General features: G+C 58.7%; 53 protein-coding genes and 3 pseudogenes (1 of these 56 running past the window's edge). 23 read left to right on the forward strand and 33 right to left on the reverse strand.

Annotated features, from left to right (window positions below):
• Positions 1–150: 150 nt before the first annotated feature.
• Positions 151–1,521 carry a GntT/GntP/DsdX family permease gene (locus ABJ99_RS21220; RefSeq protein ID WP_054087473.1) on the forward strand — a complete coding sequence of 457 codons (1,371 nt, stop codon included), beginning with the start codon at positions 151–153 and terminating at the stop codon, positions 1,519–1,521.
• A gap of 719 nt (positions 1,522–2,240) precedes the next feature.
• Here ABJ99_RS21220 and ABJ99_RS21225 read toward each other — a convergent pair.
• From ABJ99_RS21225 to ABJ99_RS21285, 13 genes are all read right to left on the reverse strand, one after another.
• The gene (locus ABJ99_RS21225) at positions 2,241–2,705 is read right to left on the reverse strand and encodes an NUDIX hydrolase (RefSeq protein ID WP_054087474.1); all 465 of its coding nucleotides are present in this window, start codon (positions 2,703–2,705) and stop codon (positions 2,241–2,243) included.
• Between the two features lie 42 nt (positions 2,706–2,747).
• The gene (locus ABJ99_RS21230) at positions 2,748–3,434 is read right to left on the reverse strand and encodes a GntR family transcriptional regulator (RefSeq protein ID WP_054087475.1); all 687 of its coding nucleotides are present in this window, start codon (positions 3,432–3,434) and stop codon (positions 2,748–2,750) included.
• Positions 3,431–3,826, reverse strand: a complete 396-nt coding sequence (hpxZ, locus tag ABJ99_RS21235; protein ID WP_054087476.1) for an oxalurate catabolism protein HpxZ — start codon at positions 3,824–3,826, stop codon at positions 3,431–3,433. Before hpxZ ends, ABJ99_RS21230 begins: the two co-directional genes overlap by 4 nt.
• Positions 3,826–4,503 carry a cysteine hydrolase family protein gene (locus ABJ99_RS21240; protein WP_054087477.1) on the reverse strand — a complete coding sequence of 226 codons (678 nt, stop codon included), beginning with the start codon at positions 4,501–4,503 and terminating at the stop codon, positions 3,826–3,828. The genes hpxZ and ABJ99_RS21240 overlap by 1 nt, the downstream gene beginning before the upstream one ends.
• Positions 4,500–6,035, reverse strand: coding sequence for an ABC transporter ATP-binding protein (locus ABJ99_RS21245; protein ID WP_054087478.1), 1,536 nt, complete (start codon positions 6,033–6,035; stop codon positions 4,500–4,502). The genes ABJ99_RS21240 and ABJ99_RS21245 overlap by 4 nt, the downstream gene beginning before the upstream one ends.
• A 2-nt stretch (positions 6,036–6,037) precedes the next feature.
• Positions 6,038–6,724, reverse strand: coding sequence for a biuret amidohydrolase (biuH, locus tag ABJ99_RS21250; RefSeq protein WP_054087479.1), 687 nt, complete (start codon positions 6,722–6,724; stop codon positions 6,038–6,040).
• Between the two features lie 4 nt (positions 6,725–6,728).
• Positions 6,729–7,745 carry a formamidase gene (locus ABJ99_RS21255; RefSeq protein ID WP_054087480.1) on the reverse strand — a complete coding sequence of 339 codons (1,017 nt, stop codon included), beginning with the start codon at positions 7,743–7,745 and terminating at the stop codon, positions 6,729–6,731.
• Between the two features lie 25 nt (positions 7,746–7,770).
• The gene (locus ABJ99_RS21260; RefSeq protein ID WP_054087481.1) at positions 7,771–8,691 is read right to left on the reverse strand and encodes an ABC transporter permease; all 921 of its coding nucleotides are present in this window, start codon (positions 8,689–8,691) and stop codon (positions 7,771–7,773) included.
• Complete coding sequence (locus tag ABJ99_RS21265; protein WP_054087482.1) at positions 8,684–9,796, reverse strand: ABC transporter permease; 1,113 nt, start codon at positions 9,794–9,796, stop codon at positions 8,684–8,686. The genes ABJ99_RS21260 and ABJ99_RS21265 overlap by 8 nt, the downstream gene beginning before the upstream one ends.
• Positions 9,797–9,805: 9 nt before the next feature.
• Complete coding sequence (locus tag ABJ99_RS21270) at positions 9,806–10,915, reverse strand: BMP family ABC transporter substrate-binding protein (protein ID WP_054087483.1); 1,110 nt, start codon at positions 10,913–10,915, stop codon at positions 9,806–9,808.
• 14 nt (positions 10,916–10,929) lie between these two features.
• Positions 10,930–12,735 (reverse strand): allophanate hydrolase, encoded by a 1,806-nt coding sequence (atzF, locus tag ABJ99_RS21275; protein WP_054087484.1) that lies wholly within the window; start codon positions 12,733–12,735, stop codon positions 10,930–10,932.
• A 250-nt stretch (positions 12,736–12,985) separates the two neighbouring features.
• Entirely contained in the window at positions 12,986–13,366 is a 381-nt protein-coding gene (locus ABJ99_RS21280) for a glyoxalase superfamily protein (RefSeq protein WP_054087485.1), read from the reverse strand.
• 47 nt (positions 13,367–13,413) lie between these two features.
• Entirely contained in the window at positions 13,414–13,896 is a 483-nt protein-coding gene (locus ABJ99_RS21285; protein WP_054087486.1) for an Lrp/AsnC family transcriptional regulator, read from the reverse strand.
• A gap of 437 nt (positions 13,897–14,333) precedes the next feature.
• Here ABJ99_RS21285 and ABJ99_RS29330 point away from each other — a divergent pair, with 437 nt between their 5' ends.
• Positions 14,334–14,765: a LysE family translocator gene (locus ABJ99_RS29330; RefSeq protein WP_230081070.1), complete on the forward strand. Its 432-nt coding sequence runs from the start codon at positions 14,334–14,336 to the stop codon at positions 14,763–14,765.
• A gap of 52 nt (positions 14,766–14,817) precedes the next feature.
• On the opposite strand, the gene ABJ99_RS21295 is transcribed toward ABJ99_RS29330, so the two are convergent.
• A complete protein-coding gene (locus ABJ99_RS21295) occupies positions 14,818–16,239 on the reverse strand; it encodes a sugar porter family MFS transporter (RefSeq protein ID WP_054087487.1) in 1,422 nt (473 codons plus the stop codon).
• Positions 16,240–16,553: 314 nt separating this feature from the next.
• Here ABJ99_RS21295 and hmpA point away from each other — a divergent pair, with 314 nt between their 5' ends.
• The 3 genes from hmpA (at position 16,554) to ABJ99_RS21310 (ending at position 19,390) form a co-directional block, all read left to right on the forward strand.
• Positions 16,554–17,738: an NO-inducible flavohemoprotein gene (hmpA, locus tag ABJ99_RS21300; protein ID WP_054087488.1), complete on the forward strand. Its 1,185-nt coding sequence runs from the start codon at positions 16,554–16,556 to the stop codon at positions 17,736–17,738.
• 210 nt (positions 17,739–17,948) lie between these two features.
• Entirely contained in the window at positions 17,949–18,575 is a 627-nt protein-coding gene (locus ABJ99_RS21305; RefSeq protein ID WP_054087489.1) for a glutathione S-transferase family protein, read from the forward strand.
• A gap of 368 nt (positions 18,576–18,943) precedes the next feature.
• Complete coding sequence (locus ABJ99_RS21310; protein WP_054087490.1) at positions 18,944–19,390, forward strand: GNAT family N-acetyltransferase; 447 nt, start codon at positions 18,944–18,946, stop codon at positions 19,388–19,390.
• A gap of 65 nt (positions 19,391–19,455) precedes the next feature.
• Here ABJ99_RS21310 and ABJ99_RS27610 read toward each other — a convergent pair whose 3' ends face one another.
• From ABJ99_RS27610 to ABJ99_RS21320, 4 genes and pseudogenes are all read right to left on the reverse strand, one after another.
• Positions 19,456–19,617 carry a DUF2986 domain-containing protein gene (locus ABJ99_RS27610; protein ID WP_080378250.1) on the reverse strand — a complete coding sequence of 54 codons (162 nt, stop codon included), beginning with the start codon at positions 19,615–19,617 and terminating at the stop codon, positions 19,456–19,458.
• 342 nt (positions 19,618–19,959) lie between these two features.
• Positions 19,960–20,352, reverse strand: a complete 393-nt coding sequence (locus ABJ99_RS21315) for a sensor histidine kinase (RefSeq protein ID WP_230081071.1) — start codon at positions 20,350–20,352, stop codon at positions 19,960–19,962.
• Between the two features lie 57 nt (positions 20,353–20,409).
• Positions 20,410–20,610, reverse strand: a pseudogene (locus ABJ99_RS28840) (ATPase domain-containing protein); the annotation flags it as partial.
• Between the two features lie 337 nt (positions 20,611–20,947).
• Entirely contained in the window at positions 20,948–21,895 is a 948-nt protein-coding gene (locus tag ABJ99_RS21320) for a bestrophin family protein (RefSeq protein WP_054087492.1), read from the reverse strand.
• 375 nt (positions 21,896–22,270) lie between these two features.
• On the opposite strand from ABJ99_RS21320, the pseudogene ABJ99_RS21325 reads away from it, so the two are divergent.
• From ABJ99_RS21325 to ABJ99_RS21340, 4 genes and pseudogenes are all read left to right on the forward strand, one after another.
• A pseudogene (locus ABJ99_RS21325) lies at positions 22,271–23,245 on the forward strand (type III effector); the annotation flags it as partial.
• A 697-nt stretch (positions 23,246–23,942) separates the two neighbouring features.
• A pseudogene (locus ABJ99_RS21330) lies at positions 23,943–24,436 on the forward strand (CesT family type III secretion system chaperone).
• A complete protein-coding gene (locus tag ABJ99_RS21335; protein ID WP_054087493.1) occupies positions 24,433–26,715 on the forward strand; it encodes a hypothetical protein in 2,283 nt (760 codons plus the stop codon). Before ABJ99_RS21330 ends, ABJ99_RS21335 begins: the two are co-directional and overlap by 4 nt.
• Positions 26,716–26,792: 77 nt before the next feature.
• Positions 26,793–27,182 (forward strand): type III secretion system chaperone, encoded by a 390-nt coding sequence (locus ABJ99_RS21340; RefSeq protein ID WP_054087494.1) that lies wholly within the window; start codon positions 26,793–26,795, stop codon positions 27,180–27,182.
• A 48-nt stretch (positions 27,183–27,230) separates the two neighbouring features.
• Here the strand turns inward: ABJ99_RS21340 and ABJ99_RS21345 are convergent, their stop codons facing one another.
• The gene (locus tag ABJ99_RS21345) at positions 27,231–32,204 is read right to left on the reverse strand and encodes an AvrE-family type 3 secretion system effector (protein WP_310886751.1); all 4,974 of its coding nucleotides are present in this window, start codon (positions 32,202–32,204) and stop codon (positions 27,231–27,233) included.
• Positions 32,095–32,433: a hypothetical protein gene (locus tag ABJ99_RS29650; RefSeq protein ID WP_310886752.1), complete on the reverse strand. Its 339-nt coding sequence runs from the start codon at positions 32,431–32,433 to the stop codon at positions 32,095–32,097. Before ABJ99_RS29650 ends, ABJ99_RS21345 begins: the two co-directional genes overlap by 110 nt.
• Positions 32,434–32,567: 134 nt before the next feature.
• On the opposite strand from ABJ99_RS29650, the gene ABJ99_RS21350 reads away from it, so the two are divergent.
• The 14 genes from ABJ99_RS21350 (at position 32,568) to ABJ99_RS21415 (ending at position 44,315) form a co-directional block, all read left to right on the forward strand.
• On the forward strand, positions 32,568–34,115 hold the full coding sequence (locus ABJ99_RS21350; RefSeq protein WP_054087496.1) for a lytic transglycosylase domain-containing protein: 1,548 nt from the start codon (positions 32,568–32,570) through the stop codon (positions 34,113–34,115).
• A gap of 1,080 nt (positions 34,116–35,195) precedes the next feature.
• On the forward strand, positions 35,196–36,140 hold the full coding sequence (locus tag ABJ99_RS21355) for a sigma 54-interacting transcriptional regulator (protein ID WP_080378251.1): 945 nt from the start codon (positions 35,196–35,198) through the stop codon (positions 36,138–36,140).
• 45 nt (positions 36,141–36,185) lie between these two features.
• On the forward strand, positions 36,186–37,094 hold the full coding sequence (locus ABJ99_RS21360; protein WP_007248470.1) for a sigma 54-interacting transcriptional regulator: 909 nt from the start codon (positions 36,186–36,188) through the stop codon (positions 37,092–37,094).
• Between the two features lie 94 nt (positions 37,095–37,188).
• The gene (locus ABJ99_RS21365; protein WP_054087498.1) at positions 37,189–37,503 is read left to right on the forward strand and encodes an ATP-dependent helicase HrpA; all 315 of its coding nucleotides are present in this window, start codon (positions 37,189–37,191) and stop codon (positions 37,501–37,503) included.
• A 53-nt stretch (positions 37,504–37,556) separates the two neighbouring features.
• Positions 37,557–38,555 carry a type III secretion system effector HrpZ gene (gene hrpZ, locus ABJ99_RS21370; RefSeq protein WP_054087499.1) on the forward strand — a complete coding sequence of 333 codons (999 nt, stop codon included), beginning with the start codon at positions 37,557–37,559 and terminating at the stop codon, positions 38,553–38,555.
• A gap of 27 nt (positions 38,556–38,582) precedes the next feature.
• Positions 38,583–38,957: a type III secretion system inner rod subunit SctI gene (gene sctI / locus ABJ99_RS21375; protein ID WP_007248473.1), complete on the forward strand. Its 375-nt coding sequence runs from the start codon at positions 38,583–38,585 to the stop codon at positions 38,955–38,957.
• An 8-nt stretch (positions 38,958–38,965) separates the two neighbouring features.
• Positions 38,966–39,775, forward strand: coding sequence for a type III secretion system inner membrane ring lipoprotein SctJ (gene sctJ, locus ABJ99_RS21380; protein WP_054087500.1), 810 nt, complete (start codon positions 38,966–38,968; stop codon positions 39,773–39,775).
• 5 nt (positions 39,776–39,780) lie between these two features.
• Entirely contained in the window at positions 39,781–40,308 is a 528-nt protein-coding gene (locus ABJ99_RS21385; protein WP_042912384.1) for a hypothetical protein, read from the forward strand.
• A 36-nt stretch (positions 40,309–40,344) separates the two neighbouring features.
• Complete coding sequence (gene sctL / locus ABJ99_RS21390) at positions 40,345–40,926, forward strand: type III secretion system stator protein SctL (RefSeq protein ID WP_054087501.1); 582 nt, start codon at positions 40,345–40,347, stop codon at positions 40,924–40,926.
• 83 nt (positions 40,927–41,009) lie between these two features.
• Positions 41,010–41,234 carry a type III secretion protein gene (locus tag ABJ99_RS21395; protein WP_007248477.1) on the forward strand — a complete coding sequence of 75 codons (225 nt, stop codon included), beginning with the start codon at positions 41,010–41,012 and terminating at the stop codon, positions 41,232–41,234.
• Complete coding sequence (hrpG, locus tag ABJ99_RS21400; protein WP_074810657.1) at positions 41,212–41,652, forward strand: type III secretion protein; 441 nt, start codon at positions 41,212–41,214, stop codon at positions 41,650–41,652. The genes ABJ99_RS21395 and hrpG overlap by 23 nt, the downstream gene beginning before the upstream one ends.
• A 1-nt stretch (position 41,653) precedes the next feature.
• The gene (sctC, locus tag ABJ99_RS21405) at positions 41,654–43,765 is read left to right on the forward strand and encodes a type III secretion system outer membrane ring subunit SctC (protein ID WP_054087502.1); all 2,112 of its coding nucleotides are present in this window, start codon (positions 41,654–41,656) and stop codon (positions 43,763–43,765) included.
• Positions 43,762–43,965: an HrpT family type III secretion system protein gene (hrpT, locus tag ABJ99_RS21410; protein WP_007248480.1), complete on the forward strand. Its 204-nt coding sequence runs from the start codon at positions 43,762–43,764 to the stop codon at positions 43,963–43,965. Before sctC ends, hrpT begins: the two co-directional genes overlap by 4 nt.
• Positions 43,966–43,967: 2 nt before the next feature.
• Positions 43,968–44,315 (forward strand): hypothetical protein, encoded by a 348-nt coding sequence (locus ABJ99_RS21415; RefSeq protein WP_054087503.1) that lies wholly within the window; start codon positions 43,968–43,970, stop codon positions 44,313–44,315.
• A 212-nt stretch (positions 44,316–44,527) separates the two neighbouring features.
• On the opposite strand, the gene ABJ99_RS21420 is transcribed toward ABJ99_RS21415, so the two are convergent.
• The 13 genes from ABJ99_RS21420 to sctV all read right to left on the reverse strand — a co-directional run.
• Complete coding sequence (locus ABJ99_RS21420; RefSeq protein ID WP_054087504.1) at positions 44,528–45,388, reverse strand: hypothetical protein; 861 nt, start codon at positions 45,386–45,388, stop codon at positions 44,528–44,530.
• Complete coding sequence (locus tag ABJ99_RS21425) at positions 45,385–47,088, reverse strand: AAA family ATPase (protein ID WP_054087505.1); 1,704 nt, start codon at positions 47,086–47,088, stop codon at positions 45,385–45,387. The genes ABJ99_RS21420 and ABJ99_RS21425 overlap by 4 nt, the downstream gene beginning before the upstream one ends.
• A 469-nt stretch (positions 47,089–47,557) precedes the next feature.
• Positions 47,558–48,637, reverse strand: coding sequence for a type III secretion system export apparatus subunit SctU (gene sctU, locus ABJ99_RS21430; RefSeq protein ID WP_007248484.1), 1,080 nt, complete (start codon positions 48,635–48,637; stop codon positions 47,558–47,560).
• Positions 48,634–49,428 (reverse strand): type III secretion system export apparatus subunit SctT, encoded by a 795-nt coding sequence (sctT, locus tag ABJ99_RS21435; RefSeq protein ID WP_054087506.1) that lies wholly within the window; start codon positions 49,426–49,428, stop codon positions 48,634–48,636. Before sctT ends, sctU begins: the two co-directional genes overlap by 4 nt.
• Positions 49,429–49,695, reverse strand: coding sequence for a type III secretion system export apparatus subunit SctS (gene sctS, locus ABJ99_RS21440; protein WP_007248486.1), 267 nt, complete (start codon positions 49,693–49,695; stop codon positions 49,429–49,431).
• Between the two features lie 7 nt (positions 49,696–49,702).
• Positions 49,703–50,356, reverse strand: a complete 654-nt coding sequence (gene sctR / locus ABJ99_RS21445) for a type III secretion system export apparatus subunit SctR (protein WP_007248487.1) — start codon at positions 50,354–50,356, stop codon at positions 49,703–49,705.
• Complete coding sequence (locus ABJ99_RS21450; protein ID WP_054087507.1) at positions 50,353–50,760, reverse strand: FliM/FliN family flagellar motor switch protein; 408 nt, start codon at positions 50,758–50,760, stop codon at positions 50,353–50,355. The genes sctR and ABJ99_RS21450 overlap by 4 nt, the downstream gene beginning before the upstream one ends.
• Positions 50,750–51,466 (reverse strand): hypothetical protein, encoded by a 717-nt coding sequence (locus ABJ99_RS21455; protein ID WP_054087508.1) that lies wholly within the window; start codon positions 51,464–51,466, stop codon positions 50,750–50,752. Before ABJ99_RS21455 ends, ABJ99_RS21450 begins: the two co-directional genes overlap by 11 nt.
• On the reverse strand, positions 51,463–52,035 hold the full coding sequence (locus tag ABJ99_RS21460; RefSeq protein WP_054087509.1) for a type III secretion system HrpP C-terminal domain-containing protein: 573 nt from the start codon (positions 52,033–52,035) through the stop codon (positions 51,463–51,465). The genes ABJ99_RS21455 and ABJ99_RS21460 overlap by 4 nt, the downstream gene beginning before the upstream one ends.
• Before the next feature lie 6 nt (positions 52,036–52,041).
• Complete coding sequence (locus ABJ99_RS21465) at positions 52,042–52,488, reverse strand: hypothetical protein (RefSeq protein WP_054087510.1); 447 nt, start codon at positions 52,486–52,488, stop codon at positions 52,042–52,044.
• A 2-nt stretch (positions 52,489–52,490) separates the two neighbouring features.
• Entirely contained in the window at positions 52,491–53,840 is a 1,350-nt protein-coding gene (gene hrcN, locus ABJ99_RS21470) for a type III secretion system ATPase HrcN (RefSeq protein ID WP_054079504.1), read from the reverse strand.
• Positions 53,837–54,811: a type III secretion system inner membrane ring subunit SctD gene (gene sctD / locus ABJ99_RS21475; protein WP_054087511.1), complete on the reverse strand. Its 975-nt coding sequence runs from the start codon at positions 54,809–54,811 to the stop codon at positions 53,837–53,839. Before sctD ends, hrcN begins: the two co-directional genes overlap by 4 nt.
• Before the next feature lie 33 nt (positions 54,812–54,844).
• Positions 54,845–56,739, reverse strand: the 3' portion of a protein-coding gene (gene sctV, locus ABJ99_RS21480) for a type III secretion system export apparatus subunit SctV (RefSeq protein WP_054079506.1). It continues 193 nt past the right edge of the window; only the last 1,895 of its 2,088 coding nucleotides appear in the window; its start codon lies beyond the right edge, outside the window — the gene reads right to left on this strand; it ends in the stop codon at positions 54,845–54,847.

Genomic DNA, 56,739 nt, shown 5'->3' on the forward strand with positions numbered 1-56,739 from the left:
AGGCGGCAAAACCTGCGTTGAATCCATATTTTTTCGCGACGTCATGGCGCATTCCGGTATCGTCTGAAAATATTGAAACCAATTGTTTCCATTTCCAGACCGGTGCTCGCGATGGGCACCCGCACTTAACCATACGACAGGGGACCTGAATTGGATTTATCGTCTGCTGCCTGGGTGCTTCACGACACCTGGCTGATCATCTGCTGCCTGATTGCCATTGCCACGATCATCGTGTTGATCAGCGCGACCAGGCTTCCGCCTTTTCTGTCGATTCTGGTAGGTACGTTCATTGCCGGGATAGGCGCAGGCTTACCGGCTGAGTCGGTTGCAAAAGCCTTCAGCAAAGGCGCTGGTGCCATTCTTGGCGAGGCCGGAATCATCATCGCCCTGGGCGCGATGCTCGGGGCGTTGATGGCCGAGTCGGGGGCGGCGGATCGCATTGCCTCTACCTTGCTCAAACTGGGCAAAGGCCGGATGCTGCCGTGGATCATGGCGCTGGTCGCGATGGTCATCGGCCTGCCGCTGTTCTTTGAAGTCGGCCTGGTCCTGATGGTGCCGATCATCTTCGTCATGGCGCGTCAGTCCGGGCAGCCGCTGCTGAAAATCGCCATTCCGGCACTGGCGGGCATGACCACCCTGCATGCGCTGATGCCGCCTCATCCCGGACCGCTGATTGCCGTCAGTGCGCTGCACGCGGATTTGGGGCTGACCATGCTGCTGGGGCTGTGCATCGCTGTGCCCGCGGTGATTCTCGCCGGTCCCCTGTATGGCAACTGGTTGTCCGGGCGCATGCACATCGAACAGCCTGCCGAGCTGGGCGAGTTGTTCAGCGCCAAGCCTGAAGCCAGCCGTCAGCCAGGGTTCGGCGTATCGTTGCTGATCATCCTGCTGCCAGTGATTCTCATGCTCGGCAGCACCCTGGCCAAGGTCGCCCTGGAACCCGAAAGCACTGTTGCGCTGACCTTGGAGTTTCTCGGCGAGCCGCTGGTGGCTCTGGGCATCGCAGTATTGGCGGCAACCGTTTGCCTGGGCTGGGCCAATGGCCTGTCTCGTGAGCATGTTGGCGCAACGCTGCGTAAAAGCCTGGCACCGATTGCCGTGCTGTTGCTGACCATCGGCGCAGGCGGTGGTCTGAAGCAAACGCTGCTGGATGCCGGGGTCAGCCAGACCATCAGCAAAGTGGCGGAAGGCGCGCACATGCCTTATCTGCTGCTCGCCTGGCTGATTGCCGTGGCCCTGCGCCAGGCCACCGGTTCAGCCACCGTGGCAACGACCACGACGGCGGGTATTCTCGCGCCCATGATGGCCGGTCTGGCGCCGGTGCAGGCGTCGCTGATTGCGCTGGTGATCGGTGCGGGCTCGGTGTTTTTCTGCCACGTCAACGACGCCGGCTTCTGGATGGTCCGCGAATACTTCGGTCTGCAGTTGAAACAAACGCTCTGGGTGTGGTCGGTGTTGCAGACCATCGTCTCGCTGGTCGGGCTGATCGGCACGTCATTGTTATGGCACTGGTTGACGTGAAACGCAGCGGTTTGCCTGGTGCCCTACGCAAGTAGCGGCGCAGTTGAACCGCTCTAGTCTGGCCTGGCTCGGTAAGCCGGGACGCTCAGGCACTGCATTCGGCAGCCGATCTGATAATGCGCAACAGCGCCTCTGATCGCATCGGCCTGTTCAACAGATAACCCTGTTCTGCCGTTATATCCAGATTGAGTGTTCGCCCCAGAGACAGGATGCTGCACGAGATGAAAATGTCCTGGCCTTCGATCTGCAATGCCGTGTGCAATTGACTGACGATACGTTCAGGTGTGACGCATGTCACGATCCGTCAAGTAACCTTATGACTTGCGTTGCTATTGCATTTTTGCAGACAGCGCTGGCAGAATTTTGCTGTGCTCATCATGGGTAACCAGTGCGCGGTTTTGTGAAGTGTCGAAGTAAGGATTTTCGGGCTATCTCAATATCAACCGTGTTGCAATTCGTGTTAAGGACGGGGGGCATAACGTCACACCGGACAAGGTACGTGCACGTTATTACAGATGCTTGGCACTGCTTCCTGAGGCAATTCAAGCAACGAGTCGGGCGTATTTGTTTGACAATTCAAGGGCTAAAGCTGAGCTAGAAGCAGAAATCACCGATGCGTCAGATGTTGAATACACATTCAACGAGGTGCCGGAATGGTGCAGCGTTGCAATTGAAGCGCTTGAAAAGCTTGTGCACTATGCACCTTGGATGCATAACGTCTAAAACAGCTTCTGCCCCCAAACCCCCGCATCCTCGAGCATTTGTGAAAGGCTGTCTGGCCATACGATTTCTTCTGTAGATTTCAGCTCGTTAGCGGACCACCAACGATGCTCCGCCATGACCTGAGTTTCCTGCCAAGTCCATTCTGACCGAGAGAGCGCCTCACTCTCGGCATGCACAACGTAGTATCGCTCAACTGCGAGCACGGTTTCGCCGCTGGGAAGCAGCATCGGGAAACTTCTGTCGGCAATGTGTTCAGCGACCGAGCTGACCCGGATACCGGTTTCTTCGCGCAGTTCACGCATGGCAGCGGCCTCAAAAGTTTCGCCGTCTTCGACGCCACCGCCAGGCGTTGCCCAATAGTTTTTGCCGGCCAGCGCACCCTCTTTATGCTGAAATCTGAACAGCAATACTGCTCGTGACGGGCTGATTACCAGCAATCGTGCGGATTTTCGCTCACGCATTTGTCTGTCCTCCGCGAAGTTGAGCGTCTATGCACTCAGTCATCAAGCCTCATGCCGCCTTCGCGCATCGGTGAGCATGGAGATCGTCAGTTTGCGCACTTCCAGTTTGCTGATTTCCACGTGTGAGCGTAACAGCAACAACGCCTCATCCCGTTTGCGCGCCTGCAATGCGTTGAGGATGGCGGCGTGTTCGAGGTAGGTGTGTTCGATGCGGGCGCTTTTGAAGAAGTCGAGGCGTCTGACGATGCGGATGCGTTCGGTGACCTCCTGGTGAACCCGGGCCATTTCCAGGTTGCCTGAGGCCGCCACCAATTGCGTGTGAAACTGTTCATCGAGGTCGGCAACGATTTGCATATCGACCTGCCTGCGCTCGGGAGCGATCAGCCAGTGTGCGCGCAGGATATTGAGCTCCGGATGCACGTCGGAGGAGGCGCAGATACGTTCGATCGCCGCGCATTCAAGCACGATGCGCAGGTCGTAGAGTTGATCGATCTGGTTGAAATCCAGCGGTCTGACTGACCAGCCGCGCCGGAACTCTACGTCCAGATAGCCTTCGCGTTGCAGGCGATAGAGCGCATCACGTATCGGGGTTCGCGAGACTTGATAACGATCTGCCAACTGGGTTTCGGTAAACCGGTCGTAAGGCAGCAGATAAAAGTCGAAAATCTCCTGCTTGAGCCGGCGATAGACGTCTTCTGCCAGCGCGTTGGTGGTGTTCGGGGGATTCAAGGGCGTGGCTCCAGGCTGCTCAGGTCAATGCTGACATGTGCGGCAACGACTTTCCAGCCGCCCTCAAGGCGAGCCCAGGTCTGCATTTGTCGTCCCAGACGTTGAGTCACGCCATCGTGGAATTCGGTACTGACGGTGGCGAAGTCTTCGCCAAAGGTGCTGATCACGGTACGCAACAACGTGCGGCCCGGCCCGACCGGCTGACACTGGCGTCGATAGCGCGCAATGGTGTCGGCGCCGTGCAGGTTCTCCGCGACGCCGTAGCGAACGGTCTGTTCGGAATTCCAGAAGTAGGCATCCAGTGTGGCCAGTTCATTGGCCAGCAGGGCGCGTTCGTAGTCGTTGAAGGCGTGGGTCACTTCGGCGACCACATGGGGAAGGTTGATGTCCATTACTGCGTACTCCTTGTGTGCAGGGCCAGTTGCAGGTCGGCGAGCGAGGCAACCCGCCCGACAATCGCACCTTGCGCGGTGATCATGTCCAGGGTGGCCTGTTTGAACGCGGGGAAATAGCTTTCGGTGGCGTCTTCGAGCAGCAGGCAGCGATAACCCCGGTCATTGGCCTCGCGCATGCTGGTCTGCACGCAGACTTCGGTGGTGACGCCGGCAAAAATCAGGTAGGTGATGCCCGCTTCGGCGAGCTTGGCGTGCAGATCGGTGGCGAAAAACATGCCTTTGCCGGGCTTGTCGATGATCCATTCACCGGCAATGGGCGTCAGCGCGTCGATGATCTGATTGCCGGGCTCGCCGCGAACCAGAATGCGCCCCATCGGCCCCGGATCGCCAATGCGCAGCCCCGGTGAACCGTGCTCGAGTTTGGCTTGCGGGCAGTCGGCCAGGTCCGGGTGGTGAGATTCGCGGGTATGAATCACTGCAAGACCCTGGTCGCGAGCCAGCGCCAGCAGTTGCCGCACGGCGGGCACGATGGCTTGCAGAGGCGCGACATCGTTGCCCAGCGCGGCCCCGAACCCGCCGGGTTCCAGAAAATCGCGCTGCATGTCGATGATCACCACCGCTGTACGCGAGGGCTCGAAGAGGAAGGCGGAAGGGCGCGCTTGCAGGCTGATCATGGCAACGCCTCCGAATGCTGTTCGGCACCGGCCATGTGCCGACCCAGCTCGGTGCGGTCGGCGGTCGCTGCGGGGGATGCAAAAACCAGCTCGCCGTCATGAATGACCACGATGCGGTCGGCCCGGCTCAGCAGTTCGTCGAGGTCTTCACTGAGCAGCAGAACCGCTGTGCCGTTGTTGCGCGCATCGATCAGGCGCTGGTGGATCAGCGCCACACTGGCAAAGTCCAGGCCGAAGACCGGGTTGGCGACGATCAGCACGGCGACGTCACGAGTCAGTTCGCGGGCCAGCACGGCGCGCTGCACGTTGCCGCCCGACAGGGTGCCGATCGGCCGGTTCGGGTCGTTGGGCGAAACCTGAAACTGCTCGATCAGTGTTTTTGCCTGCGCGCCAATGGCACGACGATCGAGACGCCAGCCCTGACGGCACAAAGGCGGCTGGTCGAAGTTGCGCAGGGCCAGATTGTCAGCGACGCTGAAACCGCCAATACAGCCATTGCGCAAGGGTTCTTCCGGCAGACTGAACACCCGCAAGCGCTGCATCTGTTCGCGCCGGGCGTGGTAAGGCTGGCCGTCGACCGAGATTTTTCCTGCGCTGAACGGTCGTTGGCCGAGCAGTGCTTCGGTGAGTTCGCGTTGCCCGTTACCGGAGATGCCCGCAATCCCGACAATTTCCCCCGGATGCACCGCCAGCGAAAGGTTCTTCACCGCCAGCGTTCCCTTGTCGCCCGGCACGTCCAGGTTTTCTACCTGCAATTGCGGCGCGCTGGCCGCCGATAGCGGGCGCTCAGTGCTGACGCTGCGCAACTGCGCTTCGCCCATCATCCAGGCGGCCATCTGCTGAGTGCTGGTGTCGGCCACGGCTGCCGTGCCCACCCAGCGACCCTTGCGCAACACGGTAACGTCGTCGGCGTAGGTGCTGACCTCGCGAAACTTGTGGGTAATCATCAGCACGGTCAATTCGCCACGGTGCGCCATCGCCTGCATCAGGCCTAGCACTTCATCGGCTTCCTGGGGCGTGAGCACCGAGGTGGGCTCGTCGAGAATGACCAGCCGCCGCTGCAGATACAGCTGTTTAAGGATTTCCAGTTTCTGTTTTTCACCGGCGGCCAGGCTGCTGACCGGGCGATGGATGTCGAGCCGCAAGGGCATGTCCGCCATGAACGCTTCGAGGCGCTCGTGCTCGGCGGCCCAGTTGATCCGCCACGGCAGATCACCCCGCGACAGCACCAGGTTTTCCGCAACGCTCAGGCCCGGCGCGACGGTGAAGTGCTGATAGACCATGCCGATCTGCAACTGATGCGAGTCGCGCGGTGTGCGAATCGCATGCTCGCGGTTGTTGATCAGAATGCTGCCTGATTGCAACGGGCTGTAGCCAATGATGCCTTTGACCAGCGTGCTTTTGCCCGCACCGTTTTCGCCGAGCAGGGCGTGCACGGTGCCGGCGCGGACCTTGAACGACACCTCGTCCAGCGCCCGAAACGTCCCGAAATGTTTGCTGGCACCGATCGTTTCCAGGCTCGCGGCGCGCATGCTCATGCCTCCAGTAGATCGCGAAGCAGCGACGAATGACCGACGGCGCCGAACACGCCGCCCTGCATCTTGACCATGCTCAGCGCCGCCGCGTGATTGCCCGGATCGGTGGCGCCGCAGCAATCTTCGAGCAGCAGGCATTCAAAGCCGCGGTCGTTGGCTTCGCGCATCGTAGTGTGCACGCAGACGTCGGTGGTGATGCCGGTCAGGATCAGGTTATCGATGCCGCGCGTGCGCAGGATCAGCTCCAGATCGGTGGCGCAGAACGAGCCTTTGCCGGGTTTGTCGATGATGATTTCGCCGGGCAGCGGGGCCAGCTCGTCGATGATTTCCCAGCCCGGTTCGCCGCGCACCAGAATCTTGCCGCACGGGCCCGGATCGCCGATCCCTGCGCCGATACGCTGCGAGCGCCAGCGTTTGTTGGCCGGCAGGTCGCTGAGGTCCGGGCGATGCCCCTCGCGGGTGTGAATGATGGTGAAGCCGAGCGGACGCATCACCGTCAGCAGCGCCTTGATCGGTTCGATAGGCGCACGGGTCAGCGCCAGGTCATAGCCCATGCTGTCGACGTAGCCACCGACGCCGCAAAAGTCGGTCTGCATGTCGATCACGATCAACGCCGTGTTGTGCGCGTGCAACTGGCCGTTCCATGGCCAGGGGTAGGGCTGCGACGCAATATGACGTTCACTCATGGCGTTACTCCTTCCAGCTGCCGGGCGTGGGTTTGAAGTCGCGTTCGGGCGCGGCGAAACCGCACGAGCTGCCGTCGGTGTGCACCACGTCGTTCTCCCAGGGCAAGCGGTACAGGCCAGCGGTCAGGTCGTGCATGTACGTGTAAGGGCAATCGCGTGCGCCGCCCTTGACCGCCACATAACCGCGATGGCCGAACTGATAGATGTTGTTCTCGACACCCCAATGCACACGCGCTTCACGGACCAGATCGGGGCGCAGTTCGCAGCAGACGATTTCGTCGGCGCGGCCACCGCCTTCGGCCATGATCGTGCCATCGAAGTCGACGAACATGGCTTCGCCCATGGAATCGAACGTGCCATCGGAGCCGCACATGCAGACACTTGCGGTCTGCATGAGGTTGGTGAAGGCGTTGCTCTGGTTGGTGATTTTCCACGAATGGCGGATCGGCGCGGTGTAACCGGCGGTGCGCAACATGATGTCGGCCCCTTTGTAGGCGCACTCGCGGGCCATTTCCGGAAACATGCCGTCGTGGCAGATGATCAGCGCCAGCTTGCTGCCTCGCGGCCCGTCGCACACTGGGATGCCGAGATCGCCTGGCTCCCACGGTTCGACCGGCACCCACGGATGCAGCTTGCGGTAGTACAGGCGAATCTCGCCGAGGTCATCGACGATCAGACCGCTGTTGAACGGATTGCCGTGCGGGTTGGCTTCCATGATCGAGAAGCAGCCCCAGATGTGGTGCTCCTTGCACGCCTCGCGCAGCGCCATGACTTCCGGCCCTTCGAGGCTGCACATGATTTGCGGCGCGGTGCTCATCGACAGGCCATGCAGGGAATACTCGGGAAACACGATCAGGTCCATGCCCGGATTGCTGCGCCGCGCCTTGGCCACCATGCCGACCACTTTCTGCGTTTGTGCCCACAACGCCTCGCGGGTGTGAGGATCGGGCAGCGCCAGTTGCGCCAGGCCGATCACCACGCCGTTGGGCGACTTGTTCAAACCACCAAGACCACTGGCCATGTCATGCCTCCTCGAAAAGATCAGTTCATCGCGTCAGGCTGAGTTCGCCCGGCGCGCCGTTCAGCGTGCGGCCGCGGCGGCAAGTGGCGTACATCACCACTAGCGTCAGGGCATAGGGCGCGGCTGCAAACAGGTAGTAACCGGCGCTGATGCCCACTGCCTGAAGCGCCGGGCCGATGGCGCCAGCGGCACCGAACAGCAGCGAGGCCCAGAGGCAGGCCAACGGGCGCCAGCGGGCGAAAATCACCAGCGCCACCGCCATCAGACCCTGGCCGCTGGACAAGCCTTCGTTCCAGCTGCCGGGGTAATAAAGCGACAGGTAGGCCCCGCCGATCCCCGCCAGCCCGCCGCCGACAGCGGTGGCCACGATGCGTACCCTCAGGGGTTTATAGCCCAGCGCCTGGGCGGTTTCGGCATGGTCGCCGACCAGCCGCAGCATCAGCCCCCAACGGGTGGTGCGCAGCCCCCAATGCAGGGCGAACGCCAGGGCTGCGCCGACGAAGAACAGCACATTGATGTTCAGCGCCGAACGCACGCGTTCCTCGTGGCTCCAGGCACCCAGGGCCAGCGAAGGCAGCATCGGCGCTTGCGGCTGGATAAAGGCCTTGCCGAGAAAAAAAGCCAACCCCGTGCCGAGCAGAATCAGCGCGATGCCGAACGCGATGTCATTGACCCGCGGCAGCGAGCAGGCCAGGCCGTGCAACAGGCCGAGCAGAATGCCGACCCCGGCGGCCGCGCCAACGCCCAGCCAGGCCGAGCCGCTCAGGCACGCCACGGCATAGCCGGACATCGCCCCGGCAACCAGAATGCCTTCCAGCCCGAGGTTGATGCGCCCGCTTTTCTCGGTCAGGCACTCGCCCAGACTGACGAACAGAAACGGCGTGCCGACGCGGATCGCGCCGGCCAGCAGCGCGAGCAGAAAGGTGCCCAGGTCGATATCACCCATGTTGCAACGCTCCTTTCTCGTCGACCCGTGTGTGCAGCGTCGACAGCCTGATTTTCCAGGCCGCGATGCGCCCGCCCAAGGCTTCCCAGAGCAGCAGGTTGGTGAACAACAAGCCTTCCAGAATCAGCGTGGTCGCATCTGGCAGACCGAGCCGTCTTTGCAGCAGTCCGCCGCTGGCTTCCAGCCCTCCAAGCAAAATGGCGCAGACGATAATCGCCAGCGGATGATGGCGAGCAGCGAAGGCAACGAGGATGCCGCTGGTGCCGTAGCCCGCGATCAGTGCCGCATTCGCGCTGCCTTGTACCGCCGTGACCTCGAACATGCCGGCCAGACCTGCCGCCGCGCCACCCAGCAGGCAACTGAGCAGAATCAGGCGGTCCACCGGCAAGCCAATCATCAAGGCGGTGCGCACGTTGCCGCCGACCACCGCGAGGGCAAAGCCCTTGACGCTGTGGCGCACCAACACATACGCCAGCAGGCAGGCGACCACGCCCGCCACCAGCCCCCAATGCACTTCAAAACCGTCACTGATGGTTCCGACCAGATAGGCATCGTCCAGCGGCGGAGTCGAGGGTTTGTTCAGGCTGGCCGGATCGCGCAACGGCCCTTCCACCAACTGTCGGAACAGCGCCAGTGCGATGTAGGAAAGCAGCAGACTGCTGATGGTCTCGTTGACCCCACGGCGCTGGCGCATCCAGCCGCTCAGACCAATCCACAGCGCGCCCACGGTCATCGCCGCCAGCGCCATGCCGCCCAGCATCACTGCGGCAGGCAGGTGGCCCAGCCATAACGGCGTCACTGCCGCCGCCAGCCCGCCGAGCACCAATGCGCCTTCACCGCCGATGATGATCAGCCCGGCGCGAGCAGGCAGGGCTACGCACAGCGCTGTCAGCATCAGCGGCGCGGCGCGTTGCAAGGTGTTTTCCAGCGCAAACCACGAGCCGAATGCACCTTCGCCGACCAGTTGCAGCGCCTGCCAGGCGGGCTTGCCTTGAATCGCCAGAAACAGCCCGAACAGCACGCACGAGGAAAACACCGCCAGCAGCGTAGGCAGCCCCGGCAACAGTGCGCTGGCAAAACGGCGCAGACCTATGGATGGACTCATGAACGTTCCTCAGAGCTGGCCAAGCACGCCTTCGACCAGATAATTCATGCTCTCCAGAGCAATGTCGGTCTGGGTTTGCGCCACGCCATCGGCAATCACCACAGCGCCTTTGTTGTCCTTGAGCGGGCCTTTGAAAATCACGAACTGACCTGCGAGCATCTGGGCTTTGATGGCATCCGCTTGTTGCTTCGCGGCAGCGGTGACGGCGGGGCCGTAGGCAGATGTCTTCACGAAGCCTTCCTTGAGCCCGCCGCGCAGGAAGTTGATCATCGGCGCGCCGCTCTGGGCTGCCGCGACGTGAGCGCGATACGGGGTTTCCCAATTCCATTCGGCCCCGGTCAGGTAGCCTTTGGGCGCCAGCGCCGCCTGGCTGGCGTGGTAGCCGCAGGTCATGACACCGCGCTTCTCGGCAGTCTCGACTATCACTTTCGGCCCATCGACATGACAGGTCAGCACGTCACAGCCTTGATCGATCAGGCCGTTGGCGGCTTCGGCTTCCTTGACCGGTAACGACCAGTCGCCGGTAAAAATCACCGTGGTGACGATGCTGGGGTCTACCGAGCGCGCACCCATGGCAAAGGCGTTGAGGTTGCGCAGCACTTGCGGCACGGGTTTGGCGGCCACAAAACCGAGTTTTTTGCTCTTGCTCATGTGCCCGGCGATCACGCCATTGAGGTACTGTGCCTCGTCGATGTAACCGAAAAAGCTGCCCGCGTTCATCGGGTCTTTACCTTGCTGCCAGAGGCCGCCGCAGTGCGCGAAACGCACGTCCGGGTACTTCTTGGCGACCTTGACCACATGCGGTTCGAAATAGCCGAACGAGGTCGGGAAAATCAGCGTGGCGCCGTCCTGACGGATCATGGCTTCCATGGTTTTCTGCACGGCCACGGTTTCCGGGACGTTTTCCTCTTCAATGACTTTGACGTTGGGCAGCGTCTTGATGATGGCGGCAGCCTGGGCGTGGGCCTGGTTGTAACCAAAGTCGTCGCGCGCGCCGACGTAGATAAAACCCACCACCAGCGGTGCGTCGGCCGAGTAGGCGCGACCAAAAGGCAGCGCCGCGCTCAGGCCGATAATGCCCGCCAACTTGATGAAACTGCGACGATCAACGTTCGACATGGTGCTACCCCTGATCAATGAGCGATGGAAGATATGTGCGCGGCGCGATAGGCGCGCCAGCCTTTGTACCGGGTGATATCCAGCGCGCCTTCAAGGCCGCCAGGCTCACAGATGAAACCCTTGACCCACTGGCCGTCGGCCAATTGCAGGGAGCCAATGCCCAGTGGCGCGGGAATCGCGGCAACGAAGGCCCCGAACTGGCTCAACGGCATTTCCCAGACTTCAACTTCGATGCTCGTGCCGTCGGCAGGCACGCGCACCAATCCCGGTTTCGGCGGAGAGGTCTCTGCCAGTGCATATAAACGGTAATCCGCGCTGGTGGTCGTGGTGCGCAGCAAGCGAGCGCCGCCTTCGAGCAGTTGCCAATTGAGCGGCTGACCGACCAGGTGCGCGCCGACCACCGCAACCTGGACGGTCGGGCTGTTGCAGGGCAGGGGCGCCATCGCAATAGCGTCACGCTGGTCTGGCTGGCCGAACAGCGGTTGCCAGGCGGCGGCGATTTCTGCAATTCGCTGGTCGGCACCCGCCGGCCCGATCAGCGTAATGCCCGCAGGCAGCCCGTCAGCACGTGCGATTGACGGGATGGCGATGGCGCACAGGCTCATCAGGTTGACGAAGTTGGTGTAATAACCGAGTTGCGAATTGAGTTCGATCGGGTTTTTCAGCACCGCATCGATGGTCGGCATGCACGGCGCGGTCGGCACCACCAGCACATCGACTTCCGCCAGCAATTGCTGTGCTGCGCGGGTCAGTTCTGCCAGGCGGTAACGGGCGTTGAAGGTATCCACGGCATCAAAAGAGGCCGCGCTCTGTACGATGCCGCGCACCACAGGGTGGATGTCGCCGGCGTTGGCGTCGAAGAACCTGCCAATCGCCGCCCGGCGTTCTGCGACCCATGGCCCTTGATACAGCAACGCTGCCGCCTCGGCGAAGACCTCGAAGTCGATTGATTTGAGGGTCACCAGAGGATCGCTTTGCAGGGCTTCCAATGCTTTTGAATAGGCCGCCTGCGCCTGCTCGTCACCGAAGAATTCGCAGCGCTTCGCCACCGCGACACGCCGCGCCCTTCGCTGCACTGGCAGCGCTGCTACCTCCACACTGGCAGGGTCCCGCGCGTCGTAATCCGCCATGACGTGCGTGACCTGCCAAGCCTGCATCACGTCCCTGGCAAATATCGACGGGCAGTCCAGCGTGCGGCAGGCGGGCAAAACGCCTCGGTTGCTGAACAGCCCGAGGCTGGGCTTGAGCCCGACGATACCGTTGAAACCCGCCGGCACTCTTCCCGAACCTGCCGTGTCGGTGCCCAGCGCAAAACTGACGTAACCGCGCGCCACCGCCACGGCCGATCCCGAACTGGAGCCACCGCTGACATAAGCCGGATCATGGGCATTGCGCACCGCGCCATAGGGCGAGCGAACGCCCACCAGGCCGGTCGCGAACTGATCGAGATTAGTTTTGCCGATCAACAGCGCACCGCTGTCGAGCAGTCGTTGCACCACATGAGCGTGTTCGTCGGCCACATAGGCGAAGGCCGGGCACGCTGCGGTGGTCGGCATTCCCGCCACGTCGAAATTGTCCTTGACCGCAAACGGTACGCCGAACAGCGGCAGTTGCGCGTAAACCGAGTCGCCCAGCTCTGCGGCGATACGTTCCAGCGCGGCGACTCGTTCAAGCAGGTCCGCCTCGGGCACACGATGAATCCAGACTTCCGGCCGGTCATCCGCATCGATGTGCGCCATCAGGGTGTGGACCAACGCTGTCAGGGTCAGTTGGCCCGAGCGTAAAGCCGACTGTAATTCGGAAATGTCGAGTGCGGTCATGGTGGTGTTCATTCATGTATACAAGATGAATCAGCACCAGTGCACTTAATGGGCCAATGTTGCCTCGACCCGCTTTTACAAGGGATTAGAGGCGATTCGCCTGGTTTTTGCCGACAGGGGATGCGTCATCTCTGCGCCTGGGGTCGCCAGCTTGCCCAACGATGGGTCACGCGAGGTCTGTTATCGGGAAGGGCAGCGTCGGCCGGACTGCCGGGTTCATCGGTATCCGGCTGGCGCTTGGGCCCGCTTTTCAGCTCTGGCAGAACCTGATCCGGTTGCCGAACGGGTCACAGACTTCCAGTACTTGTCCCCAGCCTTGCTGAACGATGCCAGGTCGCGCATAGCCGTATTGCTTGCCGATCAGCTCATCGCGCAATTGCTCGATGTTCTGAGTGGGAATAAACACCGCCGCCCCCGGACAAGCATCACCGTGGTGCTCGGACAGGTGCACATGCAGCCCGTTGCGGCTGATCCCCAGGTACAACGGCAAATCAGCCTCGAAGCGGTGCTCGAACTCCACGCTGAAGCCGAGAAAGTCCAGATAGAACTCACGCGCTTTGCGTTCATCGAACATCCGCAGGATCGGGATAGCGCTGCTGAAAGTGACGGGGGCTGGTTCGGTTGCGGACATTGCTATTCCTTTATTGATTGAGGGGCATCATTGCAGAAACCCGGCCATCACAGCGCTGACTGTTTTACCGGAAATGAAACGAAAGGCTTTATTTCTTTCAAGACGAACATGCTTTGCATTTCCTTGATTCCGGGTAATCGCCGGACCACCGTCATCGCAAAATCGGCGAACGAATCCAGATCGCGTGCCACGACCTGAAGCAAAAAATCGGCATCGCCACCGATGCTGTAGCACGCCACGACATCTTCCAGTTGCATGACCTCTTGCTCGAACTTTCTGGCTTCGGCTTCGCTGTGACGATCAATGCTGACGCGGATGAACACCATGACACCCAGTCCGATCTTTCGCCGATCCAGCACCGCTTTGTAGCTCTGGATATAACGGTGTTCTTCCAGCTGCTTCACCCGTCGCCAGCAAGGCGAGGCAGACATGCCTATCTGGTCGGCCAGTGTCTGATTGGTGATCCGGCCGTCCTGCTGCAATGCCGTGAGGATCTTGATATCAACAGGGCTCAATGTTTGCGTAATCATAAATACCCTTGATCGATAGTCTGGAGGAAAATTCTACCGGCTTTGCCTGCACTGCCAGCAATAGTAGGTGATTTTTTCCTGATTGAAGGGCGTAGTATTTTTCAGGCAGCAGCTTGGCAAATAGCTCTGTCCCAACCACTTCCAGCTGTTGTGATCGTTGTATTTCAAGGAGCGAAAGATGCTTGATCTGACCCAGGTCCTTACTTATTCGGCAGCCCTTGGCATCGCCGCGGCCATTCCAGGCCCCGGTATGGCGGCACTGGTGGCACGAAGTGTCAGTGGTGGTGCGCTGTCAGGCTTTTGCCTGCTGTCCGGGCTGATTCTGGGTGATCTGACCTACCTGTCATTTGCTGTCTTCGGGCTAGGGTCTGTTCCCGTTTCATCGCGAGCCGCGTTGCTGGGCCAAATCTCGCCANAAACGGGAACAGACCCTAGCGATGATCGCCGAGCACTTCAACGCGCTGTTTCAGGTGGTGCGTTGGGGGGCTGCTATTTATCTGTGTTATCTGGCGTGGCAGTTCTGGTTCGCAGATCACCAGACCATAGAGGTGGGCAAACCGGCGAAGAGAAAGGAATTATTGTCAGCGGCCGCATCCGGACTGACCATTACATTGGGCAACCCCAAGACCATCGCCTTTTATCTGGCACTTTTACCCTTGGTCATCAGTCTGGAAACGGTCTCTTTGCAGACTTGGGGAATGGTTTTGGTGCCGCTGACTGTCATCGTGTTACTTGCCGTGGGTGCAGTGTTCATCTTTGCTTCTTTGCGCATCAGGCATTTGTTGTCGAGTGAGCGTGCGCAAAGAAAACTGTTTCGCGGTGCGGCGGCGATCATGGTCGCGGCGGCAGCTTCCATGCTGGTTCGCTGAGCAGCCAAAGAGGCGGATGAGACCTTCAGTGGCCTCATCCTGTTGCTGTAAGTTACAGCTCTTTCTTTAGATGCTTCTCGATCTGTTCAAGCGACTTGCCTTTGGTTTCCGGCAGGCACAAGAACACGAAGATCAGTGAGCCAACGTTGATAGCGGCGAAGATGAAGAACGTCGGGTTGCCGATGGTATCGACTGCAATCGGGAAGGTGAACGCCACCGATGCGTTGAACAACCACTGCATCGACACGGCGGTCCCGGTCAGCAATCCGCGTACTTGCATCGGAAACAGCTCCGACATCAGCAGCCAGTACACCGGCGATATGCACATCTGCATGAACAGCAGGAACACCAGAATGCAGGCCAGGGCGGTGTAGCTCTGGGTCAGATTCTGCGGCATGAACTGCAGCACGCAACCAAGCGCTGCCTGCATCAGAATCACGATCACCAGGCCGGTCATCAGCAAATGCCGACGCCCGTAACGGCCAATGGCCCAGATACCCAGCAGGGTCGCGATGACCGACACTACGCCGTTGCCGATGGTGGCGGTCAGCGCAGCGTTGGTGCCCATGCCGGTGCTTTTGAGGATGATCGGCGTGTAATACATGAACGCGTTCACGCCCGTGAGCTGCGCGGTAAAGCCCAGACCGATGCCGATCAGCAACAACTTGATGACCCAGCGCTGGCGTAGCAAATCCTTCGCCTTCGGACGATTGCGAGCCTGTTCGTCCTGAGCTTTCATCTCGTCGACTTCACGCTGCGCGTCGTCCTTGTTGGTGCGCAGTTGCTCCAGCACATCCTGCGCCTCGTCGAAACGTCCTTTGGACGCTAACCAGCGTGGCGAAGGCGGTACGAAGAAGGTGCCGATCAGCAGCAACACGCCAGGCACCATCGCGATGGCCAGCATGTAGCGCCAGATTCCCGGTGTGTGCAACAAGGCAGCCATGACCGCGCTGAGCACGTAGGCAAGCAGCTGGCCACTGACGATCATCAGCTCGTTACGGCTCACCAGCCGCGCTCGACGCGACGGCCCGGCGATCTCTGCGATGAACACCGGCACCGTCGCCGAGCCGCCGCCCACTGCGATACCCAGCAGGAAGCGCGCAGCGACCATGAACGGAATGGAGGGCGCAATGGCCGTGCCCAGCGCACCGACGATGAACAATACCGAGAGCAGACGCAGGGTCAGACGTCGCCCGAACCGGTCGGAGATGTAGCCGCTGGCCAGCGAGCCGAAAGCTGCACCGACGATCAGTGAGGCTGTGATCATCCCTTCGCTGTAGGCATTCAGCCCCAGCCCGCCCTGATCGGCAGGCAGGGTCATGAAGGGCAGTGCGCCCGCGATAATCCCGGTGTCATAACCGAACGCGAGTGCGCCCATGGTCGCCACAAGTACGGATATAAAGATGAGTCGATTCGCTGAAACAGTTTGCCGGCCTTGTTGGCCAGCCGCTGATGGGGTGCTACTTGAAGACATGAATCTGAAGTCCTTCGCTTGAAACCAGCGTCGTGCCAGTACATAGATGTGAGGCTTAGGGCGATGTCAGCCGCGCTAGTTCCCTGCGACCGGGGGCGGAAGTGGAATTATCCGGCAGTTTTGTGCTGAGTCCGGATGGCGAATGATCCCGCCTGGCTGATGTGGTCGTAATGACTCGAATGCTGGAATTCGAGTCATTATGACTGAGTCTTTTTGACTGTTATGAATTATTAGTCTTTGTTTTATAAGATTTTTTATCTGGCATGCGCGTTGCTATGCCTCCAGCAGTGAAATCATCATTTCTGGAGTAGACCATGCTGACCGCAGCTGAACACGCCATTATCAAAGCGACGGTGCCTGTGCTTGAAACGGGGGGCGAGGCGCTGACCACGCATTTTTACCGGATCATGCTCATTGATTATCCGGAAGTACGTCCGTTGTTCAATCAGGCGAATCAGGCAAATGGCGCGCAGCCGCGAGCGCTGGCCAATGCGGTCCTGATGTACGCGCGCAACATCGATCGTCTGGAAAATCTCGGCCCGCTGGCCTCTCAGATCGTCAATAAACACGTCGCGCTGCAAATTCTTCTTGAGCACTACCCGATTGTCGGCAGTTGCTTGTTGCGGGCCATCCGTGAGGTGTTGGGTAAGGAGATTGCGACTGATGAGGTGATCAATGCCTGGGCTGCGGCCTATCAGCAACTGGCGGACATTCTGATCAACGCTGAGCGCGACGCCTACGACAGCATCGAGGCTGCGCCGGGCGGCTGGCGAGGCGGGCGTCTGTTTCGGGTGGTGCGCAAGGTTGAGGAAAGCGCTGAAATCACCTCGTTCTATCTGGAGCCTGTCGACGGCCAGCCAGTCATTGCGCACAAGGCCGGTCAGTACATCGGGCTGAAGCTGGAAACCCCTGACGGGGAAATTCGCAGAAATTACTCGCTGTCTGCGCCTGCCAACGGGACGAGCTACCGCATCAGCGTCAAGCGTCAGCCAGGCGGCGTCGCCTCTGCTTATATGCATGATCAGGTCTCGGTGGGCTCTATCGTCGAACTGTTCCCGCCTTCCGGTGAATTCACCCTGATCGAGGGGAAAAAACCACTGGTCCTGATCAGCGGTGGTGTGGGGATCACAGCGACGCTGGCCATGGCTGAAACAGCTTTGGAACAGGGTGACCGGCCCGTGGTGTTCATCCACTACGCCCGCAATGCCAGCGTGCAGGCGTTTCAGAACACACTGGATGAATGGCACGCGCGTTATCCGCAATTTGCCGCGCATGTGATCTACAGCGAAGCAGCCGTCGGTGCACCGGCGCCGGTTGTGGCAGGGCGTCCATCGGTTGAGCACCTGCAACAATGGCTGCCGGTTGACCGTAATGTCGAAGCTTACTTTTTGGGGCCAAAACCGTTCATGGCGTTCATGAAGCGTGCGCTTGATGATCTGGGTGTACCCAAGGATCAGAGTCACTATGAGTTCTTTGGTCCGACGGAGGCGCTGGGCTGAGTGCTCGTCGTTGAACGGTTTAAAGTGCTGCGGGCGGCAGTCTGCAGCACATCCCCAGGTTTAGCGGCGATCCAGCAGCTGCAGCGACACAAGCCCGTGAAGCCCTGAGTTTTTTCAGGACGTTCATCGAATGGCATTCATTTCAGGGCACTCCCCGGCAGCAGGGCAGTCTTTTTCTTAGACTCTCACTCATGACCAGCGGAGCCCTACATGATCACTGTTCACCACCTCAACAACTCTCGTTCGCAGCGCATTCTCTGGCTTCTTGAAGAACTCGACATTCCCTACGAGATCAAGCGTTACCAGCGCGATCCGCAAACCAACCTTGCGCCACCCGAACTCAAAGCCATCCATCCACTGGGCAAATCGCCGGTCATCGAAGACGGCCCTCACGTGCTGATCGAGTCCGGCGCCATTGTCGACTATTTGATTCGCCGCCACGGCGAAGGCCGCCTGCAACCGGATCCGGCCAGTGCTACCTATGATGAATACGTGCAATGGCTGCACTTCGCCGAAGGCTCGGTCATCCTGCCACTGATGCTCAACCTGTATGTCGGACGCCTGGGTGACGCTGGCGCGCCGCTGCATCCGCGTATCGAATCCGAGCTGGCGAACTACCTGGGTTACTTGAACGAAGCCTTGGGGCTGACGCCCTACCTGCTCGGAGAAGAACTGAGTGGCGCGGATATCCAGATGAGCTTTATCGGCGAATTTGCCAAGGCTCAGGGAATGCTCCAGCCTTACCCGAGCCTTGCCGCCTGGGTACAAAGACTTCAGGCCAGACCCGCGTATCGCAAGGCGCTGGAGCAGGGTGGCGAGTATTCGTTCGCCAATTAAACTGGCGAGGCTTTGATCAAGGCTGCCAAGGGGTTTGGTACCTGAGGCTTGCAGTCAGGTCAGGCTTGGGGGATGTTTTTCTCTTGTTGCCTGACCTTACAGTTCATCAATCGAGGTGGCGGGTTTTTTGGTCCGCTTCGCAGCCCATCGCAGCCGTCGTAACCTCCTGAAGCTAAGCCCTCCGGGCAGAAGCGAGTGACTTCGTACACGTGATCATTTATACCTGCGGCTGACGTCATTGAGGTGGCTGTTGTGCTCGGTATGCAGACGCTTTTCAGCGTACTGCCAATAGCTGAAGGTTTGCGCATTTTCTTGCGAGTGCCCTGCATCGCCATTGGAGCTCGATCCTTCCAGCTAAAGGTCATCAGATGAAGAACGTTGAGATCCGCAAAGTCACTGATCTGCCACCGCGGATTCTGATACTGGAAAAAGAGGCTGCGGCAGAGGGTTTCAGGTTTCTTTCGCGACTGATTGACGAGTGGGAGTCCGGGAAAAACCGGTTCGATGCGAAAGGTGAATGCCTGATGGCCGCGTTTCTGAACGGATGTCTGGTGGGTATCGGCGGTCTTTCACGCGATCCGTTTGCGGAGGGTGAGGTGGGTAGGTTACGCAGGCTTTATGTGGCCAGCGCCTTCAGAGGGCAGGATATTGGAAAGGCTCTGGTCAAACATTTGGTTAAGCACGCGGCTGAACAATTTCGTGTCGTGCGGCTTTTCACTGATACTGCAAGTGGAGCCCGGTTCTATCTGGGCTGCGGCTTTGAGCCTGCGAACGATGAGCACGCAACTCACGTCAGGTTTCTCGACGGTGGTTGAGGCCACGGGCTATTTTGCGTCGGCAGACGCGGGTCATACTCGTTAAAGACTTCGATAGCGCGCTATCAGTTTTCTGTACAAACTACCGGGTCTTGTCCGGATTCCGCCGCCTGCTTCACCCGATCAGCCTTGCTCACATACTTTGATTTGCTCGCCGGTGCCAGTTTGGCGCTGGCTTTTTTAGCGTGAGCTTTTAACAACTGCTGTATTTTTTTGCGGCGATTCATAGTTGGCTACTCGGCTTGCAGTTTTCGCGATGATATCAGCTTGAATATCGTCCAGTCGCCCATGCGGCCTCTCATTCCGATGCTGGCACGAGACTCAAACGCCCGACCACTTCTCGTTTCCATGCCCTTCGGCCAGAATCAAAAGCAGACTTGTTCATAACGATGAGCCACTGCATGGGAAAACACTTCTGGACGCTCTGCGTCCGATCTTGAATGCGGCGCAGAGCGTCACGAAATGAATATCCGCTGACCTCGGAGCACAGGCACGAAAGTCAGAGCAGTTTCCGTCCTGTTTTTCAGGCTTGTCAGGACTTGTTTCCGGCAATGGTGACAACGGCAATATCACCAGAAACTCACTGCCCAGCCGTTACCCTGACTGGCGGCCGTGACCTTGCCGCCATGTGCCTCGATCAGTTCGCGAACCACGGTCAGGCCGATCCCCAGGCCGTTGCCATTGAAGCCGATGGCGTGTTCGTCCTGAACATAGGGATTGAAGATGAACGGCAGTAAGCTGGGCGAAATGCCGATGCCATCGTCGGAAATACGTATTTCCAAAACGTCCGAATCAATGCTGGCCGACAGTGTGATGGTCCCTTCGACCAGTTGCGAGATATGCCGCACCTGACTCTCGATCAGCTCCCGCACCCGCGGCAGTTGGTCGCTTGGCAGCCGGACCATTCGTTCGGCAATCAGGCTGATCGGGGTCAACGGGTTGCGCAGTTCGTGGGCGACCACGGCAAGGACGCTTTTCTGCTGGATCAGTGCCTGCCCGGCGCTGGCCTGCAGGCCATGGGCGCTCAGCCGAGTGGTCTCGTCCAGGATCAGTTGCACGATCTCGTCGATGGACAGGTCCGGGGCGCGGTTGTCGATCAGGCCGACCTGACCTTGCTGGATCAGGCTGGCGAGGGCGGTGTTCTGAAAGTGATTGGGGCGTTGCTCGAACACCGCGATCACGCCGGTTTCACCGTTGCGCACACTTTCTGCAAGAAAGCTCTGGCTGCCTGCCGGAGAGTACGAACGCTATCGATTAGGTTCGCGGCGTGGAGTCATGGGAGCGTATACGGTGCCACTACGTTTCACTGTAAAACAGGGTGAGCTGAATTATCTGGGCGAGCTGGTTTATGGCTGCTCTCTGAATGCCCGGCCCGCTGCGCTCTATGGCGCAATGAATTGCGGGCTCCTGGCGCTGGGTAAGTGCTCCGTATCTGATCCGTCTGTGAGCATTTGTATGGTGGACCGACGAGAACAAGCTGTCAGAAGTTTTCTGAAGAAAAATCCCGAGTACTCGACGATGCCTGTTCGTTCGTCGGTGATGGTTGGCCGCCAGGAATCAAACGGCCAGTCGATGCATCTGCCACGCAGTCCCTTCCGGGCCTTGCGAGTCAATGACCAGCCTGTGCTTTTCCGGCGCATCGAGCATCGAGCGCAGGTTCTTTTCGATGGTGTTGCACAGGTCTTCCATGCGGATCCGGTGCTGGCTGTTGCCGAAAGGCGCCTGCAAGTCGGTGCCGATTCGGTCCATCGCCAGCAGCATGCAGCCGACCACGGTCGATATCGCCGGGGTGAACCAGCCCAGGGTGGTGACCATGCTCAGCGGCATGATGATGCAGAACAGGGTACTGAACAGCCTCGGGAAATACACGTAAGGGTAGGGCAGCGGAGTGTTGGCGATTCGCTCCATGCCGCCCTGGCAGTTGGACAGCTCGACCATGGTCGATTCCAGCCGGGCGAGACGGATGCTATCGATTCGCCCTGCGGCAAACTCTTGCGCAATGATGGCGGCGGAGCCGTTCAAAATGTCATTGGGAAAGTTGTTGCTTTGCGACGCTTGCCGGATCTCTGTTGGCGACAGCAGGCCATCGAGCTGCGCCGTGCCGACGTTGCCTTTCAGATGCGCGCGCAGAGCCCGTAAATAGGCCACGTGACGCTTGAACAGCACGGCCTTGATCGGGTTATCGCCGTCCTCACGCTCATTTTCGATCAGCGTCAATACCTGACGGCCGAAGCTGCGCGAACTGTTGACCATTGCGCCCCACAAGGTGCGGGCTTCCCACCAGCGATTGTAGGCGCTCGAGTTGCGAAAGCTGATCAGCACGATAAGCGCCGAACACAGCAGGGTCAGTGGCATCAGCGGAAGATCTATAAAACCCGTGCTTTGTATCAGCATGAAGTCGAGGGTCACGGCCACGTCCCAGAGCAATAGCCAGAACAACGACCAGCCAACGTAAGTAACCGTTCTGCTGATGCACCGCCATTTCTTTTCAAAAGGACCAGGCATTGCGGCACTCCTTTGCGGGTTGGGGAAAGAGTGGCGCAGTCATTAAACACGCCACGCTGCAAACTTACTGATCCAAACTTAACGCTCGCTTAATTCTCCCAGGTTTTGAACTAACACTCTGAAGTAAGGCGCTTGCCATGGTTTTATTACAGTTGTGCCATCTCCCTGCTGTAAAAGCCAAAAAAAGGAACCCGTAACGGTGTCGCGACCACTCAGCCTTGTCGGTCCTGTTCACTGACGGGCATCCGGACGTTCGCAATCCCCATCGCTATTGGATCGACGCCTCATTGCTTTGCCTGTATGCAAGCAAGTCGTCCGGTTAAGCCCATCTCAGCGCGTTGCTATCAAACATCCGCACACAGAGAGGGAATTTCCATGTACATCAACCGCTCCATCAGTTCTCAATCCAGTATTGGCACTGAGAGCTTCCACTCCGCACATGAGACTTTTGCCTCCAGTTCGGTCAGGGTGCTCAGTGAGGCCGAGCAGACCAAACTGAATGACATCACCCATTACCTGACAGATCATGTATTCGCCGCACACAGGTTACCGGTAGACGATATCAACGCTGATCAGGATGTCGTTCATGCCCACAACGTCGAGATCGGCAAAATAATCAGCGCACGTGCCCTACGCTTGCTTGATGAGGGCGAAACCGCTCTCAGCATTGGCGAAACCTTTGCCAAGGCCGAGAAGTTCGACCGCATGGCAAGTGCGGCCTCGGGCGCTTTAAGGGCAACACCGTTTGCCGCGGCGTCCGTGCTGCAATACATGCAGCCAGCCATTAACAAGGGCGACTGGTTACCGACACCGCTCAAGCCCTTGACCCCGCTTGTGTCCGGAGCGTTGTCGGGAGCCATGGATCAGGTCGGCACCGGCGTCATGAACCGTGCGACCGGTGACCTGCATTACCTGAGCACCGCGCCGGAAAAACTGCACGATGCGATGGCTGCTTCAGCAAAACGCCATACGCCGGGTGTCATGCGCCAGGCTGCGGATCTGGGTATCGCCGTTCAGACCTACACGGCGCGAAATGCGCTGCGTACCGTGCTGGCTCCTGCACTGGCCTCACGACCTGCTGCGCAGGGCGCGGTAGACATCAGCGTGTCAGCAGCGGGTGGCCTGGTCGCCAACGCAGGTTTTAGCGAGCGCCTGCTCACGGCGCAGGCGCGTGATCACTTGCGTGGCGGTGCGTTTGTTCTCGGCATGAAAGACAAAGAACCCAAGGCAGACTTGAGTGAAGAAACCGACTGGCTCGATGCCTACAAGGCGATCAAATCCGCCAGCTACTCGGGCGCGGCGCTCAACGCTGGCAAGCGGTTAGCGGGTCTGCCGCTGGACGTCGCCACCATCATCAGCCAGCGATGTGTCTCCGCCAAGGCCGTTTTCGTTTTGAAACGGGTCCTGCCACTCGTTCGGGTCCTGAGCGGTGTCCTGATTCTTCATGGTGTTCGCAAGCATTTGTATCAAGGACATGATCAGCGCGCTGAACAACTTGACGAGGTTGGACTGGCTATCGCCGGTCTGGCTAGAATTCTGCAGATTCGGGGCAGTGTTTTCCGGTGTTCCGAAGCGGACATCCTGTTGCTTGTCGCTACCGAACAGCAGGGCTTCAGCGTCCACGGCCTGGTTGTTCTGTCCTGCCAGTGTGTCTGTCTGAGGGCTTTTGCCGCTCAACGCCGAAAAGTCCAGCTGGGTTGACGCGGGTTGGTAACTTGTGGAGTTGATACCGATACTCATGGTGGCTTTACCTCGATGGGATGGACATATGAACCAGCGTCGTACTCCGGATTTTCCAGCGTCGATCGCCGCGTCCTTGTCGGGTTCTATAGGTCGATGAGGACTTTGTCTTGCCGTTGCTCGAAGTGAGTGGCATCGCGCGGCTGTAGGTTCCCGTTTTCGACGGGGTTGCAGGGTGATTTTTCAATACGCTCGCTGGATCTGTCCGCCGCCTGCAAGGAACCAAAATGCCATTGCCTCCGACTCAGTGCGAACACACCGGCGGAAAAAACAGGTGTGGTGCCCTATCGGATCGAGAGGCCGTGAAATGACCAACAAAGACCAGTACCAGAAACTCATCAATGAAATCTGCGCGCTCAGCCTGATCTCCAAGCCTGAGCGTTTCTACGAATCTGCCAATTTCAACATCAGCGAAGTGGACTTCACGCTTCAGTTTCGAGACCGCGATGAAGGCAGCGCGGTGCTGATTTACGGTGACATGGGCGCGTTGCCCTCGCGTGGTCGTGACAGCGCGCTGCTGGCGTGATGGACATCAACTTCCATATGTTTTCGGGCGCCCACAGCCCCGTGTTTTCATGGAATGCTCAGACCGGTCGAGTGTTGTTGATGGGCTCGGTAGGCCTGGAGCGAGCGTCGGCCGAAGGCGTGCTGCTGTTGATGAAGTCGTTCGCGGACCTGGCGAAAGAGTGGCGTGAGCACGGGTTCATGGGGTCCGCCGGAACGACAGCCTCCCCGACGGCTCAGCCGGTAACGCCAACAGGCAAACGCGACAGCCTTTCAGCGCCCGGGAGGTTCCAATGAACAACTCGCGAATCGGTGGACCAGGCAGTGTCGAGATCACTCAGATTCACCAGCAGCCCGTTGCCACGCCTGGCCCGACCGCTCACCCGAATGCGGTGACGCCAGGTATGCACCCGCCGCTGACGCTCACGCAGTCACAGTCAGGAACGCACGCAGCCGAAAGCTCCGCCGCCGGCGCGGCGCGCCTCAAAATAGCGGCACGCCACGCGGAACTGTTAGAGGTGTTTCAGAGTGAGCGGGCGACAGCGCCGGGCAGCGGAGCGTCGATGATCAGCCCGCATGCTGCTTTACTGATTGGTGGCCTGCTGGAATCCGAAAAGCTGCCGTTTGAAGTTGCCGCAGAACGGTTGTCTCCCGAGCGCTATCAATTGAAACAGTTCCAGGACTCTGGCCTGCAGCAAAAGCTGAACCTGTTCGTGCACCCCGGTCACGCGCCCGCTAAAGCCGAAGTCGCGCAACTGATCAAAGGCTTTGCCACGTCAGTCGCCGATCAGCTGGAGCACTTTCAGCTCATGCATGACGCTGCGTCCGCTCCGCAAGGCCCGCATGCCGCCGAAGATCGCGCTGCCCTCGCTGCCAGCCAAACGGCTCTGGGTGAATATGCCGGTCGTGCCAGCAAGTCAATCGGGGAGGGGCTGAGCAACAGCGTCGCGACGCTGGGTAAGCACATCGTTGGGCTGGACAGAATGCTGCAAGATGCCGAAGGGGATGATAAAGAGGCTTTGCACGCGAACCGGCAGGCACTGGTTGACGCCCAAGCCACGCTGGTTGATCTGCATGCCGATTTCAGCAAATCGCCTGAGGCCAAACGCCTCAATTCTGTTGCTGCCCATGCCCGACTGGACAACGCTGTCAGTGATCTGGTCACTGCGCGTAACACCGTGGCTGGCTGGAAGGGGGCAGGGCCGATTGTTGCGGCGGCGGTTCCACAGTTTCTTTCCTCGATGACGCATCTGGGCTACGTGCGGTTGTCCACTGCTGATGGAATACGCAATAAGGTGCCGGATGCCAGCAGCGACGCGAACATGCTCAGGGCATTGGTTACGGGGATGGTGGCAGGCGTTGCCCACGAGACCGTCAACAGCGTGGTGAAACCGGTGTTTCAGGCCGCTTTGCAAAAGACTGGCCTCAACGACCGCCTGAACATGGTGCCGATGAAGGCTATTGATACCAACTCGGTCATTCCTGACCCCTTTGAGCTCAAAAATCAGAACGGTGAGCTGGTCAGGAAAACGCCCGAGGAAGCGACTGAGGACAAAGCGTCCGTCGAAACCCAGCGAGCGATCTTGAATCAGATGAAGGTTCAGGGCTCGTCCACTCACCCTGTGGGCGAAATGATGGCGTACAGTGCCTTTGGTGGTTCTCAGGCAGTGCGCCAGATGCTCAACGATATTCACCAGCTCAATGGCCAGACGCTGAGTGCCCGAGCGCTCGCGTCCGGGTTTGGTGGCGCGGTCTCTGCCAGTTCGCAAACGATCCTGCAATTGAAGTCCACCTACGTTGACCCGCAGGGGCGCAAGATTCCGGTCTTTACGCCGGACCGAGTCGAAGCCGATCTGGGCAAGGATCTGGCGAAAGGCATGAACCTGCTAGATCCGTCGGTGCGTGCTACGTTTTACAGCAAGGCGATATCGGGTGTGCAGAGCTCTGCACTGACCTCAGCCCTGCCGCCAGTGACAACCCTGCCGAAGGGGGCAAGCGGCACGCTCAGTGCGGGGACGATCGTGCGCAACATGACCCTGGCGGCAACCGGGTCGATTTCCTATCTTTCGACCCTGTATGCCAACCAGTCGGTGGCGGGTGAGGCCAAGGCCTTGAAAGAGGCTGGTCAGGGCGGGGCGACGCCGATGCTCGAGCGCACCGAAACGGCGATGAAAAACATCATCGATCCAGGCCGGGCTTCGCTGCCGCACACGTTCCAGCCGACGACGTTAGGAGGTTTTCCGAGGAAGCTGGAAAACGCCTACCATTCGGCCAGAGGTGTACTGCAAGTAGCCTCGCAGTTTGGCGTGGACATCGCGCGCGCAGCAGACGGGCGGGCCGCTGACGGCGTGTCGTCACTGCGCAATTCGCTGAAACCGGCAAAGCCGCCTGAAACACAAAGTCGTCCAGAAGCGAGTCAGCAGGCAAGCGAGCCGTCGCCAGCCCGCGAGCCCGTTGACGCGGCATACGTTGCGTTGCAAACGCCACGATCCGGCACCGTCCCACTGGACGACGCTCAATTGAGCGCGCTGGAAGAGGGTAAGTTGAACCCTGAAGATCTGTCTGTTTCCCGTTGACCCCACCGCCGGACACAGGCCGCAGCGGCCTGTTGTCCGGCCATTCCGACCGTTTTATTTTTTAAAGGACTATAACGATGCAAACCTCGCGACCTGACTTCTCGCGCTTCATCAATGCATTGGGTGCCCAACTGGGGACTTCGCTGACCTTGCAGAACGGTGTGTGCGCCCTTTACGACGCTCAGGACAACGAAGCCGCAGTCATCGAGTTGCCCGAACACAGCGAGATGGTGGTCTTTCACTGTCGTGTCGGGCGTTGCCCCGAACGCGCAGCCGATCTGCAGCGCTTGCTGAGCCTTAACTTCGACGTCGCCCGCTTGCATGGCTGCTGGTTTGCGGTCGATCAGGGCGATGTACGCCTGTGTGCGCAACGCGAGCTGGTGTCGCTGGATGAGCCATCATTCTGTGACGTTACACGTGGGTTTATTGTTCAAGCCCAGGAAGCCCGCACATTTCTGCACGCTTGAGGATAAAAAAAGCGCCGCTCATGGCGGCGCTTCAAAAGCCTTGCGTTATCAGCTTTTCAGTTCGAACCCTTCCTGCTTCAATTTTTCAGCCGCGTCCTTCAGTGAAGCCGAGGGCCGCGACAGCTCGCCGTCGAAGGTGTAACCAATCGGTTTGTCCTGGTCTGCACCATAAATGAAGTTGATGCGCCCTAACGTTTTGGTCACGCTGAGGTTGGCACCGCTGTTATAGCTGACCAGCGGTGTCGGCGACGTGAAGTTTTCTGCCTGGGTCGCGGTGTGGAATACCACCAGCCGCTTGATCCGCATATTGTTGCGATCCTCCAGCAGGGTGGACAGGTCTTTCTGCGTCATGGTGCCGTCCAGACTGCCCTCGTCGATGGCGTCGATCATGGCATCCTTGGGCTCCAGACGCACTCGGGCGAGCGTGCCTTCACTGCCTTCCAGTTCCTTGACCATGGCCCTGAGCTTGGGGTCATTACGCATGAATTCGGCGACCCGCTCGGCATTGCCTGGCGCAGTGGCGACCCGTACCGAGTCCATGATTTTGGTCATGACGCTTTTCTGGCTGAGACCGGAGAGATTGGTTTTACTGGTCTCGAAACGTGCGTCATTCAGCACACTGTGTTTGTTGACCGCCGCTTTGTGCTCGATCGTCGCCCGTTTCAGGCCGCGCAACGCCTTGTACTGTTTGTCGTTTTGCGACGATGTGTCTTTGAACAGCTCATTAAGCCCGTCGAGCTGAGCCTGAATGACCTCGGTCGGGCTCTTGCCGGCATAGCGTGCGTTGAGAGGGTCGGCCAGTTCCGCCAGTCTGGTTTTCGTGGTGTTGTCCTTGAAGGCTTCGCCCAGGCTTTTGGACAGCTTGGTCAAACTTTCAGTGGTCAGGGGTTTGGCCACATTGAAGCGAAACTTAACCCTTTTTACAGTCTTTGCTTCGATTGTCGCCGTCCCGGCGATGCCCATGTTGTTGGCAGCGGACTGACTGGCCGGTGCCGTGGCGGGCGTAGGAGTCGCGCCCGGCGTGGTAGTCGGGTTGACGTGGCTGGCGCTGATCTGCGCACGTGCCTGCCCGCCGAACGTCAGGCTATTGAACCAGCGCGGCCGGTTCTTGCCGCCCTCACGCAGTTCAGTCTTGTCGTTTTTCTGGGTCAATGAATAGTCGGTGTATGACATCAGGTTGGCGGTGACATTTGCTGCAATGCCCAGGCGCGCAATGGCGGAGAACGGCGAGCTGCCGCTTTCGGACAGGTTGAAACCGACGCGCGCATCGGGGCCACCGCCGAGCGTGATATCGGCGTTGAACCGGCGCGCCTCGTAACTCTCGTGGTCAACCGCTTTTTTCAACATTTCCAACGGGCTCAATTTGCCTTCGAACAGGTTGTCGACAAACCCGTCGATGTCTTCGTCCGGGATGTTGAATACCACTCCGGCACGTTTGCTCGCGGCGATGGTGCCTGTCAGGTCTCCGCCAAGGCGCAGATTGGGCGTCATCTTGCGGTCGTTACCGATATCGACACTTCGGGCCGGATTGTTTTCGTCGAAAAAGCCCGGCCAGAAGTCGTGCCCGGCACCCACGCCCGCACTGATTGTACCCGCAGCCTCGCTTATCAGGTACAGCGTGATAGCGCCTTCAGCGCGCTCCGCGTTGAGAATGTAATTGCGGTTACCCGTGGCACCCGCAGATGGAAACGGTCCCGCCCCCAGGTCGGAGAGGACGTTGAGCGGGCTGGTGAGGTTGAGGCCGTAGCTGCGTTGCAAGCCGATTTCGTCGTCACCGTGTTCGAGTTGTTTAAGCATGCTTTTGAACCTGGAAGCGAGTTCTGTCTGGTCCTTGCTACCGGTGGCGGCGCGCATGTTGACGCTGACCGCATGATCAGGCTTCTTGAATGATTTCAAGAAAGAGTTGACCGCTTCATAACCGCTTTCCAGCCCGGCGTTGTCGGTAAAACCCATGTCCGTGACCTGCTTGACCGGATTCTCGCCGTAGGTTCTTTCACGCAGTATTGTCAGTTTGTTCTTAAACGTAGTGAGGTCGCGTTGCCGCGGTCGTTCTTCGATCTTGTCCAGCAGATCGCCCAGCTCTTTCAGTGTCACCAGGTCCAGTGCCAGACGCGCTTTGCTCAGTCCATGATCTTCACGTGCGTCGCGGCGTTGCCCCAACGGGATCTCGATTTTCGGATGCGTGAGTTTCAGCCCGCTGCGCTTGAGTGTGCTCAGCAGTTTTCCAGTCGGGTTGTCCGCTGAGGGGCTGACCTGGGTGAGGGCGTCTTGCAGTTCTTTGATCATATCGTGCCCGGAGCTTTTGAAGTTGAGCACAGAGCCCAGTTCTGTAAGCTTCTTGCCCAATTCCCTGCGTGTTGACGGTTTGGCCAGTTCGCCATGCTGGTTGAGCAGACCGTCCGTCTGCCTGAGGTTTTTCACGCTACCGTAGCTTTGACCAATGGCCATCAGCGCGGTGTAGCTATGATTTTCCAGCTCATCGCGAAAGGCTTCCAGGTCCTTGACCAATGTCGCACCCTGGGGCCCCAGATCCAGCCCGGCGATACGCGCTTTCAAATCCTTTCCCGGAGCCGGTGGTTCTCCTCCGGTTTCATGAATCAGTTCCAGTTGCTTGAACAGCCTCGACTCGCTTTCATACACCTCTTTCAACCCCAGCCGGCCGCGGAAGCTGTGTTGAATATGGTTGCCGATGTTCTTGATCCAGCGCGGCGGTTCTGCGGTATTTTTGTAAATGTTGGCCCGAATGTATTCGCTGGTGCTGGGACGATTGCGTTTTTCCACGCCGCCCGCCCCGAGGACATTGATGTCTGTCTTGACCGTCAGCCCGGTGCCGGGAATACGCCAGGTCTTGTTGGAGCGCTTGATGCGGGAATGCACGTCGTTCAAGCCGTTCTCTTCCACAGGACGCTGCTTGAACGCTTGCCACTTGCCGTCCTTGAGCTGCATCAAGCCTTGTTCGGGCGCGTCCTCGATCTGCGCGCTCAATCGGTTGTCATCGTTGCTGAACAGCGCTTTGACCGGTTGCCCCTGCGGCGTGGCCACCGGCGTCCACTTGCCTTCGAGCAGCGCCCCGAGCTTGTTTGCTTGCCAGGCGGTTTTGGGCAGACAGAAAAGCCCGCCGGTGCTGGTCCGCGCATAAAGGTTATGCTTTTCGTCCAGCGAGAGTTCCTTGATATCGCCTTCCAGCCCCGGGAAATCCATTGGCACGGGCGGGTGGTCCTTTTTATGGACGGTCAGGAGGTTCTTGTCATCGAGGGCGACGAAGCGCGTGTCGCTGACCATGGCGAAGGCGGTGATTACCCGGTCCTCCAGCCCTTCGATTTCTTTGCCCATCTCGACTTTGGTCGAGCGTGCCGTCTGCGCCAGCGCGGTATTGTGGTCGAAGGCCTGATTGGGATGTTCGGGGGTGACGGTGAGCCTGAGCAGCTTGCCGCCTTTGAGCACATAGGCGTTGCTGTCTGCGCCGCGTTGCAGGCGGTCGATGTCTTTTATCCCGGCGTCTTTCCAGCATTGCGGGGTAGCGTCCCAGCGCTGGATGCGCCCACCGCTCATGCCCACCAGCCCTGCGCGATCGAGGTTGAGGCGGTTGGCGGGCTCTGGCGCTGTCGGCATGTTCAGGCCACGCGTGTTATCCAGTACCAGCGCGTTGGTCAGGTTCCAGCCGCTTTCCAGTTTCGATGCCTGCTCGTCGAGCGCGTGCGAGTGGATCTCGCCCTGACGGTTTTTGATCAGCGCATGCACTCGGCCATCATCCCCGTTGATAAACCCGGTGACGCTGTTATGGCCGCCCATCGCTTGACCTGCCAAGGTGTAATGGGTCCGCTCGGGCATCAGGCGCAACGTCGGTTCATTTTTTTCGAAGGCATTGCGGTCGGCGCTGTAAAGTCTGCCCTGATTGTCGGCAACAAACAGCTTGTTGGCACTCAGCCCGATGGCCACGGCTTGCGCAAGGCCGTGATCGAGCTCCAGGGTTTTGGTCTTTTTCGGCGTCAGGCTGCCGATCACCGGGCTCATGTCAGTCAACAGAACCGCCTGAGTCTCCTTGCCGCTGAGCAACGCCGCGGTATTGTCTGGTGCCACCGAGAATGCAGCGAGCTCTTTGACCTCGACATGCGGCATGAACGGGCTGGAGAGGTCGACGAGCACGTCATCGCTTTTTGCGTAAACCGAGCCATTACCGCCAGTTGCCAGGTTGTTGAAGGCAATTTTTTCCGTATGTTCCGGCGCTTTCCAGCGGGCGCTTGTCGGGTCGAACTGGTACAGCCGGTCTTCGTGTATGCGCAGACGATCGCCGCTGGTGGTCTGGTGTACATCGGTGACATGGGCGAGATGTGCCTTGCCAGGCAATTCGAGGCTTTTGCGCCCGCCAGGGGCGTCAATGTGGATGTGGTCGCCGGTACGTTGCATGTCCACGGCCGGTGGTTTGTTTGCTTCTACCGCGAGGGTTGCCGTGCTGCTACGAATCAACGCCAGCGAGCTGTCGTCCTGCTCCAGGTGCAGCAAATGCCCATTGGATTGCAACAGTTGGTGTCCCTGTACGCCTTGCTGACTCTGGCAGGCCAGGTAGGTTTGTCCTGATTTAGTGAGAATGTCGCTCAGCAGCGGTGCCATGCCGGGCGTGTCGAAGGTGGAGAAGTCGGGCTTGCCATCAGCACCCAATTGAATAGTGCCTTGGGGTGGCGCGTTGCGCACCAGTTGCTCGTCCTTGAATTCGAAACGACCTCCATCGCTACGTTGCAGGCGAGGTCCCTGAGGTGAGGACGGTTCAATCGGGTCATCCGCTTTGGTCCCGGAACTGCTTGCCTCATCTGGCCTGGTGGCCCGCAATGACTTACTTATGTCATCGGTGCCTCGATGACTGCTGCCGGGCAGGCGAGAGTCGTGCACAGTGTTTTTATTTTTTGCTGCTCGCTCATTCGACGTGGGCGGTGCGGTTCTGGTGTTTCTGGCTGGCGGAGGGGTGGCAGGCGCCTGACGAGGCGCTTTGGCTTTCTGAAACAGCTTGCCGGCTTTTTTCAGCATCCGTTTTCCGACACTTCCCAGCGAGTGCGAGGCGCGCTGGGTAGGCTGTTCGGTTCGCTGCTGAAGGTTGGAGGGGGTACGAATGTCCGCTGTTGCTGGCGGCTGGCTTACGTTTCCGGTATTCCGGTTGGCCGTCGATACCTGCACGTTGAATCTCCTTGTCCTTTGCTGCCAAAGCGATGGCGATGTGAATCCTGAAAAATCCTTCATCAACTGCGTGTCGCGACATGACTGGCGGTTCCACAGAAATGCAATCGGCTGAAATGTTTCAGCAAAAAGGTTTTAGCGTTGATATTGACTGCATTGGGAACCGGAATGGCGAGCGCGCCACGTAGGGTGGACACGCACAGGACATTCCCGCCAATGCCAGCCGCTCCTTCTCACAGTTCCAGCCCTCGCTTGCTGGCTCGCTCGGTTCAAATCGCCGTGCTGGCTTTGGGCTCGCTGTGTGTGGGCTGTCAGTCAGTCGACTACTACCAGGCGCGTTATGACCGCGCGCCGCGCCTGGTCGCAGGGTTGGTGCATGGCGCGCCTGATGCGCAAGCCGATGCAGGCCTGCCGGCAATTTCCGACATGCCCGCTTACAACGGCGAGGACGTCTGGCAACGGCTCGCTGAGCGTTGCCGATTGCTCGACGGGCAGGGCGTCAATGAGCGGATAATCCGTCAGCGTGACTGGTTGCTGAGTAATCGGGGATTTGTGAGCGGTGCCAGCGCTCGCGCCGGCCCTTATCTGCACTTCATTGTCGAGCGTCTGGATGAGCGCAGGATGCCAATGGAGCTGGCGCTGTTGCCGATGATCGAAAGTTCTTACAACCCCATGGCCAACTCACCGGCCGCGGCGGCCGGCCTGTGGCAGTTCATTCCTTCTACCGGGCGGCAATTCAACCTGTCCCAGAGCGCCACCTACGACGCGCGTCGGGACGTGGTGGCCTCCAGCAATGCGGCGATGGATTACCTGACCCGCCTGCATGCGCAATTCGATAATGACTGGCTGCTGGCGCTCGCGGCCTATAACGCCGGCGAGGGCACCGTCGGGCGGGCGATCGAAGCCAACCGACGACGCGGCCTGCCGGTTGATTACTGGCACCTGAACTTGCCGAAGGAAACCCAGGATTACGTACCGCGTCTGCTCGCGCTGTCGCTGTTGGTACGCAACCCTGGCGCCTACGGTGTAAAGCTCACCCCGGTCGCCAACGCGCCGTATTTCGATGTGGTTCAGCTTAACCATTCGGTGGACCTCACCCAGCTCGCCGCTACTACAGGTGTCGATGAAGCCCAACTGGTGCGACTCAACCCGGCGTTCCTGCGGAAAAAAACGCCGGATGGCCCCGGGCGTTTGCTGATCCCCAAGGCCCACAAGCAGATTCTGACAGCGGGTATCGAGCGAATTACAGGGGAGGCGCCTGCCACAATCGCCCTGCCTCAAAGCGCTGGAAAACGAGCAGTCGAGCGCTTGCCGTCGCCTGCGCCCGCTCAGGTGGCCGAACGTCAGCCATCGCCCATGCGTGTTCAGGTGGCTGAACGTCAGCCCATGCCTGAACCCGTGGCGGTGGTCATAAAAGAACCTGTGCCCAAGCCCCCGCAAGCCGAGCAAGCCGTGCAGCCCGCACAAGCTGCCGAGCAGCCGCCTTCGCCCAAGCCGACGGAGCCCGTGCAGATTGCCGAGCAGACACCACCGCCCAAGCCTGTGGAGCCTGAACAGGTCGCGGATCATCCGGCGCTTCCCCAAGCCACCTCGCTGGCATCGCAAACCGACAACGATCAGGTACCGACCTTGATACGGAAAGGACGGCTGCTGGATGACCGTTCGTCGCCACGCAAGCGTGAGGAATACGAAAACCGTAATGGACCGCGCGAGCTGCCCAGCGGCCCGAGGATCGTGGTTTATGCGAGTGGCACACGCCAATAACCTCCGTTTTTGACAATTTTCTCACTGAAAATCGCCTGAAAAATGCTCCTTTTTAGTGCTTTTGCCTTTCTGGAGCTCATTGGGCGGGGACAAGCAGGTATATGATTTCTACTCTTTTTTCATATTTTGGATCGCAAAATGGCAGGTCGCCACCACCCATTTTATTGTCCTGAGTCATTGCATGTCTGAACTTTGTAAAAATTTGTAAGGAGAACCTTACACATAGTTAGAAACACTCTCAGTGATGACGGGGTATCAGTGAGGTTTATAGCGCGCCAAGGGGCGTAGAGCGGCAATCCGTGATTGCCGGATTGTCCGACAGTTAAGCGTTTAAGCAGAGTAACGATTTGCATAGCAAGCGGGCAGCAGGCTGCAAAAGTTGACCACGTGTTCGGTTTGCCGAATGGGTGCGTGGCGACTGGCAGCCTCGGAGGGCTTCGAAAAATCAGGGGGTTCGCTGTCCACTCAGTCGGGTGTGAGAGCCGCCGTTCGGAAACCCGAATGGCATTCAAAAACTATCCAAACGATGGGTGGCCGTTTTTCATAACTGCCATTACCACTGTCGATACTGCGCTGTTTATTTAAGTTTAATAGTTCATTGAGTTGTGCTGCCAGTTAGTTGGATTTCAACCGTGTTATTCAAAAAGCCGGTGGTTGAGTCAGATGATTAAAGTATTGGTTTTCTCTATTGTCTTAATAGTTTTTTCTGTACGGAGTTCAATAACTATTGAACGACAGTCTGTTTTTAAATTTTGGTTTCCAAGGTTACAGATTTGAGTCTTTTTTGTGTTGCTCGTGGTCCAGAACGGGGCGCGACGCCCCAGGGGCTGGCCAGCAGGCGCCGAGGGCCCGGGGGCTGTGCCTGCAACGCTATGATTATCTTATGGAAATATAGATATTTAGAGCGTCATCTTAATGCGCTGAGCTATACCGAGTGTACAGTCGGGTACGTTTACCAAGTGATAATAGTTCTCATGTTAGTGGTTTTTTTCTTCTGCGTCGGGGAACTAAATTGCTATATGTCTGCCTTGTAAGACGTGGTATTAATATCTCGCTTTCCACCCGCCATGAGAGTGATCGATGAGCACAGACATAGATAAGGACGTTCGAACGTGTTGGGACGTAACTGCATTATCGGCTGGTCATCAAATCGCAATGAACAGCGCATTTCTGGATATGGATTTGCTGCTTTGCGGGGAAACCGGCACCGGCAAGGACACCCTGGCCAACCGGGTTCACCAGCTGTCCAGCAGGTCAGGACCCTTTGTAGGCATGAACTGTGCGGCCATCCCCGAGTCGCTGGCAGAGAGCCAGCTGTTCGGTGTGGTCAACGGTGCATTCACGGGAGTATGTCGTGCTCGCGAGGGCTACATCGAGGCTTCCAAAGGCGGCACGCTTTATCTGGATGAAATCGACAGCATGCCGTTGAGTCTTCAGGCCAAGCTCTTGCGCGTGCTGGAAAGCCGTGGCGTCGAGCGGCTCGGCTCGACAGAGTTCATACCGCTGGATCTGAGGGTGATTGCATCAGCCCAACGTCCGCTGGATGAACTGGTGGAACAAGGACTTTTTCGTCGTGACCTGTTTTTCAGGCTCAACGTGCTGACGCTTCAGCTGCCAGCCTTGCGCAAACGTCGCGAACAGATCCTGCCATTGTTCGACCAGTTCACCCAGGAAATCGCCGCTGAATTCGGCCGCGCCGCCCCCACGCTCGACAACGAGCGTGTGCAGATCCTGCTCAGCCATGACTGGCCGGGGAACGTGCGTGAATTGAAATCTGCGGCCAAGCGGTTCGTGCTCGGGTTCCCGCTGCTGGATGTCGAACCGGCCGAAGCGCGCGACCCGGTGACCGGGCTGCGCATGCAAATGCGCGTGATCGAAAAAATGCTCATCCAGGGTGCCTTGAAGCGGCATCGACACAATTTCGACGCCGTGCTTCAGGAGCTTGAAATGCCCCGGCGAACGCTTTACCACCGCATGAAGGAACTGGGGGTTGCGGCGCATATCGACGCAGCACCCGGAGTCTGAAGCGCTGCCGTGCTTACGCAACGCTGATGTCATTGGAGTCCCGACATGAATCTTGCCGATGAATTTGACGATGACCTGGACGTGGAGCGCGTGCCCAATCTGGGGATCGTCGCCGAAAGCATCTCGCAACTCGGTATCGATGTCTTGCTGTCAGGCGAGACCGGTACGGGGAAAGACACGATTGCCCGGCGTATTCACGCGATGTCCGGTCGCAAGGGGCGCCTGGTCGCGATGAACTGCGCAGCGATTCCGGAATCCCTTGCCGAGAGCGAGCTGTTCGGGGTCGTCAGCGGCGCCTACACCGGTGCCGACCGTTCTCGGGTGGGTTACATCGAAGCGGCGCAGGGCGGAACGTTGTATCTCGATGAGATCGATAGCATGCCGCTCAGCCTGCAGGCCAAGCTGCTGAGGGTGCTCGAAACCCGTGCACTGGAACGCCTGGGCTCGACCTCTACGATCAAGCTGGATATCTGCGTGATCGCTTCGGCCCAGTCGTCTCTGGATGATGCCGTCGAGCAAGGCAAGTTTCGTCGCGACCTGTATTTTCGCCTGAACGTACTCACCCTCAAGCTGCCGCCGTTACGCGATCAGCCCGAGCGTATCTTCCCCTTGTTCAAACGCTTTGCAGCGGCGGCGGCCAAAGAGCTGAACGTTGCGGTACCCGAGGTCTGCCCGTTGCTCCAGCAAGTGCTGATGGGCCATGACTGGCCCGGTAATATCCGCGAGCTCAAAGCTGCGGCGAAGCGCCATGTGCTGGGTTTTCCGTTGCTGGGGGCCGACTCGCCGGGTGAGGAACACATGACCAGCGGGCTCAAGTTGCAGCTGCGAGCGATTGAGAAAGCGTTGATTCAGCAAGCCCTGAAACGTCACGGTAACTGCATCGATGCGGCAAGCCAGGAGCTGGATATGCCACGCCGTACGCTCTATCGACGTCTCAAGGAACTGCAGATCTGATTTTTTTCGTGTGAACGCTGGAACCCATTCGCAGGCCGTTGCCACCTAGTTGTACCAAGCAATTACGCTGGTACTGACTAAGGGGTATCACACGATGAGCTTATCCAGCATGGGCACCAAGTTGATCAACGGCGGCGGTAACGCCATGCAAGGTCTGAGCGACATGAACAGCGCCAAAGACCGTCAGACGTCGCTGTACAAAAACACCGGTTCCAACGATTCCGCAGATTCTGTGTATGACAACCTCAGAAAGGGTGACAAAGAGAACGATAAATTGCAGGACATCTCCACCGAAGAGGGCGCCAAGCGTCGCGAAGAAAGCATGATGGCGGGCTTCGAGGCTGCTGATGAAAAACTGGCTAACCAGATCGTGGCAAAGAAAATCGAGAACGCGGTCGTCCAGTTCTGATGTCTTGAACGCCCCTTCACACCCGAAGGGGCTGCTTCTTTGAGGAGGTTGTGATGCAGAGTCTCAGTCTTAACAGCTCACTGCAAACCCCGGCGATGGCGCTTGTTCTTGTCCGTCCTGAAACCGAGGTTACGGGTGCGAACACATCCAGCAAGGCGCTTCAGGACGTCATCGTGCAGTTGGCTCAAGAGTTGACCCGTAATGGTCAACTGGACGAGAGCTCGCCATTGGGCAAGCTGCTGGCGAAGTCGATGGCGGCGGATGGCATGGCTGGCGGCGGCATCGAGGATGTCATCGCCGCGCTGGACAAGCTGATCCATGAAAAACTGGGTGACAATTTTGGCGCCGCTGCCGACAGTCTTGGCGGTGTCGGACAGCCTGACCTGATGACGCAAGTGTTGAACGGTCTGGCCAAATCGATGCTCGATGATCTTCTGACCCAGCAAGGTAACGGGGCCAGTTTCTCCAATGACGACATGCCGATGCTGGAAAAGATCGCGCAATTCATGGACGACAACCCTGGACAGTTTCCTGTGCCGGACTCGGGCTCGTGGGCGAGCGAACTCAAAGAAGACAATTTCCTCGATGGCGACGAGACCGCTCAGTTTCGTGCTGCGCTCGACATCATCGCTCAGCAGCTTGGCAACCAGCAGAATGATACCGGCGATTTCGCAGCAGGCGATGGTGGCTTGGGCAGCTTTTCAGCCGATTCATCTGGCCCGGTAGGTGACCCGCTGATCGAAGCCAACACCGGCCCTGGAAACGGTACGAATTCCACGGGTGACATTGGGCAATTGATCGAAGAACTGATCGATCGGGTATTGCCCGGCGGCGGACTGGGAACACCCCCGGTCAGTCTGCAGGCAAACGCTTCGCTGGGTGTCGAACAGAACCTGGATCAGTTGCTCGGCGGCCTGGTGCGTAAAGGGCTGGAAGCGACGCTCATGGGGACTGGTCAGATCGGCAATGACCTGAACAGCAGTGCAGCGCAGGTTGCCAACTTGCTGGTCAACGCGCTGCTGCAAAGTAACCGCAACCAGGCGGCTGCCTGACGGACACCCGCCTGACGGAGAACTCACGTGACCATTTCCCATATTGGTAATGTTAAAAGCATCCCGCCCGAACTTGGGCAGGATGTGCCACAGGGGCTCGTTCTGGAACCGGACCAGGCGGATGTCGATCTGTTCACCGCCGCCGCGCAACCGGACAAGGTTTCGAGTGGTGCGCCGCTTTCCGAGCATATCGCCAGCGCGATTTCCGGTGGTCTGGGCGAAACCGAAAAGATCTCCCAGCAAGCCATGCGCTCCATGAAAAAAGCCTCTGGTACCGGTGATGCGCTGGATATTGCGGCGATGACCAGAACCTTGTCGCAATGCTCGTTGCAGACTGCGCTCACGACCAAAGTCGTGAGCAAGACTGCGCAGGCGATCGATAAGCTGACTAACTTGCAGTAGAGGTTGCCGTGAAATTTCTGAGCGCAGGGCTGCTGCTGTTTTGCATGCTGCTGCTCGGCGGGTGCAGTGATGAAACCGATCTGTTCACTGGCCTGTCCGAGCAGGACTCCAACGAGGTGGTTGCACGCCTTGCGGATCAGCATATCGATGCGCGCAAGCGCCTGGAAAAAACCGGCGTCGTCGTCACGGTCGCGACCCGTGACATGAACCGCGCCGTGCGGGTGCTCAACGCTGCGGGCCTGCCGCGCCAGTCACGTACCAGCCTGGGGGAAATCTTCAAGAAAGAAGGGGTCATCTCGACCCCGCTCGAAGAGCGTGCCCGCTACATTTATGCCTTGTCCCAGGAGCTTGAGGCGACGCTGTCGCAGATTGATGGCGTTATCGTCGCCAGGGTTCATGTCGTGCTGCCAGAACGTATAGCGCCAGGCGAGCCGGTGCAACCGGCGTCTGCTGCGGTGTTCATCAAACATTCGGCGGCGCTCGACCCTGACAGCGTGCGTGGTCGCATCCAACAGATGGTCGCCAGCAGCATCCCCGGGATGTCGACGCAGTCGGCAGAATCAAAAAAGTTTTCCATTGTTTTCGTGCCGGCTACCGAGTTTCAGGAAACCACCCAATGGGTCAGTTTCGGACCGTTCAAGCTGGATAGCGCCAATCTGCCATTCTGGAACCTGATGCTGTGGCTGGTGCCGATCGGCCTGGTGCTGTTGCTGCTGATTGCTGCGCTACTGCTGCGCAGTGACTGGCGTAATGCGGTGCTTCAGCGAGTCGGATTTGGCGGCAAGCGAAGCCGTTCGAACGTACCGGCGCGCGCATGATTATGATGGAGCGGGCTGCCGAGGACCATTGGGTGCACTGGTGGTGCAACCCCTGGCAGTGGGCGCATCCTGACTGGCAAAGCCGGTTCGCCGCTGAGTGCGGGTTGACAGTAGAGGAGTGCGACGCGCTCATGGTCAGCCGCCACAGCGTATTTCTGCAGCGCATGGGCATCGCCCCCAGTCAGCCGCCGACGCCTGCCGAGCAAATGTTGAACTGGTTGGCATTGACACCCGCGCAACGTGATCAGGCACTGGATCTGGCGCAGCGAATCTGTTTCTCCCGCAACGAAAGCGATGGCGCTGACGGGGCGTGGTGTTGGGCGCTGACCAAAGCGCTGCGCCCCGGTGTCTGGCTCGATCAGGAGTCTGAAGACGCTCGCTTGGTGCTGGGTGCCTGGCTGGGGCCTGAATACTGGCCGCGCCTGCGTCTGGCCTGGGCGCCCGATGAGGTCGCTGACAGGCCCTGCGAGGCACCCGAGAATAAACTTCGAACGTTGTGGCAGGCTGTTTTATGGCGCGTCACGGCGGCTTGAATCCCGATTCGGTCCCCTCTGTACCAGGACATTCTCATGCTTGCCAAACGCAGTATTACCTTGACCGGCAACGCGGTTCTGCCTGAGCCAGTGTTGCGCCGTGAAGATATCGCCAACAGCCTGCTGGCGCGCAATATTCTGGCTGATGCACGCCAGCAGGCTGAGCAGATACTGGTGCTGGAGCAGGAGAAAGCCGAGCGCCAGCATCAGCAGGCTCTTGCACAATTTTGGGAAACCGCCAATGCCTTTCTTGGCGAACTGCAGATGCAGCGCGACGCCTTGCAGCAGCAGGCAATGGTCGCCGTGGAGGAGCTGTTGAGTGAGGCGTTGCGGCAGTTGCTCGATGAAACAACGTTGGCCGAGCGTGCCCGGGCGCTGGTCAGGAATCTGGCTGCCAGTCAGCTCAATGAGGCTGTGGCAACCCTCAGCGTTCACCCCGACATGGCCGGGCCGGTCGCTGAATGGCTGGCTGAAAGCCGCTTTGCCGAACACTGGCAGCTCAAGCGCGATGCCACGCTGGAGCCCGAAAACCTGCGCCTGAGCGATGCCAATGGCGCTTTCGACATTGACTGGACGACGCTGCGCAATGGCTTGGCAGGCGACGAACCGTCTGCCTGAAACAGACTCTCACAGCAAAAATGGAACCGCCCCACCTGTTTGCTCCACTCAAGGTTTGAACCTTTCTGCTGGAGTATCAGGAAATGATAAATTTCAAATCCCTGCAAACTAACCTCGACAGCACGATGACTCGCGCCTTGTCCGACGTGGATGACGTACTGGACGGCGGTAACGGGCAGTTCACTGCCGACGATATCGATGCCTTCAGCGAAGCGAGCCAGCAAGCTGCGGTGAGCTCCAGCATCGCTAATCAATGCCAGCAGGCTGGTTACAAATTGACCAAAAATGTCATCGATGGATTTCAGTGAGTTCGAGGAGGTCGTCGGCCTGTGGTGTGATCAGCGCCCGGCGACCCCGCTGGACTGCTGGGTCGACGACGCCAATGCCCGCCTGGAAGTGCTGGGCAGCGGCGTACGTTGCAGCATCGAGCTGCTTGATCCTTATGACACCAACGACCCCCAGCGTATCGAGGCGTTGCTCAGTCACGGTGGTGCCAGCCTTGCGTGTGCCTGTGACGGTGCCTTCGCCATCGATCCGCAAACCAGCTGCATGGTTCTGGTCAGTTGGATACCCGACCCTTGCAGTGTCGCTGATCTGCTGAATCTTCTGGAAAGCCTGGCCAATCAGCGCGCGGCCTTGCTCAGCCTGATGCACACCACCCTCGTCCATTCCGTGCCCGCTTTAGCCGGGCGCACGACCCTCAATAACCGGCAACCGGGAGTTTGAAATGCGTAAGGCCTTGATGTGGTTGCCTTTACTGTTGATCGGGCTGGCCCCCGCTGCGTGGGCGACGACCCCCGAAGCATGGAAACACACTGAATACGCCTACGATGCTCGGCAAACCGAGTTGGCCACGGCGCTGGCTGATTTTGCCAAAGAGTTCGGCATGGCCCTGGACATGCCGCGCATTCCGGGAACGCTCGATGGCCGTATTCGGGCGCAGACCCCGGAAGAGTTTCTCGACCGCCTGGGCCAGGAATATCATTTTCAGTGGTTCGTCTACAACGACACGTTGTACGTCAGCCCGTCCAGCGAGCACACCTCGGCGCGCGTCGAAGTATCAGCCGACGCGGTAGACGACTTGCAAACGGCCTTGACCGACGTGGGATTGCTGGATAAACGCTTCGGTTGGGGGGTGCTACCGAACGAGGGCGTGGTGCTGGTGCGCGGTCCGGCAAAATACGTGGAGCTGGTGCGCGATTACAGCAAGAAAGTCGAGACGCCGGAAAAGGGCGACAAGCAAGACATCATCGTATTTCCGCTCAAATATGCCAGCGCGGCGGACCGTACCATTCGCTATCGTGATCAAGAACTGGTGGTCGCAGGGGTCGCCAGCATTCTGCAGGATCTGCTCGATGTCCGTTCTCGCGGCCAGTCTATAAAAGGTACGGACCTGATAGGGCGAGGTGGTCGCGGTACCGGCGGCTTGTCGGGCGGTGACGGTCAGGACACCCCGAGTCTGCCCCTGAACGCCAGCGGCATCAATACCGGCGCATTGGAGCAAGGCCTGGATCAAGTGCTGCACTATGGCAGCGGCGGCGGAGGCAAGAGCAGCGGAAAAAGTCGCTCGGGTGGCCGTGCGACCATTCGTGTAACAGCCGATGTGCGTAATAACGCTGTGCTGATTTACGACTTGCCCTCACGCAAGGCGATGTACGAAAAGCTCATCAAGGAACTGGACGTTTCGCGCAACCTGATCGAAATCGATGCGGTGATTCTCGATATTGATCGCAACGAACTGGCAGAACTGTCCAGCCGCTGGAACTTCAATGCGGGCAGTGTGGGTGGCGGTGTCAATATGTTCGACGCAGGCACCACTTCCACTATGTTCATTCAGAACGCAGGCAAGTTCACGGCGGAGCTGCACACTCTAGAAGGTAACGGTTCAGCGTCGGTGATCGGCAATCCGTCCATTCTGACGCTGGAAAACCAGCCGGCGGTGATTGATTTCAGTCGCACCGAATACCTCACTGCAACCTCAGAGCGCGTCGCCAATATCGAGCCCATCACCGCCGGCACCAGCCTGCAAGTGACTCCGCGCTCACTGGATAACGACGGCAAGCCGCAGGTGCAACTGATCGTCGACATCGAGGATGGTCAGATCGATATTTCCGACATCAATGACACGCAGCCCAGTGTGCGCAAAGGCAACGTCAGCACCCAGGCCGTCATCGCTGAGCATGGCTCACTGGTGATCGGTGGCTTCCATGGCCTGGAGGCCAATGACAAGGTCCACAAGATTCCGTTGCTGGGCGATATACCTTACATCGGCAAGCTGCTGTTCCAGTCCCGCAGCCGTGAATTGAGCAATCGCGAGCGCCTGTTCATTCTGACCCCGCGCTTGATAGGTGATCAGGTCAATCCGGCACGCTACGTACAGAACGGCAATCCTCATGACGTCGATGATCAGATGAAAAGGATCAAGGAACGACGTGACGGTGGCGAGCTGCCGACGCGTGGCGATATCCAGAAAGTCTTTACGCAGATGGTCGACGGCGCTGCGCCCGAGGGCATGCGCGCCGGGGAAACAATGCCCTTTGAAACCGACAGCCTGTGCGACCCGGGTCAGGGGCTGACGCTCGATGGCCAGCGTTCGCAGTGGTATGCCCGGAAAGACTGGGGGGTTGCTGTGGTTGTTGCGCACAACGATACCGACAAACCGGTGCGGATCGACGAAAGCCGCTGCGGTGGTCGCTGGGTCATCGGTGTCGCTGCCTGGCCTCACGCCTGGCTGCAACCGGGTGAAGAAAGCGAAGTGTACATCGCTGTACGTCAGCCACAGATATCGAAAATGGCGAAAGAAAGCCGGCCATCATTGCTCCGGGGGGCGAAACCATGAAGATCAGTAGCATTGCCGTCGTTCTGTTGGTGTTCGCTACCCTGACAGGGTGTGCCACCCATGGCTGTTCGGGATATGCCTGCAAACGTCCGGACTCCACTCACCGCGAACTGGTCATCTGGTGGCCGCCAGACATGCGCGACGGTCTGGACGATCAGGACCACGAGCGGGATTACACTGTCGTGAAGTTAAAGGACTAGAAATGATCGAGGTTGAGGAAAAAACGGCGTTCTACTACAACGTTGCAGCGCAGAGTCCTGCAGTGTGGCCGGTGGCAAACGGAGTTTCCTTTGTCAGCCGGCGTGAGCACCATGACTGGGGCATCGCGTTGCATATCGAGGGTCGGGCGTTGCGCCCCGAGCAACTCAGAGAAGCGCTGCAACTGCGTTTTTCAGAAACCGAGCGATTCAATAACTACTTTCTGTTTCTGGACGTGAGGCGTGATTTCGTTGTGTGGCATGCCGTGAGCGACGCGCCACATGCAGTGACCAATCTGGACGACATCCGTCGAAACGAATTGACACTAGCAGGCCTGAGTCATTTGGCTTAGGCAATAGAAGCAGCGAAGCAGACCGCCCTGGTGCAGAGGGGGGGCGGTCTTTTTTGGGTAGATACAAGTTACAAGCATCAGTCAGTTACCCGTCGTGCGGAGCACGGTCGGTTTTCGAAACTGCACAGATGTCACCCCGACAGCGAGCACTGCCTTCAGGATGGGCCAAACACGCCAATGGCATGACGGGCTCTCATCGAGTGAAGGGGGGGCTAGATGAACCGATGCGCTTCGCCGGACTTTAGAGGTTTGCTCACAACGTGCCGCTGGAGCTCCTGCACAGCGTCCGGGTTTTTAAGAACACCTTGGTAGAAGGCCGTAGCCCAATTATTAGGGTATGGGTCGCATTCTCGCTCGCTGAGCCGGGACTCGAATATAGAGTTGATGTCGCAAGGCTTGCTCTGGGCAATCCTGATCCAATGGCGGTATTGTTCATCACAGTAGTCCATGATTCGCTGTGTGATCTGTAAGCTCTTCAAGTGGAATTTTATTCTCTTCGCATCATCATCTGTAATGCTTTCCGGAATGCTGAAGGCCGGTGAGAAGGTCAGTTTTCCCTTCGTCAGTGTGACATCAATATTAAATCTCAGTGTCGACAATACAGGGCTGTAAATAGGATGAAGGAAAAACGATTGCTTTTCATTTTTGCTGAAACATTTCATCCCTTTTATTGGAGCGCAGCCACGACACTGTGGCACGAGATTGTCAGAAAAAATCGAGTATTCCGGCCAATCCTCTTTCGGCAAGAAATGATCCAGTGTTTCTGGCGCTCGAGGAAACCCGCAATACGGGCACGCATCCAGAGTATGATCACGTCGACGAGCTTTTAACAGTGTCTTCAATGCAGCCGGAGGGTGCTCATAAAAATCCTTCAATACGTCGCCAGGAAATGAGATGCCGCTTTTTCGTGGCTCTGTTTGATAGTTCTCAATAGATCCCTCAAACTCTTTATACCGTTCGTGAACGGCATGCTTAATAGACCTGAGTATGGCGGTATTTGTTTTAGCTGAGCCAATAGCCACTTCAAACCAAGAGCAGCCCGGCCCGGCGCGAAGATGTGAGAGGTCCTTCATTTCGGCCTCCGCTCAATTTCAGGCTCCACATCATTCTCAGTCGCGGTAACTTTACCGCTCAAATAAGCCAGTGCCTCGTCTCCAACCTTGGGGCCGAGCTTCTCGAGGGCCTCCTCCGGACTCGCGCAATCGGCAACGGCTTCGTCAATTGAGTCTTCGTAGGGCTTTCGCGTCTGATAGTCATCAAATGCCAGTCCCATAATGACTTCCACGGTCTGACCAAATGTTTCAAAATTGGGCTTGGAGACCTCTGTCCTACCCGCCACCTTTCGCAGCACGGAAATCGCAGACCGCTCCACCTCTCGTGCTAATATCGTCGAATGCGTAGCAATGATCGCGTTGGATTTTGTCGCAGCAAGCAACTGCTTCAGCATATCCAGGAGCCCAACCTCCATTGAGGGGTGAAGATACAGTTCTGGCTCATCAAGGATAAGTAAACTCTCTTCATCCACTTCGGCCACTAAGTTTGGCAACAGGTAGGAATAGATGGTTTGACCGGAACTCAGCGGAACCGGTCTGCCTTCTCTCAGGAATTCGATACCCGCTGCGTAATTAAATTCCTGACGCTTAGCGAGACTTAGCCGCACCGCGTTCGTGGCGCGGCTAAGCACTATCGGCGAACCATCCGAATTGAAAACTTGAACCGCATCAAAATCAATGGAGTGAAACAACGTATCAAACAATAGCTCGAAACGGCTAACGTCGGTCCATTCGTTATCTGCATCATATTGAACAATTCGATGAAGTGCTCGTGCGCTACTTTCTTTAGGCCACGTCAGGGAAAACTTACCCTCTGGGTCACGGAAGCCAATGTAGACATATTCATTGACAAGCCGCCGACGCCGTTCCTGTTCATCTTTAGCTGTCAGGTCACTTTCGTGGCTGCCGTCAGTCTGGGCTGTGACTTGGTTTGCCATAGCATTTGAAAGCTCAATCTCGGTTTTGAACGACTCAAAGGGTGAATAGGCTGCCACAATGACTTTATGGAAGAAGGGCCAACTCTCAGTATGGTTTTCCACGCCTGTGACCAAGTCTATCAAATGACGGAGGACGTGACTTTTCCCGACACCATTACGACCAATGAGCAGGTTGATATTGGTACGACCTAACTGCCTGGCATTGTCAAAATTAAACTCGACAGAGTCAAAGTTATCCTGAAGTCCCTCCAGCTCAAACGAGAACTGCTCCTGCGCTTCGTAGCTACCTAGCGCTATCTGATAGCCTTTTTTTAAAATGGCCTTAGCGAGGCGATCTCTAAAGAGGGACAGTTCGAAACCCTCCCAGTTTGAAAAATCTCCGTAAGCATGTAGATTGTAACTCCCATCGCAAATCTGACGCAGGTAGTCTTCTGCTTTATGGGGGATTAACGCGTGAATCCTACGATAATAGGCAATATCGGATGCTAGCGAGACAACCTTTCTATGGTCCAAAAGTGCTGTAATTCGAACGCTTTTCCCGACGTTCTCATTGGAAGCAGAAAAATAAACAGAAGAGTTGTCATAACCATTCACAAGTACCTTTGTACGCCCCAGGGACTCGCGCCTGCCATTCTCTACATAATGAACCTGAAAGGTAACGGTGTAGCCGAAATCGTCCCAGGCCTTAGAATAATAGGTGCCAACATGATCCTGCAGTAGATGAATGCCATCGATGTTGTCAAAGTCAAATTCGGTTGAAAAGTAAAAGTCTATCCCTGACATGCATAAATCCCTTTGAAAATTTTCCAACTATTTCAGGCAGCTTACGCCTGGCATCATTCCACTACAAGCCCTTTGCAAACGTATCAAACAGGGCATCACATTGCGGGCGACGCTGAACGCTCAGTCCAGCGCTCAAATGCATACAAACGAGCTCTTTACTATCCGCCAAGATTGAGGTGGTCCTACGCGATGCAGGATTCACCTTATCGGCGTCTTGCTCGAAGATATTCTTTCGACGGAATTCATAGCATGCTCAGAAAAGCCATTCGAACTTGGGTTTAGGATGCGTCGCTCCAGGTCACCTGAATGTTCGAACTAAAAATACATTAAATCAATTAAATAGTTAATTTTCCGCCTTTTTGGCCCTCGTCGGCGTAACGAGTACAGCGACATTTACTTCAGCAGTGACTAGGCTCTGTACATAAAGTGGCTGCGCTCGCCGACTTTTCGGAAAGCGTCCAGGCAGACATCACAGCTCCACTTCAACCTGAATCACTTCATCGGTGACTTCATCCAGCTGACGAACCACTTTGTAGATGTGCCCGACAGCCTGCAGGGTAGGGCGGGGTATGTATTTGCCGACTTTGGCGCGGTACAGCGTTCGGGTCAGCCAGATGCTCTGTACCACCGGGATACCGGCTTTTTTGGCCCGTGCAATCAGTGCCAATGCCTCTTCATCTTCGCCCTTGCAATGAATCAGCGGCAAAGGCGTCTCGCCTGCCCGGTAATACAAGGCCACGGCGTAGTGCGTCGGGTTGACCAGCAGCATGTCCGCGTCTTCCACCGGTTTGGGCGCAGCGCTGGGCTCCTGGTTGAGGATTTCGTGGGCGAGCTGCCGACGGTGGCCTTTGACGTGAGGGTCGCCTTCGGACTGTTTGTATTCTTTCTTGATGTCTTCGTGGCTCATGCGCAGCTTCTTTGCGTGAAAGTACTTCTGCATGGCGAAGTCGACCATGGCGATGACCAGCAACAACCCCAGGATCACGCGCAAAATGTGCCTGAACAGATCGACCAGGGCATGCCAGTACGTAGTCAGATCGCTATTGGCCAGCAAGATAAGCGCGCCTAGTGCCGGTTTGACTTGCGTGTACAGCGTTGCGCCGATGGCAACGGCCTTGAGAATGCTGAGCAGCAGGTTAAGAAGGTTCTGCCCGGAAAACATCTGTTTGGCATGCGAAAACGGGTTGATCTTGTTGATGTCGACTTTGAGCGCCTTGGGGGCGAACAGAAAGCCGATCTGCACCCAGCTGCCGATCAAGCGCATGAGCATGGCAATGCCGACGCTGCACAACGTAAAGCTCAGCAACACCGAGAGGCCTTCGCTGGCGACCAGCTCGACCGACGCGGCAAAGGTCCGGTCGATGCCTTGAAAAGACAGCGTCAGCAGCGCTTCCAGCCGGTTGACGCTGTCATCGGCCAGGCTCAGGGTTATTTCACTGACAGCCATCAATACCAGCAGTTTGCCAAGGTCTTGGCTCTGCCCGACCTGACCCTTTTCCCGGGCGTCGCGCAGCTGCTTGGGCGTGGCCTTTTCGGTTTTTTCGCTCACGGCACTTGCACCAGAAGCCCCAGTAGCGACTTCAGATCAACCAGCTTCAATAATTGACCGGTGCCCAGTTCCAGCAGCGTCGGCAGATAGATCAACAGAAATGCCAGCCCGGCCATGCTTTTAGCCGGCATGGCCAGAACCGAGACGTTCAGTTGTTGCGCATACAGGCCGATGATCGCAAACGCCGCCTCGATCAGCAGCAGCAGCGCAATGAACGGGGCGGCGTACAACATCATGTGCTGCATGGTCTGGTTCAGTTGTTCCAGAAAGACATCCAGGCCACCGGCGTTCATGCCGGGCAGCCAGGCCGTCGGAGGCCAGACGTTGTAGCTGTCCCAGATGACCTGGGTAATCAGCGACAGCCCTCCGGTGAGGATTACCAGCATGATCAGGGTTTCTTGAAACAATTCGCCCAGCGGCGTGGCGTCCGGTCCCAGGGCCGGGTTCAACTGGCCGCCGCTGAGCGCACCCCGCTGGCTGTCCAGCAGGGCGCCCACCGAAGCGAACATCCAGAATGGGGCATATAGCAATAGCCCCAAGAGTGTGCCGAGTACGGCTTCCTTGATGAGCAGGCCGCCAATCGCAAACCAGTTATCGTCGAGCGATTCCAGCGCGCGGGTGATGGCCGGTGCCGGGATCATCGCCATGACCGCCACCACCGCATAGCGCACCGTGCCTTTCAGGTATTTGAAGCAAAAGGCAGGCACCAGCACCATGCACGGTGCCAGACGCGCCATGGCCAGGCCCATACCGAGCATGAATTGAAAGGCGCTGTGCGCGTCGAAGGGCATTTAGTGACTGACCCCTGACCGTGCAATCAGATCGAAGGCCATGTTGATGAATTGAATCAGCTCGACCCCGATCCAGCGGCCGGTCATGGCCAGGGTCAACCCGACCGCCCCCAGTTTGATGCCGAAGGGTAAAGTCTGATCCTGAATCTGCATAAGGGCCTGCAGCAGCGAAGTGATCACGCCGACCAGCACGGCCACAGCCAGCGGCGGAGCGGTCAGGATGACGACCAGAAACATGCCTTGCTTGAACAGCGCCAACGCTTCCATGACCGCCTCACATATAGGAATAGAAGAGACTGTCGAGCAGGCGGGACCAGCCCGAGACCAGCACGAACAGCAGCAGCTTGAGCGGAAGCGACAGCGTCATCGGCGAGACCATCTGCATGCCCAGGGCCAGCAACAGGTTGGAGACAATCAGGTCAATGACGATGAAAGGGATATAGATCAAAAAACCGATCTCGAAACCGGCCTGCAATTCCGATAGCACGAAGGCCGGAATTGCCAGCAACAGATCGTTTTTGTTGGCCTGATCGGCCATTTCCTTTGGCCACATGCGCTGGGTGTTCTCCAGCAGATGGGCGACCACATCCGGGTCGGTGTTGCGGGTCATGAAGCGTTGCAGCGGCTCGATCACCACCTTGAGGCTGCTCTGCAACTTGTCGGCACTGCTCATTTCCAGCGGGTGATCATGCACGCGCTGCTGGATATCGTGGGCCACCGGGGCCATGACGAACATCGTCGCGGCCAGGGCAATGCCGTACAACGCCATGTTCGGCGGCACTTGCTGAACGCCGATGGCGTTGCGGGTGATCAGCAGCGTCATGGCGATCTTCAGAAACGCAGTGCAGACAATCAACAGAAACGGGATCAGCGACAGCGAGCCGAGAAACAGCGCCAGCATGATCGGGTTGACGCCCTCCATGATCATGAGCGTGTCACCAGCCGGGTGATCTGCAGACCGAGCCGGCCCTCGACATCGACCAGCTCGCCCTCGGCTACCACCTGCTCGCCGTGGCACAGTGTGGCATGCCCGGGCGCTACGCCACTGACTTCCAGCACGCTGCCGGCGTCCAGGCGGCGCAGCTCGGCGAGGGTCAATCTGAGCTCACCGCAACGCAGTGTCAGCTCCAGCTCCAGTGAATCGAGCGCCGGGGACTCGTCCTGTTCGTCTTGTCTTTCGTCGTCAGCCGGTGCATAGCCGGATTCCTGTTCGGCGTACTCGTCGTCGGGCCAGTGCTGCTCTTCTTGCTGTTCAGACAGATGATCAGGCGACTGATCGTCGTACTCGTCGAGCATCTCGACCTCGTCCTGATACAGATCTTCAGTACTCATGGTGACGGTGCTCCTCATGACTGAGCTGCAGAAAAAGACGCTGTGCCTGTTGGTCGGTCTGCACCGCCCACTGCCGACCAGCGAGGGTCATAACGCCTTGTCCGCTGCTGTCGAACGGGCAGCGGGCAGGCAATACCACGTCACCGGGGCGCAGCGAGGCGATTTGTTCCAGGGTCAGCGACATTTCGCCGATGATCAGCGGCGTGGGCACTGACCAGGATTCATCCACGGTGCGTTTCAGGGCTTGCCACGACGCCGAATCGAGCAGCCTGAGCAGGGTGTCGGGCGTGGTGTGCAGGCGGGCGTTGATCCGCGCTGCGTCAAGCCGCACCTGAATCCGGCAGCCAATGAGGGGCTCGGTCGGTGCGTCGGAAAGCGGTTCGATGGGGGCCAGCAGGTCGGCGATGACCGGGCTCAGGCGTTGATTGAAAAACTGCCAGTACCAGGCTTGTTGCTCGCCCCCGAGCGTGAAAGGCACATCGCCCAGCAGGCTGAGCAGCGCTTCGGCATCACTTAGCAACAGAGGCCCGACCGCCGTGTTCAGCCAGACACCCTCCGCCGGTGTATGGGCCTCGGCCGGCAGTGCCGACAGGGTCAGTTCGGCGTCCTGCCCCCGTGCGCTGAAGCCCAGGCGTTGACCGGCGCCCAGCTCACGCGTGGCCTGAGCCAGCAGGGCGTTGACCTTGCGCAAACGCAGCGCGCTCATGCTGCAAAGTCTTCGTGCATGTCCAGATCAACGTCCTGGCCCAGAGCCTGCGACAGCGAATCACGGCATGCGCCGGCATGGCCTTGCAAGCGCTTGAGCACGTCGCGTTTGGCGAAACCCATCTGGATACTCCAGCGATTGTCGGCTTTGCTGGCATTGACTCGCACCGTCCCCAGGTTGGGCATGAGCAAGGTAAACGCCAGTGGGCCTGTTGGTTGCTCCGGCAGACGCTGCGCCAGCTCGTCGATCAGTTCTGCCGGCACATGCTCGGTGCGAGTTGGCAGAGAGACACCGCTGCCGCCGAAGCCTTGCTGCTCGGGCTGCTCACCTACCGTGGGTATCAGCAACTGGGAAAAGAACAGCCCGTCGGCGCTGATCGGCGTTTCCGCTGCCGACCGGTTCTGCGCGAAACGCACCGTCTGCGTATCGCTGCGACCCATACCGCCAAAGGTCGGGCGCTTTTCAGCGGGCCCGCCTGGCTGGCGCTGCGAAGGTGCGGAGTGTGAGGGTTCTGGAGGTGCGGATGGCACTGCTGGCGCTTTGGCCTGGGGTTTGATCGGTGCGGTCATCGTCACTTAACCTTCTTCGTTGAGCGTCTCCTCCATGCAGGCGAGTTTCTCGACCGCGCGCTGAGACGCTTTGGCTTGCAGCCGCTTCTGTTCAAGCAACGCCTGTTGTTCGGTTACCCGCAATTGCTGTTGCTGCACGTCATGACGAATGGAGTCCAGACGGTCGAGCAGGCTTTTCTCTTTTGCGTGCCATCGGTCGACATCGTTGAGACTGATGGTTTTTTCCAGATGCGCGCTGGACAGGCTCTCGCGACCTCGCTTGTGGTTGTCACGTTCCTGAACCAGCGATGCCTGTGTCTCTGCTAAGTGGTCGAGCATTGATTTCAGTTCCACCTGTGCCTGGCGATGTGCCCGCTCGGCACTCGCCTGACGGTGTTGACGCAATGGCGTGAGTAGACCGATCACCTGTTCCAGTGCCGCCCGTTGCGGATCTTCTTCCAGTGTCTCGTCCATCGTCACTCCGGCAGTTGAGAGGTGAGCCGCAGCAGCTCGTCCAGGGTTTCCTGCAACGGCACAGGCTCACGCAGGTCCTGGCGCAGGAACGCATTGATGGCGTCGTTCAATTGCACGGCACAGTCGGTGACCGGGTCCGCCCCGGCCTGGTATTCGCCCAGGCGCAGGAGCATTTCCACTTGCTTGTAGGCAGCCAGCAACTGACGCAGGCGATTGTTCGCCCGCTGGTGCTCACGTCCGGTGACATTGCTCAGAATCCGGCTGATGCTGGCGGACACGTCGATGGCGGGGTAGTGGCCGCGTTCGGCCAGTTTGCGCGACAGCACGATGTGGCCGTCGAGCAATGAACGCACTTCATCCGCCACCGGATCGTTCATCGAGTCCTGCTCGATCAGCACGGTATAGAGCGCGGTGATCGAACCGATCTCGCTCATCCCGGCGCGCTCCACCAGGCGCGGCAGCAGGGTGTACACCGAAGGCGGCAGACCGCCACGCCCCAGCGGTTCGCCCGAGGCAATACCGATTTCCCGTTGCGCACGGGCAAAGCGGGTCAGCGAATCGAGCAGCAACAGCACCTTCTGGCCCCGCGCGCGAAAGGCTTCGGCGATGGCCGTTGCCGTGAATGCGGCGCGGGCCCGCTCCATACTCGAACGATCGGACGTCGCGCAGACCAGCACCGAGCGACTGCGCAGGGTTTCATCCAGCTCATGGTCGAGGAACTCGCGCAACTCGCGGCCCCGTTCACCAATCAGCCCGAACACGATGACGTCGCAATCCATGTTGCGGGCCAGCTCGGCCATCAGCGTGGTCTTGCCGCAACCGGCACCGGCAAACAGCCCGACCCGCTGACCCTCACCCAGCAGAATCGCACTGTCGATGGCGCGCACACCGGTGGGCAGCGCTCGGGTGATACGGGGGCGCTGGGTGGGCGGCAGGGCGTCGGCGATCACTGGCAAGGTGTCACGACGATCATCCGGCCCGGCGAACGCCCCGAGGCAGTCGCCGAGCAGCGGTCGCCCGAACCCGTCCAGCACGCTGCCCAGCAAGCTGTCGTCAACGCCGATCCGGTGGGCGATGCCGAGCGGGCGGATTGGCGCGCCGACCTGAATCCCGTCCGGCGCACCGAGTGCGCTGAGCAAGGTACAGTCCTGAGTGAAACCGACGATTTCAGCCAGCAACATACTGCCGTCGGCTTTGCTCACTTCACACAGGTCGCCGACCTTGGCTGCCGGAATCTTGCACTCGAGCAGAATTCCGCGCACTGCGCTGACCCGGCCACTGACGCGGACGGCACAATACTGGCTCAAACGTGCCACGTGGGTTTCTTTCCACAGGTCCAGTGCAGCGCTCACCAGTTCACCTCGACATGACGATCGCCATCGAATTGCAGGCGCTGTTTGTCAATGCGGGTGAGGCGCAACCCGTTCACCTCGTCGCCCACGTAGACGCGTCGGCCGTCGGCTGTTACCAGATGCGCGTGCGGGCCGGTCATGATCTGCACGACTACAAACGGCAAGGCGTTGCGATTGCTGGCGACGTTGTCCATTACGTTGACAGGCGAGTCATAGCGATCCTTGAAACGCTGCAGCATGCGCTGGTAGACCAGCAGCGATTCTTCTTTGAGGTCGCCGTTGAGAACCAGCCCGTCCGGTGTCTCCTCCACGCTGACATCGGTCAGCAGGCGGTCGCTGAGCATAGTGCTCAATTGATGACGGACGGCCTCAGCGCTGCTCAGGTGGATGCGTCCGTCGGCCACCGGCTTGGCGGCTTTCGCTGGCGTCCGTGCGGGATCTGGCGGTGCATCTGTCGTCATTGCGGCGATGTGCGCCGGGCCTTGGTCCATCGCGATGGCGGCAGGTCGGGTCAGGCTCCAGGCGCTGCCGATGACGCCAACCAGCAGACCGGCGATTATCCCCGTGGTGCGGTTGAGAAATTGCGAGCGCGACCTGACTTTCTGCAGCGGTACGTCTTTGCGCGCTTGCTCGGGTTCAGCCTGTGGCTGTTTCGGGATGACCGCCGGTACGGAAGGCCAGGCATCTTCGGCAGGCGAAACGCACAGCCAGACCGGGCCCAGCATGAACGGGCTGTTGAGCTTCACATCAAGGCCGGGCAGGGCGTTGCCTTGTTCGTCGCAGACCACACCCTCTTCGGCGTTCAGGGTCCAGCGTTCGTCCAGCCGTTGCAGGCGGCAATGCAGGCTCGCCACGCCAGCATCATCGAGTGCCAGATCAAGTTCTTCGGCAGAGCCGATCGACCATTGCTCACCCACCAGCGGTAACGCTGCGCCCTGGTGCTGGCCGTTCAGTACGCGTAATTCAAACATCTGAAAGTCTCCCTGTGCTCAGGCCTGAAAGGCTCAAGCTGCGTGCTCGTTGTCCAGTGGCTCAAGATCATCTTCAAGGTCGAAGCGTCCCATCACCTTGACCTTGGCCGCATTGCTGATTTCCGCGAAAGACAGTACGGGAACGTGATAGAACTCTTCTCTCAACAAAGTGCGCAGCGGGCTGCGCAGGTCCTGCGCGACCAGCAGCACCGACTGCTCTGGTGCGCGAACCGGGAACGCGATGTTCATTTGCTGCACGAGCATCTGACTGATTTCGTTGCTCAGTGCAAAGAACGTTTCGGTCTGTGTCTGACGCAAGCCATCGCGCAACAGGCCTTCGCTTTCCGGCGTCAGCAACCACACTTGCAGGCCTTCGGCGCCGCAGTACTGGTGATAGATCTGCGACTTGAGCGCAATGCGCACATAGTCGGTCAGCACGTTGGTGTCGCGCTCGTGCTGACAGTGCTCGACCAGGGTTTCGGCGATCACCCGGATTGCCCTCAGCGGTACACTCTCCGACGCGAGGCGTTGCAAGACGGCCGAGAAGCGCGTCAGGGTGAGAACCCGCTGTATTTCCTGAGCGAGTTCCGGTTGCTCCGTTTCCAGCCAGCTGAGGATGGCTTTGGTTTCCTGCAAGCCAATGAACTGCGGTGCGCAGTACTGCAGCGCGCGCTCCATGCGTTCAACGATCAGCGTCATGGCATTGACCGAATCCAGGTCGCCGCACTGCTCGGCAGGCAGCCAGACCCATTGATCTTCCTGGCGGTCGCTATTGCCGGGGATGGCCGCAGGAAGGTTTTCACCGCCCAGCTGGCGTACGTCCACGGCGACGTGGGTCTGGGTGAACGTGGCCTTGAGCATCGGCACGTCATACACGTTGAAGCGAAACTCGTCCGGAGCAACATCTTCCACATGTTCGATGATGAAAGAGGGCAGAGTCAGACCGTACTGCACCACCAGACGGTTGCGTCGTTTGCGTATTTCGCTGACCAGCGCCTGTATCTGGTTGCTGTCCTGACCGGGATGAAACTGCAGGACGAACTGGCGGCTGGGTGAGAAGGTGCGCAGGTCTTCTTTACCGTTCATTTCCGGCGCAACGGCTGTGGCACGTTGCTCGTCGGCCTTGGGTTTGGCCCGTTGCAATTGCAGAAATCCACCGGCGCCGCAGATGATCGCGATGGTGATGAACACGCCGGTCGGCATGCCAGGCAGCGCAGCGAAGCCGAGCATTGCGACCGAGGCAATGATCCAGGCCTTGGGCTGGCTGGTGATCTGTTCGGCGATTTCGCGGCCGATGTTGGCCTCGACACCCGCTTCGGTGTTAGGCACACGAGTAATGATCATGCCGCTGGTCACGGAGATCAGCAGCGCCGGGATCTGTGCGATCAGGCCGTCACCGATGGTCAATACGGTATACAGCTGCAGTGCGTCGCCGGCTGCCATATTGTGTTGCAGCACGCCGATGGAAATACCGCCGATCATGTTGATCGCAACGATGATCAGGCTGGCAATCGCATCGCCATTGACGAACTTCATGGCGCCGTCCATTGCGCCGAACAACTGGCTTTCCTTGTTCAGTTCGGCGCGCCGCTTGCGGGCTTCGTGAACGGTAATCAGGTTGGCCCGCAAATCGCTGTCGATGGACATCTGCTTGCCGGGCATGGCGTCCAGCGTGAATCGGGCGCCCACCTCGGCGACCCTTTCCGAGCCTTTGGTGATTACCAGAAAGTTGACCACCGTCAGGATCAGGAAGATCACTAGACCCACCGCCAGGTTGCCGCCTACCACGAACTGACCGAAGGCTTCGACGATGTGTCCGGCGTCCTGATTAAGCAGGATCAGCCGGGTGGTGGAAACCGACAGCGCCAGACGAAACATGGTGGTCAGCAGCAGTACCGCCGGAAAGGTCGAGAACGCCAGAGGCCGGG

This window comes from Pseudomonas syringae pv. cilantro (genome assembly GCF_001293775.1).
Classification (GTDB): domain Bacteria; phylum Pseudomonadota; class Gammaproteobacteria; order Pseudomonadales; family Pseudomonadaceae; genus Aquipseudomonas; species Aquipseudomonas syringae_P.

Excerpts from the sequence above, each read along its gene's own strand:
- ABJ99_RS21225 (WP_054087474.1), bottom strand. The coding sequence starts at position 2,705 with ATGCGTGAGCGAAAATCCGCACGATTGCTGGTAATCAGCCCGTCACGA.
- hpxZ (WP_054087476.1), bottom strand. The coding sequence starts at position 3,826 with ATGGACATCAACCTTCCCCATGTGGTCGCCGAAGTGACCCACGCCTTC.
- ABJ99_RS21240 (WP_054087477.1), bottom strand. The coding sequence starts at position 4,503 with ATGATCAGCCTGCAAGCGCGCCCTTCCGCCTTCCTCTTCGAGCCCTCG.
- ABJ99_RS21245 (WP_054087478.1), bottom strand. The coding sequence starts at position 6,035 with ATGCGCGCCGCGAGCCTGGAAACGATCGGTGCCAGCAAACATTTCGGG.
- biuH (WP_054087479.1), bottom strand. The coding sequence starts at position 6,724 with ATGAGTGAACGTCATATTGCGTCGCAGCCCTACCCCTGGCCATGGAAC.
- ABJ99_RS21255 (WP_054087480.1), bottom strand. The coding sequence starts at position 7,745 with ATGGCCAGTGGTCTTGGTGGTTTGAACAAGTCGCCCAACGGCGTGGTG.
- ABJ99_RS21260 (WP_054087481.1), bottom strand. The coding sequence starts at position 8,691 with ATGGGTGATATCGACCTGGGCACCTTTCTGCTCGCGCTGCTGGCCGGC.
- ABJ99_RS21265 (WP_054087482.1), bottom strand. The coding sequence starts at position 9,796 with ATGAGTCCATCCATAGGTCTGCGCCGTTTTGCCAGCGCACTGTTGCCG.
- ABJ99_RS21270 (WP_054087483.1), bottom strand. The coding sequence starts at position 10,915 with ATGTCGAACGTTGATCGTCGCAGTTTCATCAAGTTGGCGGGCATTATC.
- atzF (WP_054087484.1), bottom strand. The coding sequence starts at position 12,735 with ATGACCGCACTCGACATTTCCGAATTACAGTCGGCTTTACGCTCGGGC.
- ABJ99_RS21280 (WP_054087485.1), bottom strand. The coding sequence starts at position 13,366 with ATGTCCGCAACCGAACCAGCCCCCGTCACTTTCAGCAGCGCTATCCCG.
- ABJ99_RS21285 (WP_054087486.1), bottom strand. The coding sequence starts at position 13,896 with ATGATTACGCAAACATTGAGCCCTGTTGATATCAAGATCCTCACGGCA.
- ABJ99_RS29330 (WP_230081070.1), top strand. The coding sequence starts at position 14,334 with ATGATCGCCGAGCACTTCAACGCGCTGTTTCAGGTGGTGCGTTGGGGG.
- ABJ99_RS21295 (WP_054087487.1), bottom strand. The coding sequence starts at position 16,239 with ATGTCTTCAAGTAGCACCCCATCAGCGGCTGGCCAACAAGGCCGGCAA.
- hmpA (WP_054087488.1), top strand. The coding sequence starts at position 16,554 with ATGCTGACCGCAGCTGAACACGCCATTATCAAAGCGACGGTGCCTGTG.
- ABJ99_RS21305 (WP_054087489.1), top strand. The coding sequence starts at position 17,949 with ATGATCACTGTTCACCACCTCAACAACTCTCGTTCGCAGCGCATTCTC.
- ABJ99_RS21310 (WP_054087490.1), top strand. The coding sequence starts at position 18,944 with ATGAAGAACGTTGAGATCCGCAAAGTCACTGATCTGCCACCGCGGATT.
- ABJ99_RS27610 (WP_080378250.1), bottom strand. The coding sequence starts at position 19,617 with ATGAATCGCCGCAAAAAAATACAGCAGTTGTTAAAAGCTCACGCTAAA.
- ABJ99_RS21320 (WP_054087492.1), bottom strand. The coding sequence starts at position 21,895 with ATGCCTGGTCCTTTTGAAAAGAAATGGCGGTGCATCAGCAGAACGGTT.
- ABJ99_RS21335 (WP_054087493.1), top strand. The coding sequence starts at position 24,433 with ATGAACAACTCGCGAATCGGTGGACCAGGCAGTGTCGAGATCACTCAG.
- ABJ99_RS21340 (WP_054087494.1), top strand. The coding sequence starts at position 26,793 with ATGCAAACCTCGCGACCTGACTTCTCGCGCTTCATCAATGCATTGGGT.
- ABJ99_RS21345 (WP_310886751.1), bottom strand. The coding sequence starts at position 32,204 with ATGCTGAAAAAAGCCGGCAAGCTGTTTCAGAAAGCCAAAGCGCCTCGT.
- ABJ99_RS29650 (WP_310886752.1), bottom strand. The coding sequence starts at position 32,433 with ATGTCGCGACACGCAGTTGATGAAGGATTTTTCAGGATTCACATCGCC.
- ABJ99_RS21350 (WP_054087496.1), top strand. The coding sequence starts at position 32,568 with ATGCCAGCCGCTCCTTCTCACAGTTCCAGCCCTCGCTTGCTGGCTCGC.
- ABJ99_RS21355 (WP_080378251.1), top strand. The coding sequence starts at position 35,196 with ATGAGCACAGACATAGATAAGGACGTTCGAACGTGTTGGGACGTAACT.
- ABJ99_RS21360 (WP_007248470.1), top strand. The coding sequence starts at position 36,186 with ATGAATCTTGCCGATGAATTTGACGATGACCTGGACGTGGAGCGCGTG.
- ABJ99_RS21365 (WP_054087498.1), top strand. The coding sequence starts at position 37,189 with ATGAGCTTATCCAGCATGGGCACCAAGTTGATCAACGGCGGCGGTAAC.
- hrpZ (WP_054087499.1), top strand. The coding sequence starts at position 37,557 with ATGCAGAGTCTCAGTCTTAACAGCTCACTGCAAACCCCGGCGATGGCG.
- ABJ99_RS21385 (WP_042912384.1), top strand. The coding sequence starts at position 39,781 with ATGGAGCGGGCTGCCGAGGACCATTGGGTGCACTGGTGGTGCAACCCC.
- sctL (WP_054087501.1), top strand. The coding sequence starts at position 40,345 with ATGCTTGCCAAACGCAGTATTACCTTGACCGGCAACGCGGTTCTGCCT.
- ABJ99_RS21395 (WP_007248477.1), top strand. The coding sequence starts at position 41,010 with ATGATAAATTTCAAATCCCTGCAAACTAACCTCGACAGCACGATGACT.
- hrpG (WP_074810657.1), top strand. The coding sequence starts at position 41,212 with ATGTCATCGATGGATTTCAGTGAGTTCGAGGAGGTCGTCGGCCTGTGG.
- sctC (WP_054087502.1), top strand. The coding sequence starts at position 41,654 with ATGCGTAAGGCCTTGATGTGGTTGCCTTTACTGTTGATCGGGCTGGCC.
- hrpT (WP_007248480.1), top strand. The coding sequence starts at position 43,762 with ATGAAGATCAGTAGCATTGCCGTCGTTCTGTTGGTGTTCGCTACCCTG.
- ABJ99_RS21415 (WP_054087503.1), top strand. The coding sequence starts at position 43,968 with ATGATCGAGGTTGAGGAAAAAACGGCGTTCTACTACAACGTTGCAGCG.
- ABJ99_RS21420 (WP_054087504.1), bottom strand. The coding sequence starts at position 45,388 with ATGAAGGACCTCTCACATCTTCGCGCCGGGCCGGGCTGCTCTTGGTTT.
- ABJ99_RS21425 (WP_054087505.1), bottom strand. The coding sequence starts at position 47,088 with ATGTCAGGGATAGACTTTTACTTTTCAACCGAATTTGACTTTGACAAC.
- sctT (WP_054087506.1), bottom strand. The coding sequence starts at position 49,428 with ATGCCCTTCGACGCGCACAGCGCCTTTCAATTCATGCTCGGTATGGGC.
- sctS (WP_007248486.1), bottom strand. The coding sequence starts at position 49,695 with ATGGAAGCGTTGGCGCTGTTCAAGCAAGGCATGTTTCTGGTCGTCATC.
- sctR (WP_007248487.1), bottom strand. The coding sequence starts at position 50,356 with ATGATCATGGAGGGCGTCAACCCGATCATGCTGGCGCTGTTTCTCGGC.
- ABJ99_RS21450 (WP_054087507.1), bottom strand. The coding sequence starts at position 50,760 with ATGAGTACTGAAGATCTGTATCAGGACGAGGTCGAGATGCTCGACGAG.
- ABJ99_RS21455 (WP_054087508.1), bottom strand. The coding sequence starts at position 51,466 with ATGAGCGCGCTGCGTTTGCGCAAGGTCAACGCCCTGCTGGCTCAGGCC.
- ABJ99_RS21460 (WP_054087509.1), bottom strand. The coding sequence starts at position 52,035 with ATGACCGCACCGATCAAACCCCAGGCCAAAGCGCCAGCAGTGCCATCC.
- ABJ99_RS21465 (WP_054087510.1), bottom strand. The coding sequence starts at position 52,488 with ATGGACGAGACACTGGAAGAAGATCCGCAACGGGCGGCACTGGAACAG.
- sctD (WP_054087511.1), bottom strand. The coding sequence starts at position 54,811 with ATGTTTGAATTACGCGTACTGAACGGCCAGCACCAGGGCGCAGCGTTA.